The organism is Streptomyces sp. NRRL S-337, assembly GCF_000720175.1.
GTDB classification, from domain to species: Bacteria; Actinomycetota; Actinomycetes; order Streptomycetales; family Streptomycetaceae; genus Streptomyces; species Streptomyces siderophoricus.
In genome coordinates this window covers 115,344-172,610 of the sequence record NZ_JOIX01000004.1, presented here as the reverse complement: position 1 = coordinate 172,610, position 57,267 = coordinate 115,344, and the positions used below count along the sequence as shown (strand labels likewise).

The following is a 57,267-nucleotide window of genomic DNA, read 5'->3' as shown; positions in this document are numbered from 1 at the left end:
CGGAAGCCCTCCTCGTGGGTACCGCCCTCATGGGTGTGGATGATGTTCGCGAAGCTGTAGACACCCTCGCTGTACTGGGTGTTCCACTGCATCGCGAGGTCGACGGAGAGGTTCCGCTCCTTGTCCTCGGCCTCGACCGAGACGACCGTCGGGTGGACCAGCTCTCCCTTGCGGGAGTTGAGGTACTTCACGAAGTCGACGATGCCGCCCTCGTAGTGGTACCGCACCGAGAGCGGCTTGCCGTCCTCGTCCACGTGGTCCGGGCGCTCGTCCTTGAGCGAGATGGTCAGCCCCTTGTTGAGGAACGCCATCTCCTGGAAGCGCCGGGACAGCGTCTCGAAGCTGTAGGTGGTGGTCTCGAAGATCTCGCCGTCGGCCCAGAAGGTGACCGAGGTGCCGGTCTCGTCGGTGGCCTCGTGCTGGGCCAGCGGGGCGGTCGGCACACCCTGCTTGTACTCCTGGGTCCAGCGGTAGCCGTCCGTGCGGATCTCCACCGCGACCCGGGTCGACAGGGCGTTCACGACGGAGACACCGACACCGTGCAGACCACCGGAGACCGCGTACCCGCCGCCGCCGAACTTGCCGCCGGCGTGCAGCACGGTCAGCACGACCTCGACGGCCGGCTTGTTCTCGGACGGGACGATGCCGACGGGAATACCGCGGCCGTTGTCCACGACCCGCACACCGCCGTCGGCCAGGATCGTCACGTCGATGGTGTCGGCGTGGCCGGCCAGCGCCTCGTCGACGGAGTTGTCGACGACCTCCTGCACGAGGTGGTGCAGACCGCGCTCGCCCGTCGAGCCGATGTACATGCCAGGGCGCTTACGGACCGCGTCCAGGCCTTCGAGGACGGTGATCGCGCTGGCGTCGTACGACGTCTCCACCGAGGAGTCGCCCATGGCGCCGGCAGGAACCCCCTCTTCAGTAGAAGCCGTGTTGTTCTCGTTGAGGTCGCCGGAGTCGGCCACGAAGCGCCCTTTCTGGCACAGCACAAGCCCCTTCCACGCCTGAGTGGGTCACCCCGGGAAAACAGGCGGGAGCGGCTGCGTCGTTCGACATATTCCGCGAGTGGGCGGGATTGCTACCAGTGTACCGGTGGCGCCGACACTCATGGGGGTTTGCAGGCACCTGAGTCGTCATGTGCCGCCCTGAACCGCCGTCCGCCGACTCCCCATATCCGAGACGGGGCCCCAGGACGCTCACGCGGGCACTCAGCGCTTCCGGCTGTCAACCGGCGGCTACCGTGAGCGGAGTCTCACCCGCCCCAGTGGTGAACCGGTGTCCTGCGGCCTATCCGTAGGTGTCGCCGGGGCCCTTGCTGCCGGGGGCGCGCAGCGCTCCGTACCGGCGGGCGGGGCCGCCCGGACCCAGCACCTTGAGCATCTTGACCGTGCCGTGGCCCAGGTCCTCGTTGAGCCGGGCCACCAGCTGCGGGGCCAGCAGGCGCAGCTGGGTCGCCCACGCCGTGGAATCGCACGCCACGGTCAGCACCCGGGCGTCCTCGTCGTAGCGCTGCGGCTCGCAGTGCTGCGCCACCTCGGGGCCGACCAGCTGCGGCCAGCGGCCCATCACCCCGCCGACCGCCGCCGGGGTCTCCCAGCCGCGCTCCGTGATCAGCCGGTTGATCGCCGCGCCCAGCGGCAGCGGATCGCGGCCGTCCGCCCGCGCGCCGGAGCGCAGGCCCCCGCGCCGGGCCTGCTTCTTCTGCTGCGCGGCCGCGCCCCGCGCCCGCGCCTGCTCCTTCGCGGCCACCAGCGCCTGCCGGGCCAGGTCCACGCCGGACAGCGCCGGGGGCTCGGGCCGGTCGGACTGCTGCTCGCTCACGGGGTCACCTTCTCGACCGCGCCGTCGAAGACCGCGTAGCGCGCCCCGGCCAGCACCCCGGGCACGTCGTCGTCGACCGCCGCGGTCACCAGCACCTGCTCGCCCGGGGCCACCAGTTCCGCCAGCCGCTCCCGGCGCCGGGCGTCCAGCTCGGCGAAGACGTCGTCCAGGACCAGCACCGGTTCGTTGCCCTCGGCGCGCAGCAGGTCGTACGAGGCCAGCCGCAGCGCCAGCGCGTACGACCAGGACTCGCCGTGGCTGGCGTAGCCCTTGGCCGGCAGCTGGCCGAGCTTCAGCACCAGGTCGTCGCGGTGCGGGCCGACCAGCGTCACCCCGCGCTCGATCTCCTGCTTGCGGGCCTCACCGAGCGCGGCCAGCAGCACGCCGTACAGCTCCTCGCGGGACGTCGCGCCGGCCATCGCCTCGCCCGCCGAGGGGCGGTACTCCAGCGCCAACGGGCCGCCGCCCGGGGCGAGTTGCTCGTACGCCTTGTCGGCGAGCGGCTGCAGCGCGGCGATCAGGTCGAGACGCTGCGCCAGCAGTTCGGCGCCGGCCCGGGCCAGATGCTGGTCCCAGACGTCCAGCGTCGACAGGTCCATCTGGCGGCCACCGTGACGCCGGGCCAGCGCCGCGGTCTTGAGCAGGGTGTTGCGCTGCTTGAGGACGCGGTCGTAGTCGGCGCGGACCCCGGCCATCCGGGGCGAGCGCGCGGTGATCAGCTCGTCCAGGAACCGCCGGCGCTCGCCGGGGTCGCCCTTGACCAGCGCCAGGTCCTCCGGCGCGAACAGCACCGTCCGCACGATGCCCAGCACATCACGCGGTTTGACCTGCGAGGACCTGTTGATACGGGCGCGATTGGCCTTGCCGGGATTCAGCTCCAGCTCGATCAGCTGCTGCCGCTCGCCCTGGGTGACGGCGGCCCGGACGACCGCCCGCTCGGCGCCCATCCGCACCAGCGGCGCGTCCGAGGAGACCCGGTGGCTGCCGAGGGTGGCCAGATAGCCGATCGCCTCGACGAGGTTGGTCTTGCCCTGCCCGTTGGGGCCCACGAACGCCGTGACGCCCGGATCGAGCGGGACCTCGGCCCGGGCGTACGAGCGGAAGTCGGCGAGCGACAGATGCGTCACGTGCATGGCGGTGCGCCGACCTCCCCCGGCTGCGTGGTGGTGCCAGTACTGCTGGTGGTTACTTCTTGTTCTCGACCGCGTGGCCACCGAACTGGTTGCGCAGCGCGGCGATCATCTTCATCTGCGGGGAGTCGTCCTGGCGGGACGCGAAGCGGGCGAAGAGCGAGGCCGTGATCGCGGGCAGCGGCACGGCGTTGTCGATGGCGGCTTCCACAGTCCAGCGGCCCTCGCCGGAGTCCTGTGCATAACCGCGCAGCTTGTCCAGGTGCTCATCGTCGTCGAGGGCGTTGACGGCCAGGTCGAGCAACCAGGAGCGGATGACCGTGCCCTCCTGCCAGGAGCGGAAGACCTCGCGCACGTCCGTGACGGAGTCGACCTTCTCCAGCAGCTCCCAGCCCTCGGCGAAGGCCTGCATCATCGCGTACTCGATGCCGTTGTGGACCATCTTCGCGAAGTGGCCGGCGCCGACCTTGCCGGCGTGCACCGAGCCGAACTCGCCCTCCGGCTTGAGGGCGTCGAAGATCGGCTGCACCTTGGCGACGTCGTCCTTCTCGCCGCCGTACATCAGCGCGTAGCCGTTCTCCAGGCCCCAGACGCCGCCCGAGACGCCGCAGTCGACGAAGCCGATGCCCTTGGCCTTCAGCTCCTCGGCGTGCTTCTCGTCGTCGGTCCAGCGGGAGTTGCCGCCGTCCACGACGATGTCGCCGGGCGAGAGCAGCTCGGCCAGCTCGTCGATCGTGGACTGGGTGGCGGCGCCGGCCGGCACCATGACCCAGACCACCCGCGGACCCTTCAGCTTGTCCACAAGCTCCTGGAGGCTGTTCACATCCGCCAGGTCCGGGTTGCGGTCGTATCCGACGACGGTGTGGCCGGCGCGGCGGATGCGCTCGCGCATGTTGCCGCCCATCTTGCCGAGACCGACGAGACCGAGCTCCATCAGAGACCCTCTTTGCACGTAGTCGTTGCTGTAGTACCCGGGTCCGAGCCTACGCCCGCAGGTCCGTGCACACCTGTGGACTCAGCCGCTCATCAGGGCCCTTCAGCCGGTCGCCGCAAGGGCCCCCGCCACGGGCGCGCTGCCGGCCGTCAGCCCGACAGCCGCACCGGCATGATCAGGTACTTGTAGGCCTCGTCCGCCTCGGCGTCCTTGGCGGGGCGACCGCTCAGCAGCGCCGGCTTGGTGGACGTCGTGAACGACAGCTGCGCCACGGGGGAGTCGATCGCGGACAGGCCCTCCAGCAGGAAGCCCGGGTTGAACGCGATCGAGATGTCGTCGCCGTCCAGATCGGCGTCGACCCTCTCCACAGCCTGTGCATCGTCGCTGGAGCCCGCCTCCAGGATCAGCACGCCCTGCTCGAAGCTCAGCCGGACCGGGGTGTTGCGCTCGGCCACCAGCGCCACGCGCTTGACGGCCTCGACGAACGGAGCGGTCTCGATCACCGCGACCGAATTGAACTCGGTCGGGAAGAGCGTGCGGTACTTGGGCAGGTCGCCTTCCAGCAGACGGGTCGTCGTCCGCCGCCCGGCGCCCTCGAAGCCGATCAGGCCCTCGCCCTGGCCGGAGCCGGACAGCGCGAGCGTGACCGTGTCGCCGCTGCTCAGCGACTTGGCGGTGTCCAGCAGCGTCTTGGCCGGGACCAGCGCGACCGCGGAGGCGTCCGGGCTCTCCGGCTTCCACAGGAACTCGCGGACCGCGAAGCGGTAGCGGTCGGTGGAGGCCAGGGTGACCGTGTCGCCCTCGATCTCGATGCGGACGCCGGTGAGCACCGGGAGGGTGTCGTCACGGCCGGCGGCGATGGCCACCTGGGCGGCGGCCGCGGCGAAGACCTCGGCGGGGACCGTGCCGGTGGCGGTGGGCATCGCCGGCAGGGACGGGTACTCCTCCACAGGAAGGGTGTGGAGGGTGAACCGCGAGGAGCCGCAGACCACGATCACCCGTACACCGTCGGTGGAAATCTCCACCGGGCGGTTGGGGAGGGCGCGGCAGATGTCGGCGAGCAGCCGGCCGGAGACGAGGACCGTGCCCTCCTCCTCGACCTCGGCCTCCACCGAGACGCGTGCGGAGACTTCGTAGTCGAAGCCGGAGAGGCTCAGTGCGCCGTCCTCGGCCTTCAGCAGCAGGCCCGCGAGGACGGGCACCGGCGGACGGGCCGGGAGGCTCTTGGCCGCCCAGGCCACTGCCTCCGCGAGTACATCGCGCTCCACCCGGATCTTCACCGGAAACCGCCTCCTGCTGTTGCTGGCTTACGCCCTGCTGGCCTTCGTCGTCGGCTCAGTTGCCGGAGACCAGTCTGACGCACGCCACCGACAGTCGGTGCGGCTCGGGGTCAAGTCGACTCGGGCGACGCCGGACGCCGGGCCGCCGAGTTGTGCACAGGCCCCGTTTCCGAACGAGTTCCCCGGTAGATATCCGTGGTCGTAGTAGTAGGCCCTGTGGAAACCGTGGACAACTGCGTCTGCGCAGGTCAGCTTCGGTTTTTTGTCCACCGCGGCTGTGGGCGGGGCCCGTGGATAAACCGCCTGCGCTGTGGACCGCGGAAAGTTCTGCACACCCGATGCACAGGGGACGGGCAGTTCTCCCCAGTGCCATCCCCAGCTTTACCCACGTTCCCCACAGCCCAACCCATCACCTTGGTGTGACGGCTTTCACTCAGCCCGGTGAGAGGGGGTGTTGCGTTGCCGAACAGTGGACAGCGGTGTGGAGAAGCCGGTGATCGCTGGGGACAACGGCGCTTTTGCTGTGGGCGGGCGGTGGACAAGTGATCCACTCCCCTGTGGACGAAATCTCTGTCCACAGCCTGTGGAGAGAGGTTGGCCACAAATCCACACCCGGCTGACCTCCTACGATCTCCCTTCGGAGAGCCCGCCTGTGGATCCCACAGGGATAACTTTCCTCTCCCCAGGGTGTGGACGGAAGATTCTTGCCCAATCTGTGGAGAGAGGCCGTGACCAGGCACGGAATCGAACACGGCCGGCGGCGCTCCACAGCCCAGGGACGGCGGCGCGGTGCGTCGTACACCGCGTCGTTCACCGCGCCGGGCGGCCCCGAAACGGCGAAGGGCGCCCAGGAGCGGGTCCCGGGCGCCCTGGGCGCGGTCGGTCCGAGGCGGCGCGTCGGACGCGGTCTCAGCCGTTCTTGATGCGGTTGGTCAGCTCGGTGACCTGGTTGTAGATCGACCGCCGCTCGGCCATCAGCGCGCGGATCTTGCGGTCGGCGTGCATCACGGTCGTGTGGTCCCGGCCGCCGAACTGCGCGCCGATCTTCGGCAGCGACAGGTCCGTCAGCTCGCGGCACAGATACATGGCGATCTGGCGGGCGGTGACCAGCACCCGGCTGCGGGACGAGCCGCAGAGATCGTCGATGGTCAGGCCGAAGTAGTCGGCGGTCGAGGCCATGATCGCGGTGGCGGTGATCTCCGGAGCGGCGTCCTCACCGCCGGGGATCAGGTCCTTCAACACGATCTCGGTGAGCCCCAGGTCCACCGGCTGCCGGTTGAGCGAGGCGAACGCGGTGACCCGGATCAGGGCGCCCTCCAGCTCGCGGATGTTGCGCGAGATCCGGGACGCGATGAACTCCAGCACCTCCGGCGGGGCGTTCAGCTGCTCCTGCACCGCCTTCTTACGGAGGATCGCGATCCGGGTTTCCAGCTCGGGCGGTTGGACGTCGGTGATCAGGCCCCACTCGAAGCGGTTGCGCAGCCGGTCCTCCAGGGTGACCAGCTGCTTGGGCGGCCGGTCACTGGAGAGCACGATCTGCTTGTTGGCGTTGTGCAGCGTGTTGAAGGTGTGGAAGAACTCCTCCTGCGTCGACTCCTTGCTCGCCAGGAACTGGATGTCGTCGACCAACAGGATGTCCATGTCGCGGTAGCGCTTGCGGAACGCGTCCGCCTTGCCGTCGCGGATGGAGTTGATGAACTCGTTGGTGAACTCCTCCGAGCTCACGTACCGCACGCGGGTGCCGGGGTAGAGGCTGCGCGCGTAGTGCCCGATCGCGTGCAGCAGGTGGGTCTTTCCCAGACCCGACTCCCCGTAGATGAACAGCGGGTTGTACGCCTTGGCCGGGGCCTCGGCGACGGCGACCGCGGCGGCGTGCGCGAAGCGGTTGGAGGCACCGATGACGAAGGTGTCGAAGAGGTACTTCGGGTTCAGCCGGGCGGTCGGCTCACCCGGACCGGTGGCCGGCGCGGGCTGCGCGGCGAGCGGGCCGGGGGCGCCGCTGGGCGCCGGCAGCGCGGCACCGGGGCCGGAGCGGCCGTTGTGGCCGTTGTGGCCACCGGGCTGGTGCTCGGGAAGATCGCGGCGCTGCGCGTCGTACGGGGAGCGCGCACCGTCGGAGTGCTGAGGGGGGAGACCGCGGTCCTGGCCGCGGTAGTCGGGCTGCGCCTGCTGGTGCTGCGGTACGTGGGGCGCCGAGGGGTACGGCTCGCGCCACTGCTCCGCGGACGTCTCGCGCTCGGGGAAGCCGCCGAGGTGCTGCTGCTGCCAGCCGTAGTCCTCGCGCGGGCCGGGGCCGCCGGGGGCAAGGTGCTGGGGCCAGGCGCCGGGTTCGTGCCGCTGCTGCTGGTAGTCCGGGTAGGCGGGGCGGACACCGGGCAGGTCGTCGCCCTGGTGCCCATACCCCTGGCGGCTGTCGTGCCGGGGCTCGTAGTCGTACGCCTCGTGCTGCTGCGGCGCCGGGTGCTGCTGGTGGTGCGGCTGCTGCTGGGGCGACTGGTGCTGTACGGGCGCGGAGGGCGCCGGCGGCTCGTCGGAGGAGTCGTCGACGGTGATCGCGATCCGGATCGGCCGGCCGCACTCATGACTGAGGGCCTCACCGATCAGCGGCGCCAGCCGGCCTTCGAGCACGCCCTTGGCGAATTCGTTGGGCACGGCGAGCAGCGCGGTGTCGGCCACCAGCGCCAGCGGCTGGGTCCGCTTGAGCCAGTCCTGGTCCTTCGGCTTGAGGCCGTCGGCCTCCGCACGGAGGAGATGATCGAGCACGCGCGGCCACACTGCGGCAAGATCGGCAGGTACATCAGCCACAGGGCACGCTCTCTCACAGTCCCACGAATGTGTGATTCTCAGGACGGGCGGGAAGGAATCGGAGTTCAGCCACGGTAGTCAGGGCGGGCCTGGGGATTCAAGTTGTTGTCCACAGGCTGTGCATAGTGTGTCCTGACGACGGACCGCGCGGGCTCACATGGAGCCGGTTTGACCGGATGGCGTAGCCGCGCGTACCGTGACCAGGTCGAGTTGTCGATGGCTGCTGCCGCCTGCCTCCGATGGGCAAAGATCGCGCTCTGGTGATCGTGTAGCGGTGCACTTAGGCGTTGCGAGCTACTCGTGGGCGCACGGTGACAGCCAGCGACGCCCCACATCTGTCTCTCTTGAGACAACAAGCATTCCTGGAGCCCCCGAGTGAGCAAGCGCACCTTCCAGCCGAACAACCGCCGCCGCGCGAAGACCCACGGCTTCCGTCTGCGCATGCGGACGCGTGCCGGCCGCGCGATCCTCGCGTCGCGCCGCAGCAAGGGTCGCGCCCGCCTGTCTGCCTGAGCAGCCCGACCTAGGTCCATGACGTGCTGCCTACCGAAAATCGGCTGAGGCGGCGCGAGGACTTCGCGGCCGCGGTACGCCGGGGACGCAGGGCCGGGCGCCCGCTCCTTGTCGTGCATTGTCGTAGCGGTTCAACGGACCCGCACGCGTCGGGGGAATGTGTTCCCCCGACGCGTGCGGGTTTCGTCGTGAGCAAGGCCGTTGGCAACGCGGTCGTCCGCAACAAGGTCAAGCGGCGGCTTCGCCATCTCCTGCGTGAACGGCTGGACCGGCTTCCCGCCGGTAGCCTGGTTGTCGTACGGGCCCTGCCCGGCGCGGGCACCGCGGACCACGACGAACTGGCCCGCGACCTGGACGCCGCCCTGGAGCGGCTGCTGGGACGGGCGCCGAGAGGCTCCAACCCCACGGGGGCCGCGACCGACAGTGGTCGCACCGCGGACCCCCGGAACCCCGGCCGGGGCCCGGGAGGGAGCGCACAGTGAAGTACCCGCTGCTGCTTTTGATCAAGATCTACCAGTGGACCATCAGCCCCCTGCTGGGGCCGGTCTGCAAGTACTACCCGTCGTGCTCGCACTATGGCTACACGGCCATCGACCGGCACGGCGCGGTGAAAGGGACTGCGCTGACAGCTTGGCGCATTCTGCGCTGCAACCCGTGGTCGCTCGGTGGCGTCGACCACGTCCCTCCCCGGAAGCGTCCGGTCTGGCATCAGCGGCTGAGGAGCCGTCTGGGCGGGACTGCCGTCCATGAACCCGCCGCCCAGCCCGAGACTCAGCCCAACGCCCAAGGAGCCTGATTCGTGGACACGATCCTGAATCCTCTCTATTACGCCGTTTCCTGGATCATCGTCCAGTTCCACTCGTTCTACAGCCTGATCTTTGATCCGAACAGTGGCGCGGCGTGGGGTCTGTCCATCGTCTCGCTGGTGGTGCTGATCCGTATCTGCCTGATCCCGCTCTTCGTGAAGCAGATCAAGTCGACGCGGAACATGCAGGCGCTCCAGCCGAAGATGAAGGCGATCCAGGAGCGCTACAAGAGCGACAAGCAGCGCCAGTCCGAAGAGATGATGAAGCTCTACAAGGAGACGGGCACCAACCCGCTCTCGAGCTGTCTCCCGATTCTGGCCCAGTCGCCGTTCTTCATCTCGCTGTACCAGGTCCTCAGCCACATCGCGAACGGCAAGACGGTCGGTTTCATCGACCAGACGCTGTTGCAGAGCGCGCAGAAGGCACACATCTTCGGTGCCCCGCTGGCGGCGAAGTTCATGGACAGCGCGGCGAAGATCGAGAGCCTCGGCGCCTCGGTCACCAACGTCCGCGTGGTCACGATCATCATGATCGTCCTGATGTCGGCGTCGCAGTTCTACACGCAGCGCCAGCTGATGACCAAGAACGTCGACCTCACGGTGAAGACGCCGTTCATGCAGCAGCAGAAAATGCTGATGTACGTCTTCCCGGTCATGTTCGCCGTCTTCGGCATCAACTTCCCCGTCGGTGTCCTCGTCTACTGGCTGACCACCAACGTGTGGACCATGGGCCAGCAGATGTTCGTCATCCGTCGTAACCCGACCCCGGGCAGCAAGGCGTTCGCCGAGCGCCAGGAGCGGCTGCGGGCCCAGGGCAAGCTGGTCGAGAGCCCGGCCGAGGTCGCGGCGAAGAAGGCCGTCGAGGAAGCGCGCCAGAACCGTCAGCAGCCCAAGCGCCAGACGAAGGCCAAGCGGCAGACCGGCGGTGCGCCCGTCGGCGGTGCCCAGGCCCGGACGCAGAACCGTACGCGGGCCGGCTCGGCGGACGGCTCGGCGGACTCCGACCAGGGCGGAGCGAAGAAGCAGTCGCTGGAGAAGAAGGCCGCGCAGGACGGCACCGCGCAGAGCGGCTCGTCCGGGTCCCGCTCCGGGAAGTCCGGCCAGCGCAAGGGCCAGCAGCGCCCCAAGCACCCGTCGAAGAAGTAAGAAGGAGTCCTTTCGTGACGGACACGACCCCTGCCGCCGAGGGCACCGACACCCTGACCCGCCTGGAGCAGGAAGGCGAGATCGCGGCCGACTACCTCGAGGGTCTGCTGGACATCGCCGACCTCGACGGTGACATCGACATGGATGTCGAGGCCGACCGCGCCGCGGTGTCGATCATCAGCGACTCGACCAGCCGCGACCTGCAGAAGCTGGTGGGCCGCGACGGTGAGGTGCTGGAGGCGCTGCAGGAACTGACCCGGCTGGCCGTGCACCGGGAGACCGGTGACCGCAGCCGCCTGATGCTGGACATCGCCGGCTTCCGGGCGCGTAAGCGCGAGCAGCTCACGGCGATCGGTGCGAAGGCGGCCGAGGAGGCCCGCGGTACCGGTGAGCCGGTGAAGCTGGACCCGATGACGCCGTTCGAGCGCAAGGTCGTGCATGACGCGGTGGCGGCGGCCGGTCTGCGCAGTGAGTCCGAGGGCGAGGAGCCGCAGCGCCGAGTGGTTGTCCTCCCGGCCTGACCGCTCAGCGCATCCGTTTTTTCTTTGGCCCCGTCTGCTCGCAGGCGGGGCCAAAAGTTGTCAGCGTTCTGTGTTATTCCGGGTGCGTGACCCGGGTTCCCGGCAGGAAAAGCAGTCCAGAGGAAGGGCGGTTCCCGTGACGGAGGCAGCAGCGGAGCTCCCTCCTGCGCCGAAGGCGGCACAGGAGGTATTCGGTGAGCGCTTTCCGGAGGCCGTGCGGTACGGCGAACTGCTCGCCGACGCAGGGGTGACGCGCGGGCTGATCGGCCCGCGCGAGGTGCCGCGGCTGTGGGAGCGGCATCTGCTGAACTGTGCGGTGCTCTCGGAGGTCGTGCCCGAGGGCGTCACGGTCTGTGATGTGGGGTCGGGGGCCGGGCTGCCCGGCATCCCGCTGGCTCTGGTGCGGCCGGATCTGAAGATCACGCTGCTGGAGCCGCTGCTGCGGCGGACGAATTTCCTTCAGGAAGTCGTCGAGCTGCTCGGTCTCGACCATGTGACGGTCGTGCGGGGACGGGCCGAAGAGGTCATGGGCAAGCTTCCACAGGTGCATGTGGTGACCGCGCGTGCGGTGGCTCCGCTGGACCGGCTGGCCGGGTGGGGCGTTCCGCTGCTGCGTCCGTACGGCGCGATGCTGGCGCTCAAGGGCGATGCCGCGGAGGAGGAGCTCAAGGGTGCCCGGGCCGCGCTGAGCAAGCTCGGTGTGGTCGACACCTCGGTGGTGCAGGTCGGTGAGGGCATCGTGGATCCGCCGACGACGGTGGTGCGGGTTGAGGTGGGCGAGAGTCCTGGTGGCGTGCGCTTCGCGGCGAAGCGGGCGAAGGCGGCGCGGGCCAGCCGTTCGACGAGGGGGCACCGGCGCTGAGGCATGAGCCGGAGCCGTGGAGACCGGCAGTTGGGGAGGGAATCCCGTTCCGCGAAATAGGCGACGCGGTATGTCAATAAACCCCATCAAAACGGCACAAGACGGAGTGTCGCGGCTTATTCGGTCGCGACGCTGGCATCGTGTTTCACGTGAAACGTCGCTCTCTGCTGCAAGGGATCATCGGCCGTGGTCGTGCGGCTGCCGCGCCGCGCGACCGTAGACCCACACGGGTAACGGAAGTATCCACAGACGTGGGTTTGTCCACAGGAGAACGGACCTCACTGGTTCACGACGCCGAAAGCATGGCAGGCTCTGACCATTGCGAGCCTGATGTCGAGGAGAGTGAATCCTTGCGGTCCGACGCCAACATCGCGGGACCGATGACCGATCCGGTCCCCGGTCCCCGTAGCGAGTCGTTCGGGGACGACGTTTCACGTGAAACGCCGCCCCCGATGGACGACACCCCGATCGGTCGTGCAGCTCAGCTGGCGGTAGAGGCACTCGGCCGCGCGGGCGAGGGGCTTCCCCGGCCCGAACAGACCCGGGTCATGGTCGTTGCCAACCAGAAGGGCGGGGTCGGTAAGACCACGACCACCGTGAACCTGGCCGCCTCCCTGGCCCTGCACGGGGCACGGGTTCTGGTCATCGACCTCGACCCCCAGGGCAATGCGTCGACGGCGCTGGGGATCGACCATCACGCCGAAGTGCCGTCCATCTATGACGTGCTGGTGGACAGCAAGCCACTCTCCGATGTGGTGCAGCCGGTCGTGGATGTGGAGGGGCTGTTCTGTGCGCCCGCCACGATCGATCTGGCCGGCGCCGAGATCGAGCTGGTCTCGCTGGTGGCCCGGGAAAGCCGGCTGGACCGGGCCATCAAGGCCTATGAGCAGCCGCTGGACTACATCTTCATCGACTGCCCGCCCTCGCTCGGCCTGCTGACGGTCAATGCGTTGGTCGCGGGGGCCGAGGTGCTGATCCCGATTCAGTGCGAGTACTACGCACTGGAGGGGCTGGGGCAGCTGCTGCGGAACGTCGACCTGGTGCGGGGTCATCTCAACCCGCAGCTCCATGTCTCGACGATTCTGCTGACCATGTACGACGGGCGCACCCGGCTGGCCTCCCAGGTCGCCGACGAGGTCCGTAACCACTTCGGCCACGAGGTGCTCCGTACCAGCATCCCCCGCTCCGTGCGTATCTCCGAGGCACCCAGCTATGGGCAGACAGTGCTCACCTATGATCCCGGATCCAGTGGTTCGCTTTCGTATCTCGAAGCGGCTCGAGAGATCGCGCTGCGTGGGGCCCCGCAGACCGGGGGCCAGGGCCTCAGCGTCACTTATGAAGGACAGCACAGCATCTCGGAGGGGACTCAGTGAGCGAACGACGTAGAGGCCTGGGCCGTGGGCTCGGGGCGCTGATCCCCGCGGCACCGCAGAGCACGGACCATGCCGGGCCCGCGGTGGGGCAGGGAGCGACATCACCCACGTCCGTACCGGTCCTGGCGCCGGAGCGAGGGGTAGCTGCCGCCAAGGTGACCTCGCTGCCGACGCACGGTGTTTCACGTGAAACGCAAGCACCGGCAGCGGTGGAGCCGTCGGCGGACGGCGTATCGGAAGTGGCGGGTGCGCACTTCGCCGAGGTGCCGCTCGATGCCATCACTCCGAACCCACGCCAGCCGAGAGAGGTCTTCGACGAGGACGCCCTCGCCGAACTGATCACCTCCATCAAGGAGGTGGGTCTGCTCCAGCCGGTGGTGGTCCGTCAGACCGAGCCCGGACGGTACGAGCTCATCATGGGGGAGCGCCGTTGGCGGGCCTGCCGTGCGGCGGGGCTGGAGAAGATTCCGGCGATCGTGCGGGCGACGGAGGACGAGAAGCTCCTCCTCGACGCGCTGCTGGAGAACCTGCACCGAGCCCAGCTCAACCCGCTGGAAGAGGCAGCCGCCTATGACCAGCTGCTCAAGGACTTCCAGTGCACGCATGACGAGCTGGCCGACCGGATCGGGCGCTCGCGTCCGCAGGTCTCCAACACGCTGCGTCTGCTGAAGCTCTCGCCGTCCGTGCAGAAGCGGCTGGCCGCAGGGGTGCTCTCGGCGGGGCATGCCCGGGCGCTGCTCTCTGTGGAGGACTCGGAGGAGCAGGACCATCTTGCGCGCCGGATCGTCGCCGAGGGGCTGTCGGTGCGTTCGGTCGAGGAGATCGTGACGCTCATGGGGTCGACCCCCACGAGCCCGAGCAAGGCGAAGGGCCCCCGCGCGGGAGCTCGGGTCTCCCCCGCGCTCACCGGACTGGCCTCCCGGCTCTCCGACCGCTTCGAAACCCGCGTGAAGGTCGACCTGGGCCAGAAGAAGGGAAAGATCGTCGTCGAGTTCGCCTCGATGGACGATCTGGAGCGCATCCTCGGCACCCTCGCCCCGGGCGAGGGTCCGGTCCTGGGCCAGTCGCTGGCCGAGGAGAGCGATGAGGAGACCGGCGAAGAGCAGTGAGCTGACGCCTACGGCTCCAGGGCGGGCCGTGTTCCGGAGTCCATACCGGAACACGGTCCGCCCTTTGCTCTCTCGCGCTACCCGTGCCCGTAAAGGGTGGATACGATGCGTTCGGGTATGGCACGCATCCACGTGGAGACACCTCACATCGAGGAGAGGGCCATGCGATCGGTGAGCCGCACCGGAATGCTGGCAGCGGGCTTCGGCCTGGCAGCCGTCGGAGGGTTCGTTGGTGGTCTGCTCAGGGAGCCCGCCGTGCGGACGGCACTGCGTGGTGCGGCAGGCGAGAGAAGTGAGGACCTGGTTCCATGGGCCGTCGGCTCGTACCGCTCACGCTGGACAACCTTCCGGATCTCCCCAAGCGCTGCCGCTCCTGTGTCTTCTGGGAGCTCGACCCCGTCAGCGGCGAGGCCGCGGTAAAGGCGGGACGTCCCGAGCTGGAGAAGGAAGCCTGGATCTCGGCGGTCCTGCTGGAGTGGGGATCCTGCGGGCGGGTGGTCTATGTCGATGAGGTGCCGGTGGGATTCGTGATGTACGCCCCGCCGGCCTATGTGCCGCGCTCGACCGCCTTCTCGACCAGTCCCGTATCGCCGGACGCGGTGCAGCTGCTCACCGCATGGCTGACGCCCGGATACCAGGGCCAGGGGCTGGGGCGGGTCATGGTCCAGACGGTCGCCAAGGACCTCACCCAGCGAGGGTTCAAGGCGATCGAGGCGTTCGGCGATGCCCGCTGGACCGAGCCGGCCTGTGTGCTCCCCGCCAACCATCTCCTCGCGGTGGGCTTCAAGACCGTACGCCCCCATCCCCGCTTCCCGCGGCTGCGCCTTGAGCTGAGGACCACGATCTCGTGGAAGGAAGATGTGGAGATGGCGCTCGACCGTCTGCTGGGCGCCGTCCAGAAGGAGCCTGCCCTGCGGCCGTTGTAGCGCACGATGTTTCACGTGAAACCGAGCTCTGTTTCACGTGAAACGGAGAACGGGCCCGTCCTCGGTGAGGAACGGGCCCGTTTCACGTGAAACAGACGAGGAGGTGACTCAGGCGAGGAAGTCCTTCAGGTCGCGCTCGATCGCAGCCTTCGGCTTGGCGCCGACAATGGTCTTCACGACCTCGCCGTCCTTGTAGACGTTCATCGTCGGGATCGACATGACGCCGTACTTGGCGGTGGTCGCCGGGTTCTCGTCGGTGTTCAGCTTGGCGATGACGATCTCGTCGTGCTCCGCGGCAATGGCCTCCAGGGACGGGGCGACCTGGCGGCACGGGCCGCACCAGGTGGCCCAGAAGTCCACGAGGACGGGCTTGTCGCTCTTGAGGACGACCTCTTCGAAGTTGGCGTCCGTGACGGTCACCGTGGCGCCGGCCATGGCAATCTCCTTATTGGGTGGGTGGTGGGAAAGCTGGGCCGCGGGTCAGGCGGCGGGAGTCTTCTCGGGCTCGGGGGTCGACTCGCCGTCCGCCAGCGCCGCGAGGTACCGCTCGGCGTCGAGGGCGGCGGAGCAGCCCGTGCCGGCCGCGGTGATCGCCTGGCGGTAGGTGTGGTCGACCACGTCGCCGGCCGCGAAGACGCCCGTCAGGTTGGTGCGGGTGCTGGGCGCGTCGACCTTGAGGTAGCCCTCGTCGTCGAGGTTGAGCTGGCCCTTGAAGAGCTCGGTGCGCGGGTCGTGGCCGATCGCGATGAAGAGACCGGTGACGGGGAGCTCCGAGGGCTCTCCGCTCCTGAGGTTGCGCAGGGTCAGTCCGGAGAGCTTGCTCTCGCCGTGGATCTCGGCGACCTCGCTGTCCCAGACGAACTTGATCTTCGGGTCGGCGAAGGCGCGCTCCTGCATCGCCTTGCTGGCACGGAGGGTGTCGCGGCGGTGGACGACCGTGACCGACTTGGCGAACCGCGAGAGGAAGGTGGCCTCCTCCATCGCGGTGTCGCCGCCACCGATGACGGCGATGTCCTGGTCCTTGAAGAAGAACCCGTCGCAGGTGGCGCACCAGGACACGCCACGACCGGAGAGCTCGTCCTCACGGGGCAGACCGAGCTTGCGGTGCTGCGAGCCGGTGCTGACGATGACCGCCTTCGCGCGGTGCACATTGCCGGCGGTGTCGGTGACCGTCTTGATGTCCTCGCTGAGGTCGACCGAGACGATGTCGTCGGGCACCAGCTCGGCGCCGAAGCGCTCGGCCTGGGCGCGCATGTTGTCCATGAGGTCCGGCCCCATGATGCCGTCGCGGAATCCGGGGAAGTTCTCCACGTCGGTGGTGTTCATCAGCGCGCCTCCGGCGGTGACGGCACCTTCGAAGACCAGCGGCTTCAGGGACGCGCGGGCGGTGTAGAGCGCTGCGGTGTAGCCCGCGGGCCCGGAGCCGATGATGATCACGTTGCGGACGTCGCTCACGGGTGTCTTCCTTGTCTCTGCCGACTGCTTGCTGGGGCTCTCGGAACTCTCACCCCACCCAACGGATCCTACGGGGCGTGCATTCCCGGAGTGTCACAGCGCACTACTCGTCGTTTCAATCTCGCGGGTACGAGTGCGCCAGCAGAACCTTTCCGGGTGCCGGCGGCGTGGCGGAGACACAGGAGGACGAGACCACGTACGCCGAGACACGCTTGACGTCCGCCGGGTCCGGCAGCACGACCAGAAAGGCGTCCTTGCCCTGATAGCGGGTGTGGCTGGAGGCGATCGGGGCCTCAGGGCGGCCGATGCCGTGGCGGACGCAGGACGGAATGGTGTCGGCGTTGCCCCGCAGCGGGGTCTCGGGAGAGCTGCGGGCACCGATGCCCGGCGATTTGTGTGAGCCCTTGGTGGCCAGCAGGGCGTGGACGTGGGAACCGAGATTGGCGGCGGTCAGGCCGGCAGCATTGCCTGACCCCTTCTCGTGGGTCGCCGTGGTCCGGCTGGGCCCGGCCTGCGTACCGTCCATGGCGGCGTTCTGCAGGAGCAGGCCGCCGACGCTGAGGACGGCCGCTGCCGCTGCGGTGCCGAGCAGCACCCGCGGCCAGCGGCGTGCGCGGGAGGCCCGGCCGCCGCGTGTGTGTCGGCCCGGCCCGGCGGAACCAGCAGTGGGACGCCCGGCGGGGCGGGTGATCGGTGTGCTGCGGGTAGGTACCTCGGGCTCGGTTTCACGTGAAACAGAAACGGGGCGGGCGGTCGTTTCACGGGTCGTCGTGGCACGAGCCGCCGTTTCACGGGTCGCTGTTTCACGTGAAACATGCGTCGCGGAGCCCGGAACGGTGGCATTGAGAAGTGCCTCGGCCGCGAGGGCGGCATCGATACGCCCCGCCACCTCAGTCGGCATGCGCGTCGGACCGGGGAGCCTGCCGAGCATCCGGCGGATCTCCTCCAGGGAGGCGTAGACGTCCGCGCACAGCGCGCAGCCGGCAAGGTGGGCGCGCACATCCGCGCTGCGCGAGGGGGAGAGCAGCCCGTCCGTGAGGTCGGAGATCTCGGAGACCTCCGGGTGCTCACCTGTGCCGGTCGTCGACGTCACGCTCGCCCACCTCCGCCCTTCACGGCACCTGTGTCCTTCGGTCCTGCCGTCGGTGGGACGGATGTCCCCTGCGCCCGGTTCCTTCCCCCGCTCGCCGGGTTGCTACCCCCGCCGTCAGCCCGCAGATGGGTGACCAAGGGGAGGAGGCGGGCACGGCCGCGTGCGCAGCGGCTCTTCACCGTTCCGGTCGGGATGTCGAGGATCGCGGCTGCCTCGGCGACGGGGTAGCCCTGCATGTCGACGAGGACCAGAGCGGCGCGCTGTTCCTCGGGGAGGGTGCGCAGGGCACGGAGCAGCTCGCGGTGCAGGTCCTGGCGCTCGGCGGGGATCGCGGCGGACTCCTCGGGTTCGAGGAGTTGCTCCAGCCGCTCGGTGTCGGCAACGGGCGAGGTGCGCCGGGAGGCGGCTTTGCGGGCCCGGTCCAGGCAGGCATTGACCGTGATGCGGTGCAGCCAGGTCGTCACTGCGGACTGCCCTCGGAAGGTGTGAGCCGCGCGGTAGGCGGAGACCAAGGCGTCCTGTACGGCGTCCGCGGCTTCCTCACGATCACCGAGAGTGCGCAGCGCCACGGCCCAGAGCCGGTCGCGATGGCGTCGGACGATCTCCCCGAATGCCTCGGGGTCGCCTTTCACATGCAGCGCAAGGAGATCGGCGTCGGTTGGTGTCGAAGCCTTGTCGCTGTCGGTGGACACGGGCCCCCCGGCCGTAGCTGCCTGATCTCGGTCCCATTGAAGCCCGCCGGGTGGGGAAAGTAAATGTGCCGAGGGGCGTTGATCAGCGGGCGAGCGCCCCGTTTCGGCCGCTCGCCCGCTGCTGCTCAGCCCGTCATCTTGATCTCGGAGATCCCGCCGCGGAACCAGTCCGAGACGCCGTCGCTCGGCAGCTCCGTGATGTGCACCAGCACGTAGCGTGCCTTGACGGCCTTGTCCAGCTTCACCGTCAGCTTCTCACCGGCCTTCGCCGGCTTGGAGAGCCGCCGCGAGAAGTCACTGAGCGCCGTCGGGTTCGACGCGGACGGTGCCGCTGCCAGAACCTCCACCGTCTGGCCCGGACGGTACATGGTGACCTCTACACCGGAGACGTCCTTGGCGCTTCCGAGGTCTATGACGATGCCGCTGCCGTCCTTGCGGGCCGGCAGGTTCCCGAAGTTCGGCCAGCCCTGGAAACGGCCGGTCACCCAGGCCGTCGAGGGATTGCCGTCCGTCACGTTCGACGCCTCGTTGCCGGAAAAAGCAGAGGCCAGCGGAGAGAACTCCGTGGCACTTTGGATCGCCAGGGGCTCCGAAGGCTTCTTCTTCTTGCTGCCGCCCTGCGACTGCGAGTTCCCCGGATCCTCCTGGTCCTTCTCGCGCTTGAGCAGGGTGTCCGCGAGCTGCCAGCTGCCCAGGCCCAGCGCCGCGATGAGCAGCGCGGAGACGGACCACTTCAGGGCCCGACCGGTACGGCTCTGGAGCGGGGGCGGTGGCGTGGGGACCGCTTGGGTCGGCCGGCCCGGCTGGGCGTTGTGGGATGCCGTCTGCCGGTAGCTGCCCTGCTGGTAGCCCGTGCGCTGGTACGGCGGGGGTGTGGTGAACGCGGTCTCCGGGGGCCGGATACGGGGCATCGCCGCGACCGCCTTGGCCAGCTCCTCAGGCGTGGTGCACGGCTGCTCCTGGCGGGAGGCCGTGGCGCCGTCGTTGATCAGCGCGCGCATGGCGAGCTCGGAGAGGCCGCGGTGGACACCGGCGCGCACCTGGTCGGGCGCGATCAGCCCGACGCCCTTCGGCAGCCCGGTCAGGCCGTGCGCGTCGTTCTCGTACGGCCAGCGCTGGGTGAGTGCGGCGTACAGCAGTGCCCCGATCGCCTCGGTGTCCGTGCGCTGCGGGTGCTCGCAGGTGATGCCGCGGAGCGCGGCCATGACGGCCAGGCCGCGGATGCGGTACTGCCCGGATTCCGTCCGCAGCACCGAGCTGGGGGTGATGCGGAGGTGGGCCAGGCCCTCGCGGTGTGCGGCGGCCATGGCCTGGGAGACCTGGCTGACGAGCTGGTACGCCTCGTGCGGCTCCAGGGGGCCGTTGGCGAGGTGGGTGGCCAGCTCGGTGGCGTCGGGAAGCCACTCATGGACGACGTAGACGAGGTCGTTCTCCTCGACGGCGTCCAGGACCTGGACGAATCGGGGGTCGCCGAGCAGCGCCGAGGAACGGGCCGCGGAGAGCACCGGCCGGGCCCTCGGATGGTCGGCGGGCAGGATGTGTACGCCGACGGCGCGGCGCAGCTTTTCGTCGACCGCACGCCAGCTGCTGAATCCGTCCAGACGGGTGACGCACTCTTCGAGGCGGTAGCGTCTGGCGAGCTTGTGGCCGCTGTGCAGTTCCGGTGGCTGGGCCTCGTCCGCCGCACGCGTCTCGTCGGTGCGTGCGACGTCCGTGTCCCTGCCGGATACCTTCTCGGCCTTAGCACCGTCGTCCGTGGCCTTGCCCGCCTTGGCGGTCAGCGGCTCTTCGCCGCTCGTGTCGGCCACGTCGACGGCAGCCGTGCTCCGTTCCGCCACCGTCGTTCCTGCCTCCCCATCCGTTGCAGGCTCAATGAGCCAAGACAATTGTGCCCACAGTCCGCCACTATGCACGACACACGGTGGCAGTCGATGGTTGTGCTCAATCAGCGCCCAAGCTTTGACCGGACCATGCCGACCAGGGCGTTCATTTCCTCGATGCGCATTTTGCGTGCGGCGACGTAGAACACGGCCAGAAGGGCGGCGGCGCCGGCGATCAGCGCGGCCAGGGAGCCGATGAACCCGCTGCCCAGCGTCTGCATGATCGCGTACACCAGGACGCCGGAGACGATCGTGGCCGGGATGCTGGCGCCGGCCAGCCGCGCGTAGGTCCGGACGACGTGCGCCGTGTCGAGGTCACCGTCCATCCGCCTGCTCAGCCGCTGCCAGGCGACCCCGACGCCGATGATGTACGCCAGGCCGTAGGAGGCCGCCATACCCACCACGGCCCAGCGGGCCGGCAGGACCAGGAAGCAGAGCCCGGAGGCGGCGGCGTTGACGGCAGCGACGATCACCGTGTTGTAGAAGGGGGTCCGGGTGTCCTCGTACGCGTAGAAGGCGCGCAGGACGACGTACTGCACCGAGAACGGGATCAGGCCGATACCGAAGCCCATCAGCATGTAGCCCATGGGGACGCCGGCGCCGGAGGAACCGTAGACCAGGGTGCACAGCGGGACGCCGAGGGACAGGAAGCCGAACGCGATCGGGACGATGGCGACGGCGGAGGTGCGCAGGCCCTGTGACATGTCGTCCCGGACGGCGCCGGTGTCGCCGTCGTGCGCGGACCGGGCCAGCCGCGGCAGCAGCGCCGCCATGACGGAGACGGTGATGATCGCCTGCGGCATGTTCCAGATCAGCTGGGCGCTGGCGTAGGAGATGAAGCCGGTGCCCGGGTGTCCCTGCTGGTCGGCGGTGTTGCCGGCCCAGGTGGAGAGCTGGGTGACGACGAGCACGCCGGCCTGGTTGGCGAGCACGAAGAGCACGGTCCACTTGGCGAGCTTGGCGGCCTTGCCCAGGCCGTGACCGCGCCAGTCGAACCGCAGCCGGAGCTTGAAGTCGGCGTCGCGCAGGTACGGGATCATCGCCAGCGCCTGCACGACGAGCCCGAGGAGGGTACCGAGGCCGAGCAGGCGGATGCCCTCGTCGGGGATGGTGGTGACACCGATGTGCGAGGTCTTCGCCGTGCCGTAGACCCAGATGAAGAGGCCGAAGGTGGCGATCATGACGATGTTGTTGAGGACCGGGGTCCACATCATCGCGCCGAAGCGGCCGCGGGCGTTGAGGATCTGCCCCATGACCACGTGCAGGCCCATGAAGAAGATCGTGGGGACGCAGTAGCGGGTGAACGCCACCGCGACCTCGTTGGCCGCCGGGTCCCGGGAGATGTCGAACGAGACCAGTTTCACCAGGAGGGGCGCCGCGACCACCGCCAGCACCGTCAGCACCCCGAGCACCACGATGACCAGGGTCAGCAGCCGGTTGGCGTAGGCCTCGCCACCGTCGTCGTCCTCCTTCATCGCGCGCACCAGCTGCGGCACGAAGACGGAGTTCAGACCGCCGCCGATGGTCAGGATGAAGATCATCGTCGGGAGCTGGTAGGCGACCTGCCAGGAGTCACCGAGCACCGCACCGCCGAGCGCGGCGACGATCAGCGCCGAGCGGACGAAGCCGGTCAGGCGGGACACCATCGTGCCGGCGGCCATCACCGCGCTGGATTTGAGCAGGCCGGAGGCCCGGCCGCCGGAGGGCTTGCCGGCCGCCGGCACGGGAGCGGGCTCCGGCTCCGGCGCGGTCTGCTGCGGAACGGCCTCAGGCCCGGGTACCGCCCCGGTCACCGGCGCCCCGACGGGCGGGCCGGCCGGGGCGGAGCGCTGGGGATCGTAGGGATGCTGGTCCCGGTAGAGGTGCGCAAAGGCGTCGGGCTCCGGACGCTCGCTTCCGGCCTCGTTGACCAGGGGATCGACGCCCATGAACTGCGTCGTCGCGGCGTCGTCACCGTACGGAGCGGCCCGGTCCGGGCGCTGCGGGGCGGGCGTCCGGGGCGCGGCCCAGGCCTGCGGGTCGGGCGCCTGCCGCCCGGGCGCGGGCTGCGGGTAGAACGGCTGGGTGGGCTGCCCCGGGGACGGCGGCGGGTGCGCGGCGCGGTCGTAGCGCGCGTCGCTCACGGGATCCTGGGCCATCGGGTCCTGGGCGTGGTGCGGGTCGTTGCGGTAGGCGTCCCGGACGTACGGGTCCTGATCCGCGGGGAACGGGGGCGTCGGAGGGACCGGCCCCATGGGGTCGCCATTGGCGCCCCGGCCCCGGTCACCGTCGTACGGCGCATTCATCGCTGCCCCACCTCATCAGTCGCCGGCCATCCGGCCCCGCCATCTATCAACGGTCCACTTTCTCACCTGAGCCGGATGGCTCGGACTTTTCCGAACCGGTGTCCGGCGCGGGGTCACTCGGCTGCTCGGGCTCGTCCCCGTCCGTGCCGCCGTCGTTGCCGTCCGTGCCCGCCGTGCCTTCGGAGCCGTCATCGGGGCCGTCCTCCTCGGGCCGGCTGCCCGCCCGCTTGCGCTGGAGGTAGATCCGTACGCCGGCGAGCACGAGCAGCAGCACGCCGCCCGCGATGACGAGCATCACCGTGGCGGTGATCTCCGTGACGTTCACCTGGAACGTCATGGGCTCACCGTAGGGCTTGCCGTCCGAGGTGTAGAGCTGGGCGGTCACCCAGGCCCGGCCGTTGGCGTTGGCGGTGGTGTCGAACTTGAACGACTGGCTGTGCCCGCCGTCCACCGAGATCTGCTGCGATTTGCCCACGTCGAGCCGGTTGGGCTGGGAGGACGTGAGCCGCAGCGTCATGTCCTTGACGCCCTGGAAGAGGTTGTTCTGGACCGTCACCGGAATCGTGGCGCTGCGCCCGGAAAGCGTGGCCCCCGACTTCTGGATCAGGTGCACCTTTGTGGTCAGGCCGTCGAGGTAGTTACGCACGGAGTGACGGAAGCCGGCGGCACCGGAGCGGTCGCCGCGCCACTGCGTCGACATCTCCCGCATTATCGCGTTGCCGAACGGGGTCACCACCCGCTCCGGCTGGGCCAGGATCGGCTGGAAGTCCTCCAGCGCCGACTGCGTGCCCTGGATCTGCCGGAACGCGTCGGTAGGGAGCTCCTGCCGGCGCAGCGAGGACGGGTAGGAGGCGCCGCTCGGCACCTGGCGGGTGGCCGCGGGGTCGGGCTTGGCCTTGGTCGCGGCGCCCAGGTTCTCTGCCTGGGTCCAGCGGCCGGACTCGTCCAGCTCACGCAGGGCGGTGGCCATGGCGTGCGCCTGGCTGGCCGACGGCATCCGCTGCGGCGCGACGACGACACTGCGCTGCCGCTCCGGGTCCTGGAGGCCGATCATCTGCGTCTGGGCGAGGAATTCCTGGACCGCGTGCGTCGCGTTCGCCGCCTTCGACATGTCGCCCTCGAAGGCCCGGGAGAGCTGTGCGTCCGCCACGATGGCGGTGTTGCCGCCGCCGATGGGACGGGCCGCAGTCGGGGTGTAGGACAGCCGGCCGGCGTCCCGGAGGCTGTCGCTGCGGGTGATCACGTTGTGTGCGCCGGCCGAGGTCGCGACATCGACGATCGAGCGGTCGAGGGCGCCGTCGACGGGCCAGGCGAAGTCCGTACGCGGCTTGACCCCGAGGATCGTGTCCACGGTCTTGTCGGCGAGGTCGGTGGCCGGCCCGAGGTGGCTGAGCGCACTCGGCACGCCCTTGCCGTGGTGGGCCAGCGAGGCCAGGTCGGGGTCGGCGAAGGGCAGCGCGACCACCTGGTGCGACTTGACCGCCTCTTCGAGCTCGTGCAGCCACTGCTTGGCGACCGCCTGGTTCTTCCCCAGGGGGCCGTCGGGGCCGTTCACGCGGTACGACTTGGTCATCGCGTCGACGGTCGCGAGCAGGTCGGGGTCGATGACGAAGGTCACCGGGAGGTTCTTGCCGAGGGCGACCATCTGCTGCAGCCGGCCGCCGGGGGCGAGCTCGGCGGCGAGGTCGTCATTGCGGAAGACCGGGGTCTGCTGGGTGTCGGCGTCGGTCTCCGCGGTGAGGTGCGTGGAGGAGATCAGCGGCCACATGTAGGTGAGCTGCGTCTTCTTGTCGGCGTCCGCGGACTGCCAGGGCAGGAAGGTCCGGTCGATGCCCAGGAGCTGGTCGTACGGCGAGGCCTGGGAGTGCCCCGACAGAGAGACACCGATCTGGTACACGCCGTCATCGTTGAGATCGAGGTCCTTGACCGGGACGCTGAGGCTGAAGGGGCGGCTGGCACCGGCCTCCAGCTTGGCGATCTTCTCCGTGTGGCCCTTGATCTCCTCGCCGTCCACGCTGGGCAGATAGCCGGTGCGACGGGAGGCCGCCTCGATCGAACTGCGGTTGCCCAGCGCATCGCCGCGGTGCATGCCGACGTGCGCGTCGGTGATCGTGCTGCTGCTGTCGTTGGTCAGGGTGCCGGAGACGGTGACGGTGTCGCCCTTGCCAGGGGCGGACGGCGACATGGAGTCGATGGACACGTCGACCGTGTGCGACCCCGCCTGGGCGGCATGGGCGGAAGGGGCGCCCGGGGCCTGGAGCAGGCCCACGAGCAGGGGCACTCCAGTGACGAGTGTCACGGTCCTGCGCAGCCATCGACCACGCGGCCGTTCAGTCCCCTGGAACCCTGCCGCCTCGGCCACGCGCTCGCCCGTCCCTCGTCGTCGTCAGTGGTCGTCGGAATGTGCGTCCACGAATGGTAACGAGACCCGCCGCGCGGGAGTGCCGCGGACTGCTCCACATGATCGCGGAGCGGACGGCCGCCCGACCGGCCTGTCCCCTTTATTACCTGCGCCTTTATTACGTGACGCTTCGCGCGGTCCGGCCACGTACCCTGTTCTGTTGTGCCGAACGCCAACAATGACCTCCCTGCCCCGCACGCCGAGCGGACCCCGCAGTCGACGAATGCGTTGAACCACGTGCAGCGCCGCGCCGTGAGCGAGCTGCTCCGGGTGTCCCCTGTAGCGGACGACCTGGCCCGTCGATTCCAGGAGGCCGGGTTCACACTTGCCCTGGTCGGCGGCTCGGTCCGGGATGCACTGCTCGGCCGGCTCGGCAACGACCTGGACTTCACCACCGATGCACGCCCCGAGGACGTCCTGAAGATCGTCCGGCCGTGGGCGGACGCACTCTGGGAGGTCGGGATCGCCTTCGGCACGGTCGGCTGCAAGAAGGACTCGTTCGACATCGAGGTCACGACCTACCGCTCCGAGGCGTACGACCGCACCTCCCGCAAGCCCGAGGTGTCCTACGGCGACTCCATCGAGGACGACCTGGTGCGCCGGGACTTCACGGTGAACGCGATGGCGGTCTTCCTGCCCCAGAAGGAGTTCGTCGACCCGCACAACGGCCTGGAAGACCTGGCCGCCCGTGTGCTGCGGACGCCGGGTGCGCCGGAGGACTCGTTCTCGGACGATCCGCTGCGGATGATGCGGGCGGCCCGGTTCGCCGCCCAGCTGGACTTCGAGGTCGCGCCCGAGGTCGTCGCCGCGATGAAGGCGATGTCCGACCGCATCGACATCGTCTCCGCGGAGCGGGTCCGGGACGAGCTGAACAAGCTGATCCTCGCGCCACACCCGCGTAAGGGACTGCGGCTGCTCGTCGACTCCGGCCTGGCGGACCGGGTGCTGCCCGAGCTGCCCGCGCTGCGCCTGGAAAGTGACGAGCATCACCGCCACAAGGACGTCTACGAGCACTCGCTCACGGTGCTGGAGCAGGCGATCGACCTCGAAGAGGACGGTCCCGATCTGGTGCTGCGCCTGTCGGCTCTGCTGCACGACATCGGAAAGCCGCGGACGCGCCGCTTCGAGAAGGACGGCCGGGTCTCCTTCCACCACCACGAGGTGGTGGGCGCAAAGATGACCAAGAAGCGCATGGCCGCGCTGAAGTACTCCAATGACATGATCAAGGACGTCTCGCGGCTGGTGGAGCTGCATCTGCGCTTCCACGGCTACGGGACGGGAGAATGGACCGACTCGGCGGTCCGCCGCTATGTCCGTGACGCCGGGCCGCAGCTGGAGCGGCTGCACAAGCTGACGCGTTCGGACTGCACGACCCGTAACAAGCGCAAGGCCGGTGCGCTGTCCCGCGCCTACGACGGGCTGGAGGAGCGCATCGCTCGGCTGCAGGAGCAGGAAGAGCTCGATGCGATCCGTCCGGACCTGGACGGCAACGACATCATGGAGATTCTGGGACTGCAGCCGGGGCCCGAGGTCGGCAGGGCGTACAAGCAGATGCTGGAGTTCCGGCTGGAGCACGGCCCCATGGAGCGCGATGCGGCGATCGCCGCGCTGAAGGACTGGTGGGCCACGCAGCAGGGCTGATGTTTCACGTGAAACGGCCCGGCGGCCGGCCGATGCGATGTTTCACGTGAAACGAGCGGGGACGGTGGCCCGCTGCCATGTTTCACGTGAAACGTGGCGCAGACGACTGGGGCGGTGTTTCACGTGAAACACCGCCCCAGAGGCGTCTTCAGGAGACGGAGTGCGCTACTTCGTGGGGGTCAGGCAGAGCACCATGGCCGTGTCGGCCCGTCGACGGCGGTGCACCGTCTTGATGTAGGCGTCCTCACCGGCGGAGCACACGGTCGGGTCCGAGGTGCCATCGTGCACCTTGGACACCTTGTACTGGGCTTCCCCGCTGTTGCAGTCGACCACGGCGAGCCCGTCGTCGAGTGAGCTGCTGGACTTCTTCACGCAGTCACCGGCCTCGGCGTTGCTGGCGTCGTCCCGGCTGGTGAACCAGAAGAACGCGAAGGCGGCCAGGACGAAGACGATCCCGATGCCCCGCAGAATCGACTTGGCGGAACGGGTCTTGCCGGGGCGGGGCGGCGGTATGGGAGCGCCGGGCTGGACGTAGGACTGCTGCGGCTGTGCCGGGTACCCGGGCTGGGGCTGTCCGTAGGGCGCCTGCGGCTGCTGGGGATAGGCGTACCCGCCCTGGGGCTGGCCGTACGGTGCTTGGGGAGCCGGTGGCGCCTGCGGATACGGGTTCTGGCCGTAAGGCTGCTGGCCGTACGGCGCCTGGCCGTATGGATTGGGCCCCGGCGGCGGCATGGTCATGGAGCTCCCCCGATTTTGTTGTGTACAGGCTCGTTGTGGGACGCCCGTAAGGTACCGGGTCCCGGCGCACCACCGCAGGGACGGCTCCCTGCGGACCGGGGAGGGCGCTGGTCAACTGCGCCGAAAGCGGGCCATCGCCGCGGCTACCAGGGCGTAGAGGACCGTCACCATCCCAATGAGTGCGGCCGATCTGCCGTCCGGCGGCAGCATGAGGGCCGCGACCGCGGCGGCGCCGACGAAGGCGACGTTGAAGAGCACGTCGTACAGGGCGAAGATGCGTCCCCGGAAGGCGTCGTCGACCGAGGACTGGACGACCGTGTCGGTGGAAATCTTGGTGCCCTGGGTGCCGAGACCGAGCACGAACGCGGCGGCCAGCATCGGGCCCGGGGTGAAGAAGAGGCCCAGCGCCGGCACCAGCACCGCGCCGCCGAGGGCACAGCAGGCGATCCAGCCGAACGCGGTGAGCCGTCCCACCGCCCAGGGAGTGACAAGGGCAGCGGTGAAGAATCCCGCCCCCGACACCACGACGGCGATGCCGAGCAGCGCCAGTCCCTCGGATTCGGTGTCCGACCAGGAATACCGGCACAGCATCAGCACCATGACCGTCAGTGCCCCGTAGCAGAAGCGGATCAGGGTCATCGCGGCCAGGGCCCGGGCCGGCACACGCCGCTGGGCGAGATGGCGCAGCCCCGCCGCAAGGCCGCGCACAGTGCTCAACAGGGCTTCGCCCAAGCCGGGTTGGAGCTGCACCGGGTCGGGGCCCAGCAACTGCGGCGTCATGCGCAGGGCGGTGAGCGCCGAAAGGAAGTAGAAGGCCGCGGCGAGCAGCACGACGAACGCATCCACGTCGGGGCCGGCCAGCCGGACCGCGAAGGCGAGCCCGCCGCCGGCCGTCGCGGCGAGCGTCCCGGCCGTGGGGGCGAGCGAGTTGGCCATGACCAGTTGCTGTTCACCGTCGACCACGCGGGGCAGCGCGGCCGAGAGCCCGGCCAGGACGAAGCGGTTCACCGCCGTCACCGACAGGGCCGAGGCGTAGAAGAGCCAGTCGGGGACCTTCGACACGATCAGCGCCGCGGTGGCCATGGCGAGCAGCGTCCGCAGCAGGTTCCCGTACAGCAGGACCTGACGGCGTCGCCAGCGGTCGAGCAGCACACCGGTGAACGGCCCGAGGAGTGAGTACGGGAGCAGCAGGATGGCCATGGCGGAGGCGATGGCCGCGGGCGAGGCCTGCTTCTCCGGTGAGAAGACGACGTAGGTGGCGAGCGCGACCTGGTACACGCCGTCGGCCGCTTGGGAGAGCAGCCGTGCGGCGAGCAGCGAGCGGAAGTCGCGTAGCCGGAGTAATACGCGGAGGGCGCGCACAGCATGCATGAGGCACAGCCTCACACAGCCCGCAGGCCCCCGGGTGGAATACCCGGGGGCCTGCGAACGGCGGTTGCGACCGGCGCCTCAGCGCTCGACCTCACCCTTGATGAACTTCTCGACGTTCTCGCGGGCCTCGTCGTCGAAGTACTGGACCGGCGGGGACTTCATGAAGTACGAGGAGGCGGAGAGGATCGGGCCGCCGATGCCGCGGTCCTTGGCGATCTTCGCGGCACGCAGCGCGTCGATGATGACGCCCGCGGAGTTCGGGGAGTCCCAGACCTCGAGCTTGTACTCCAGGTTGAGCGGAACGTCGCCGAAGGCGCGGCCTTCGAGGCGGACGTAGGCCCACTTGCGGTCGTCCAGCCAGGCCACGTAGTCCGACGGGCCGATGTGGACGTTGTCCTCGCCCATGTCGCGGTCGCGGATCTGGGAGGTGACGGCCTGGGTCTTGGAGATCTTCTTGGACTCCAGGCGCTCCCGCTCCAGCATGTTCTTGAAGTCCATGTTGCCGCCGACGTTCAGCTGCATCGTGCGGTCCAGGATGACGCCCCGGTCCTCGAAGAGCTTGGCCATCACACGGTGCGTGATGGTGGCGCCGACCTGCGACTTGATGTCGTCACCGACGATCGGGACACCGGCCTCGGTGAACTTGTCCGCCCACTCCTTGGTGCCGGCGATGAAGACCGGGAGGGCGTTGACGAAGGCGACCTTGGCGTCGATGGCGCACTGGGCGTAGTACTTCGCGGCGTCCTCGGAGCCCACCGGGAGGTAGCAGACCAGCACATCCGCCTGGGTGTCCTTGAGGACCTGGACGATGTCCACCGGAGCCTCGGCGGACTCCTCGATGGTCTGGCGGTAGTACTTGCCCAGGCCGTCGAGGGTGTGGCCGCGCTGGACCTGCACGCCGGCGTTCGGCACGTCGCAGATCTTGATGGTGTTGTTCTCGCTCGCGCCGATGGCGTCCGCGAGGTCGAGGCCGACCTTCTTGGCGTCGACGTCGAAGGCGGCCACGAACTCGATGTCACGCACGTGGTAGTCGCCGAACTGCACGTGCATGAGGCCGGGCACGCGGCTGTCCGGGTCGGCGTCCTTGTAGTACTCGACGCCTTGTACCAGCGAGGCGGCGCAGTTGCCCACGCCGACGATGGCTACGCGAACCGAACCCATTCCGGTTGCTCCCTGTGTTCTCGATGAGGCACTGCGCCGCAGTGCCTCATGTGGTGGTGTCATCGGACGGATCCGGCCGGGATCCACCCCGGTGCCGGGGCAGGCCGCCCGTATCTCCTGACTGGTTCTTCTTGTTCTGCGCTGCGGGGTCCGGTGCGCGCTGGTCGCGCCCGGCACGCTCACTCTCGATGAGTCCGTTCAGCCAACGGACCTCACGCTCCACGGACTCCATGCCGTGGCGTTGCAGTTCGAGGGTGTAGTCGTCCAGCCGCTCGTGGGACCGGGCCAAGGAGGTCCGCATCTTCTCGAGGCGTTCCTCCAGCCGGCTGCGGCGGCCTTCCAGCACACGCATCCGTACGTCCCGCGACGTCTGGCCGAAAAATGCGAAGCGGACGCCGAAGTGCTCGTCCTCCCACGCATCCGGACCGGAGTGGGCGAGCAGTTCTTCGAAGTGTTCTTTGCCCTCTGCGGTCAATCGGTAGACGATCTTGGCCCGCCGCCCGGTCAGCGCCGCGGCGGGAACACCCTCCGGGCCACCGTCCGTCTCTTCGGTGAGCCAGCCGTTCGCGACCAGCGCCTTGAGGCAGGGGTAGAGGGTGCCATAGCTGAACGCACGGAACACCCCGAGCGACGTATTGAGCCGTTTGCGCAGCTCATAGCCGTGCATCGGGGATTCACGAAGCAGGCCGAGGACGGCGAACTCAAGGATGCCGGAACGTCTGCTCATCCTCCGCCTCCTCGTCCCAGTGCGTTCTTTATGTCGTCCTGATGTATCGACTCGATACATCCAGACGATAGAACGGCCCCTGGGGCGGAACAAGAGGGGGGACGGTGAACGGCGTCACATCACTGATTCGTGCTATCCAACCTGACTGATTTGGAGTGAATTTCAACACTGGGCAGGTTTTGGCCGTGCGTAGTCTGTGCGGCATGCAGACTGCCGGGAACCGCGGGCCGATATCAGACGTCCCCGTCCTCGGTGTAGTGCGGCTCGCGCCTCAGGGGCGGGCCGCGCATCGGGGGGACCTGAAGACAACTGCCGCCTTCAGGCGACGAGATAGCGCGCCTGCCCGAGGAGTATCCGTTCCATGAGCGAGCACCGTCGCAAACCGCCACAGCCGCAGAGTGGCGGACGTGCCGCGGCCCGACGCGCCGCACAGCAGTCAGGGGCAGGGCGTCGTGCCGCCCCTTCGCATGGCTCCGCTGCCGGCCCCACGCCCCCTTCCGGCCCGCCCGGGCAGGACCCGAGGCCGGGCGGGCGGGCCGAAGCCCGCAGGGCCGCCCAGCGCGGCGGCCGCCGCCGGGCGCCCGACACTGCCGCGATGGGTTCCGGTGGCGGCGGTCGCGGAGGCCGTCGTGGCGGTGGCGGCGGTGGCCCCGAGGGCGGTCGCGGCCGCGGTCGGGACGGCGGCGGCCCGCCTGCCAAGAAGCGGTTCATCGACTATCCGCGTGCCAACAAGATCGGCTGGCGGCGGTTCGTCCCGTCCTGGAAACAGGTTGCCAGTCTGTGTGTGGGCTTCCTGGGTCTGACCGTCGGCGCGGCAGGTGTGGCGCTGGCGATGGTCCAGGTCCCGGATGAGAGCACAGCGGCGCAGTCGCAGAACAACGTCTATCTCTGGGCCAACGGCAAGGTCATGGCCCGTGACGGTGAGACGAACCGTCAGAACGTGACGATAGATGAGATCCCGAAATCGATGCAGGATGCCGCGATTTCGGCGGAGAACGCGTCCTTCCGGACGGACTCCGGTGTCGACCCGATGGGTATCGCCCGCGCCTTGCTGAACATGGCCAAGGGTGGTGAGACCCAGGGTGGCTCCACCATTACGCAGCAGTACGTGAAGAACGCGATGCTGAGCCAGGAGCAGACCATTGACCGCAAGTTCAAGGAACTGTTCATCGCGATCAAGGTCGGCTGGAAGATGACCAAGCCCAAGATCCTGCAGGGTTACCTCAACACCAGCTACTACGGTCGCGGCGCGTACGGCATCCAGGCGGCGGCGCAGGCGTACTACGGCAAGGACGCGAGGAAGCTGTCGCCGGACGAGGGGGCGTTCCTCGCGGCCGTCCTCAAGGGTGCCAACCTCTACGACCCCGCGGGCGGTACCGGGCCGGGTGCGACGGCGGCGGAGAACACCAAGCGCGTCAAGGCCCGCTGGTCGTGGATCCTGGACCGTGAGGTGGCCAACGGCCTCATGAAGAAGGCAGACCGGGACAAGTACACGATGGACCGGTTCCCGAAGCCCATTCGGCCGAAGCCTGTGGCCAGCAAGAGCGGTCAGATCGGTTATCTGATGGACGTCGCCAAGAAGTACGTCCTGAAGCACGCGGACATCCCCGAGGCCCGGTTCGACAAGGGCGGCTACACGATCCGGACGACCTTCGACGAGAAGAAGACCCGGGAGCTGGAGGCCGCGGTCAAGAAGGTCGACAAGCGCTACATCAACCCGAAGACGCGGGAGAAGGACAAGTTCGTCCAGTTCGGTGGCGCGTCCGTGGTGCCGGGAGACGGCAAGATCGTCGCCCTGTACGGCGGTGAGGGCTACGACAAGGGCCACTTCAGCAACAACGCCGACACCTTCGGTGTGCCGGTCGGCTCGACCTGGAAGCCGTTCGTGCTCGCGGCGTCGATGAAGTACGGCGTCCCCAAGACCCGGCCCGAGGGGCTCTCGCCGGACAGCCTCTACAACGGTAACGATCACCTCAAGGTGAAGGACGCACAGGGCAATTTTGTCCTGAAGAGGGACAACTCGCCCTTCTATCAGGAGAACGAGAGCAACCACCCCTGGGGCTACATCTCGCTGGTCAAGGCGATGGAGCAGTCCGTCAACACACCCTTCGTCCAGCTGGGCATGGACGTCGGCATGGACAAGGTCAAGGACATGGCGCAGGCCTGCGGCATCTCGGAGGCCAGCTTCGACAAGCACCTCAACCCGTCGTTCGCGCTGGGCACCTCCACGCCGAGTGCGATCCGCATGGCCGATGCCTATGCGACGTTCGCCGAGTCGGGCACCAAGGTGGAGCCGTACTCGGTGACCAAGGTGACGTCACAGGGTCGTGACCTGCCGAACTTCGATAAGCCCAAGCAGGAGACGGCGATGGACGCCAACATCGCCAACAACGTCACCAAGGTCCTGAAGAACGTCATCCAGAACGGCACGGGTAAGGCGGCCCGCCGACTGAACATGCCGGCCGCTGGCAAGACCGGTACCACCGACGAGAACAAGTCGGCCTGGTTCGTCGGCTACACCAAGCAGCTCTCGACGGCCATCACGATGTTCCGTGAGGACGCCCAGAACCCGCGTCAGCTGTCCATGAACGGTGTCGGCGGCTTCGACTCGATCCACGGTGGCGCGCTGCCCACCGAGGTGTGGACCGAGTACATGCTGCAGGCGATGAACGGTGTCACCCCGGAGGACTTCCCCCCGGCGACGCCCATCGGGCAGAAGGCGGACGAGGCGGGGATGCCGGCCCCGACGCCGACGCCCACGCCGTCCGACACGCCGTCGGCGACCCCGTCGGAAAAGCCCACCGAGTCCGCTCCCCCGAGCGACAGCCCGAGCCCGTCGCCGACCGACACCTGCTCGCCGTTCGACCCGACCTGCAGGAACACCGGCGGTAACGGCAACGGTGGCGGAAAGGGCGGCGGCACCGGCGGACCGGGCGGTAGTACCGGGGGAGACACGACTCCGACACCGGATCCCACGGATACCAACGGAGGCGGCGGCATCTTCGGCGGCCCCCAAGGCTGACCGCGCGACCGTTTCACGTGAAACAGCGCGATGTTTCACGTGAAACGGAGGTGCTGACGAAGCCCCTGCCCGGCTCGACCGGGCGGGGGCTTCGCCATGTTCTGCCCCTGCTCGTACGGCAGGATGGGCCCATGACGAGCGTGCGACAGGACGAGCCGGTGCGGCCGACGAAGCGGGACGAGGTGGCGGCGGCCGGCAGCGAGCTGATCGGGGGGCCGATCGGTCGCCACGCACTGCTCGGCACGAACTGGCTGACGCCGGTACGCGTCATCGCGCTGGTCGCGATCGGGATGTTCGCGCTCGGCATGGTGCAGAAGCTGCCCTGCTACAACGGCGGCTGGTTCTTCGGCGCCACGAGCCAGTACACCCATGCCTGTTACTCCGACATCCCCCACCTCTACGCCGGCCGTGGATTCGCCGACGGGCTGATCCCCTACTTCGACCGGCTGCCCGGCGACATGGAGTATCTGGAATACCCCGTGCTGACCGGTGTCTTCATGGAGGTTGCCTCCTGGATGACGCCGCATGGCGGGGACCTCCAGTTCCGCGAGCAGATCTACTGGCTGGTCAACGCCGGGATGCTGATGATCTGTGCCGCCGTCATCGCGGTGTGCGTGACCCGTACCCACCGGCGGCGGCCCTGGGACGGGCTGCTGGTGGCGCTGGCGCCCGCCTTCGCGCTCACCGCCACCATCAACTGGGACCTGCTGGCGATCGCCCTGACGGCCGCCGGGATGCTGATGTGGTCCCGCAGTCGCGCGCTGGCCGCCGGTGTCCTGATCGGTCTGGCGACCGCGGCGAAGCTGTACCCCGTGCTCCTGCTGGGGCCGCTGCTGGTGCTGTGCTGGCGGGCGGGGGCCTGGCGCGCATACGGCAAGGCGGTGGCGGGCACGGTGGCGTCATGGCTGGTGGTGAACCTGCCGGTGATGATCACGCACGATGCGACGGGCTTCCACATCCGTGAGGGCTGGGCGAAGTTCTACGTCTTCAGCCAGCAGCGGCCCATCGACTTCGGTTCCGTCTGGCTGCTGATCTCCCAGCGCACCGGTGCCCCGCTGGAGAACGCCAACACCTACGCCACGCTGCTGATGATTCTGGGCTGCGGCGCCATCGGCCTGCTGACGCTCTACGCGCCGCGCCGGCCGCGCTTCGCCCAGCTCGCCTTCCTCGTCGTGGCGCTGTTCATCCTCACCAACAAGGTCTACTCCCCGCAGTACGTCCTCTGGCTGACCCCGCTGGCCGTGCTGGCCCGGCCGCGCTGGCGGGACTTCCTGGTCTGGCAGGCCTGCGAGGTCATGTATTTCCTTGGGATCTGGATGTACCTCGCGTACACCGGTAATGGCGACAAGCACCAAGGGCTGCCGCCGGAGGGCTACCAGCTGGCCATCGCGCTGCACCTCCTGGGCACCCTCTACCTGTGCGCCCTGGTCGTCCGGGACATCCTGATGCCGGAGCGCGACGTGGTCCGCAGGGACGGTGACGACGACCCGTCGGGCGGCGTCCTGGACCGCAGCCCCGATGTGTTCGTGCTCGGGCGGGCGTACCACCCGCCGCGCCATGCGGTGCACTTCGAGAAGGTGCCACCGGTGCGCTGGGGTGTGGCCCGCGACTGAACCGGCCGGCCCCCATGTGACGGGCCCGGTGCCACAGAGGTCATCTGCGGCACCGGGCCCGTCGTCCGTCCGGTGGGGTTGCTGTCCGGCTCAGCGGTCCACGAGGCGGTCGTACTGCGTGGTGGTGTGCCGCAGATGGGCCACCAGCTCCTCGCCGACCTGCGGCTGCGGCGCGTCGGCCGGCACGAACAGGATCGAGACCTGCATGTGCGGCGGCTCGGCGAACCACCGCTGCTTGCCGGCCCAGAGATACGGCGCGAGGTTGCGGTTGACGGTCGCCAGGCCGGCCCGGGCGACTCCCTTGGCGCGCGGCATCACACCGTGCAGCGCCTTGGGCGCCTCCAGCCCGACGCCGTGCGAGGTGCCGCCGGCCACCACGACCAGGTAGCCGTCGGAGGCTGCCTTCTGCTGGCGGTAGCCGAAGCGCTCGCCCTTGGCGACCCGGGTGACGTCCAGCACCGAGCCGCGGTACTCGGTGGCCTCGTGGTCGCCGAGCCAGAGCCGGGTCCCGATCCGGGCGCGGAACCGAGTCTGCGGGAACTGCTGCTGGAGACGGGCGAGTTCATCGGCCTTGAGGTGGCTGACGAACATGGTGTGCAGCGGGAGGCGGGCGGCCCGCAGCCGGTCCATCCAGCCGATGACCTCCTCGACCGCGTCGGACCCGTCGGCGCGGTCCAGCGGCAGGTGGATCGCGAAGCCTTCGAGCCGGACGTCCTCGATGGCCGTGGCCAGCTTCGGCAGGTCCTCGGGCCTCACGCCGTGCCGCTTCATGCTGCTCATGACCTCGATCACGACCCGGGCGCCGACCAGACCGCCCACGCCCTCGACCGAGGAGACCGAGCGGATCGCCCGGTCGGGCAGCGGCACCGGCTCCTCGCCGTGCCGGAACGGCGTCAGGACGAGCAGGTCCCCACTGAAGTAGTCCTTGATGTGAGCCGCTTCGTAGGTCGTCCCGACCGCGAGGATGTCGGAACCCAGGCGGGTGGCCTCCTCGGCGAGCCGCTCATGGCCGAAGCCGTAACCGTTGCCTTTGCAGACCGGGACCAGCCCGGGGAACTGCTGGAGAACGCTCTGCTGATGCGCCCGCCAGCGCGCGGTGTCGACGTAGAGGGTGAGCGCCATGGCCGGGCCCGGAACCTTTCTCGTGGCTGGGGTGTGTCAGGAGTACGGACGGTGCGGTGGAGCGGTCAGCGGCGCGACATGTAGATGTCGAGCGCCTTGTGCAGCAGCTTGTTGAGCGGGAAGTCCCACTCACCGAGGTACTCAGCTGCCTGCCCGCCCGTGCCGACCTTGAACTGGATCAGGCCGAAGAGGTGGTCGTTCTCGTCCAGCGAGTCGCTGATGCCGCGCAGGTCGTAGACCGTGGCGCCGAGCGCGTAGGAGTCCTGCAGCATCTTCCACTGCATGGCGTTGGAGGGCCGGACCTCGCGGCCGATGTTGTCCGAGGCGCCGTAGGAGTACCAGACGTGCCCGCCGACGACGAGCATGGTCGCCGCGGAGAGGTTCACGCCGTTGTGGCGGGCGAAGTACAGCTTCATGCGGTTGGGGTCCTCGGAGTTGAGGGCCGTCCACATGCGCTGGAAGTAGCCGAGCGGCCGCGGGCGGAAGCGGTCGCGCTCCGCGGTGATCTCGTAGAGCCGCTGCCATTCGGCCAGGTCGTCATAGCCACCCTGGACGACCTCGACGCCGGCCTTCTCGGCCTTCTTGATGTTGCGGCGCCACAGCTGGTTGAAGCCCTTGTGGACCTCCTCCAGCGAGCGGTCGGCCAGCGGCACCTGGAAGACGTAGCGGGGCTGGACGTCACCGAAACCGGCGCCGCCGTCCTCGCCCTGCTGCCAGCCCATGCGCCGCAGCCGGTCGGCCACCTCGAAGGCGCGCGGCTCGATGTGCGTCGCCTCGACGTCGCGGAGCCGCTTGACGTCCGGGTTCTGGATGCCCGACTTGATCGCGGCGGCGTCCCAGCGGCGGATGATCACCGGCGGGCCCATCTTCACGGAGAAGGCGCCCTGCTGCTTGAGGTGGCTGAGCATGGGCTGCAGCCAGTCCTCCAGATTCGGCGCGTACCAGTTGATGACCGGTCCCTCGGGCAGGTACGCGAGGTAGCGCTTGATCTTGGGCAGCTGGCGGTAGAGCACCAGACCGGCGCCGACCAGCTCACCGCTCGCGTCGAACCAGCCCAGGCTCTCCGAACGCCATTCGGCCTTCACATCCGCCCAGGCCGGAACCTGCATGTGGCTCGCCGCGGGCAGGCTCTGGATGTATGCCAGATGCTGCTCTCGACTGATGGTCCTCAGGGTCAGGCTCATGCGGGGCGCTCCTCGGCAGGTGTGTCCCCTTGTTCGGGGCTCCGGCTCTCGCGCCGAAGCCTACTGTGGCCGGGGAGCGCCCCGTCTGGGCCATACGCGCCGGGGCCCCGTATGCCGCAGTGGCACCGGGGCCGGGCGGCTATCCGATGACGCCGCCGAAGAGGCCGCCGTGTGCCATGCCGAGGAAGAAGCCGAAGCCTGAGGCTCCGAGACCGATGATCAACAGGAAGCGCTCACCCGTCGTCGACGAGATGAACTGACCCCACAGGCCGGTGCCGATTCCGACCAGGCCGACCCAGGAACTGACCAGATGCAGACTGGGAGAGAGAGTGGTGAGGGCGGCGATCGCGCCGAGCACCACGGTGACAAGGGCGAAGGTGTTCTCTACGGGATGGTCCTTGCCGTCGCTGTTGAGAAGCGAGAGCAGACTGCGCTGGATCCTGGCTGCCTGCGCCATGCGGCACCTCCGATGACAGGGGCGGCGCACTGTAACGCCGCTCACACCCGTTGTGTTCCAGATTGGGGGGTGTACCGGGCGGATTTCAACCGGAAGACTTCAGGCAGGTACTGTGTACCGTCTGCGCCCATGTCTGTCCGATGACCGGTCCGGCTCGGCGCGGAACGCATATGACCCTCCTGCCACGGAACGACCGTGGCCGCTGAGTCCAAAGGAGGTGGGTTCCACATGCGTCACTACGAGGTGATGGTCATCCTCGACCCCGATCTCGAGGAGCGCGCTGTCTCCCCGCTGATCGAGAACTTCCTCTCCGTCGTCCGTGAGGGCAACGGAAAGGTCGAGAAGGTCGACACCTGGGGCCGTCGTCGTCTCTCCTACGAGATCAAGAAGAAGCCCGAGGGCATCTACTCGGTCATCGACCTGCAGGCCGAGCCTGCGGTCGTCAAGGAGCTCGACCGTCAGATGAACCTGAACGAGTCGGTCCTCCGGACCAAGGTTCTCCGTCCCGAGACCCACTGAACGCGTCAGCGTCCAGCGGTAACCGGGTCCGAGTAGCAGCAACACCAGCAGCCAGCAGCACACCCGCCGAGAGGTTCCCCTAATGGCAGGCGAGACCGTCATCACGGTCGTCGGCAATCTTGTCGACGACCCCGAGCTGCGCTTCACCCCGTCCGGTGCGGCGGTCGCGAAGTTCCGCGTCGCGTCCACTCCCCGCACCTTCGACCGTCAGACCAATGAGTGGAAGGACGGCGAGAGCCTGTTCCTGACCTGCTCGGTGTGGCGCCAGGCGGCCGAGAACGTCGCCGAGTCCCTTACGCGGGGTACCCGCGTGGTCGTCCAGGGCCGCCTCAAGCAGCGGTCGTACGAGGACCGCGAGGGCGTGAAGCGCACGGTCTACGAGCTCGACGTCGAGGAAGTGGGCGCGAGCCTCAAGAACGCCACGGCCAAGATCACCAAGACCAGCGGTCGCGGTGGCCAGGGCGGCGGCTTCGGTGGCGGTCAGGGCGGTGGCCAGCAGGGTGGCGGCGGCTGGGGCGGTGGCCCCGGCGGCGGCCAGCAGGGTGGCGGCGCTCCCGCCGACGACCCGTGGGCGACCGGCGGACCTTCTGGCGGTGGCCAGCAGGGTGGCGGCGGCGGTGGCTGGGGCGGCGGCTCCGGCGGTGGCTACTCGGACGAGCCGCCCTTCTAAGTCCGTATCGGCTCGGCGCTGCGCTGTTTCACGTGAAACAGCGCCGTGAAACGGGCGGCGGCCTTGAGGGCGTCAGCACAAACTTCTTGAACTCACTGGAGAGAGACAATGGCGAAGCCGCCTGCTCGCAAGCCTAAGAAGAAGGTTTGCGTGTTCTGCAAGGAGAAGATCTCCTACGTCGACTACAAGGACACGAACCTGCTGCGGAAGTTCATCTCCGACCGCGGCAAGATCCGTGCCCGTCGAGTGACCGGCAACTGCACGCAGCACCAGCGTGACGTCGCCACGGCCGTGAAGAACAGCCGTGAGATGGCGCTGCTGCCCTACACGTCCACCGCGCGATAAGGGAAGGGTGACCGACAAATGAAGATCATCCTCACCCACGAGGTCTCCGGCCTCGGCACCGCCGGTGACGTCGTTGACGTCAAGGACGGGTACGCCCGTAACTACCTGGTTCCGCGTGGTTTCGCGATCCGCTGGACCAAGGGTGGCGAGAAGGACGTCGCGCAGATCCGCCGCGGTCGCAAGATCCGCGAGATCGCGACGATCGAGCAGGCCAACGAGGTCAAGGGCCAGCTCGAGGGCGTCAACGTGAAGCTGGCCGTGCGTGCCGGCGACGCGGGCCGCCTGTTCGGTTCCGTCACCCCGGCCGACGTCGCTGCGGCGATCAAGGCTGCCGGTGGTCCGGACGTCGACAAGCGCCGCGTCGAGCTGGGCTCGCCGATCAAGACCCTGGGCGCGCACCAGGTCTCCGTGCGTCTGCACGCCGAGGTCGTCGCGAAGCTGGGCGTCGAGGTCGTCGCCGCGTAATCGCAGCACCGAGCCGAAGGGCCGCACCCCGTCCTGGGGTGCGGCCCTTCGCCGTGCCGGTCTTCGGTCGCCGTGACCGACGACGGCGGGATCAGTCGTCGTCCTGGGCCCGCCGGTAGAGCGCGGCGATGTCGTCGTCGAAGTACGCCGCGTACGAGACGTCGTCCTGGTCGCCGCCGCCTTCGTGGCCGCCGAGGACACCGATGACCGTGCCGGTGTGGCTCTTGGGGTCGTAGTCGGCCAGCCAGGGGCTGCCGCTCGTACCGCCCTCGAAGTCGGTGCACTGGATGCGCATCTGGGTGTCGCTGTACTTCGTGGTGCGGTTCTGGCAGGAGATCGGGGTGTTGCGGCTGGTGGGATAGCCAGTGATCTTGACTTCGTTGTCGAAGCCGCGGTCGATGCCGAGGGTATTGCCACCTAGGACATCCTGGATGTTCTTGCCGTCCTTCTTGTCCAGGATGAGGAAGGCGACGTCGAGGTCCTCGTCCTGGGACTTGGCCCAGCGGTCGTCGAGGATCACCTTATTGACCTTCCACAGGCCGGCGGGCTCGACACCGTCCCGGTAATCGGGGGCGAAGACGAGGTCGTCGACCGTGCTTCCGGCCTCGGCGTCGAAGGCGCAGTGCGCGGCCGTGATCAGCATGTTCCGGCCCGGGCTCTGCACCACGCTCGCGGTGCAGAAGTGGTCGCCGGAGTCGTTCTTCTCGAAGACCACACCGACCCGGGCGTTCTGCTCGGTCCGGCGGGGCGTGTAGGCATTGCCGTCATCGGCCGGTGCGGTCGCGGCGGGGTCCTGGTCCTGCGGGTCCTGGCCGGACTCGCCGGACTTCCCGAAGCTGCTCCGCCCGCTGGCTCTGGTGCTCGTATCCGACTCGTCCGAGGCGTATCCCGCCACGGCAGCTGCCATGACGATGACGAACGTCATGGGCAGCAAGGACTTCCTGGCAAGCGAGCGCACCCCGTCATTATTGACAAGCGCGGAGCGTTGCGGGAGATGCTTCAGCGAGAGGCTCCGGTCACAATCCACCGGCCGGACCGGGTGCGCAGCAAGAGCGTGACCATGCGGACGGTCATCATCAGGGCCATGGTCCACCACAGAGTGACCAGGCCACCGCCGAAGGCGGGCACGGCGAGCGCGGCCGGAGCGAACAGGGCCAGCGTCAGGACCATCGCCCAGGCGAGATACGGACCGTCCCCCGCGCCCATCAGCACGCCGTCGAGGATGAACACGACACCGGAGACCGGCTGGGTCACGGCCACCACCAGGAGCGTGGTCAGCAGCGGGTCCCGTACCGCGGGGTCGGAGGTGAACAGCGGGATGAACAGGGGTCGGGAGAGCACGACCAGGAGCCCGAGGACCAGGCCGGAGGCGATGCCCCACTGCACCATGCGGCGGCAGGCGGCCCGGGCGCCGGTCCGGTCCCCGGCGCCGAGGTAGCGGCCTATGATGGCCTGCCCGGCGATGGCTATCGCGTCCAGCGCGAAGGCCAGCAGGTTCCACAGCGTGATCACGATCTGATGGGCGGCGACCTCGGCGTCGCCCAGCCGGGCGGCGATGGCGGTGGCGATCATCAGCACCGCGCGCAGCGAGAGCGTACGGACCAGCAGCGGGACGCCGGCCTGGGCGGAGGCGCGGATGCCCGCCGCGTCGGGGCGCAGCGAGGCGCCGTGCCGGCGCGCGCCGCGGACGACGACGGTGAGGTAGACGGCGGCCATGCCGCACTGGGCGATGACGGTGCCCCAGGCGGAGCCGGCAATGCCGAGGCCAGCGCCGTAGACCAGTCCGACGTTGAGGGCGGCGTTGGCGGAGAAGCCGCCGATGGCGACGTAGAGAGGGGTCCGGGTGTCCTGGAGTCCGCGGAGCAGGCCGGTGGCGGCCAGCACCATGAGCATCGCGGGGATGCCGAGCGCGCTGATGCGCAGGTAGGTCGTGGCGTACGGCGCGGCGGTGCCGGAGGCGCCGAAGGCCTCCACCAGCCAGGGGGCGGTGGGCAGCACGGCGGCGATGACCGCCGCGCCGAGCAGCAGGGCCAGCCAGATGCCGTCCATGCCCTGGCGGATGGCGGCGGGCAGGTCGCCGGCGCCGACCCGTCGGGCGACCGCGGCGGTGGTGGCGTAGGCGAGGAAGACGAAGACGGAGACGGCGGTGGTGAGCAGCCCGGCGGCGATGCCGAGGCCGGCCAGCTGGGAGGTGCCGAGGTGGCCGATGACGGCGCTGTCGACCATGACGAAGAGGGGTTCCGCGACCAGGGAGCCGAAGGCAGGCACGGCCAGGGCGATGATCTCGCGGTCGTGGCGGCGGGCGATGCGCCGCGGGGTCGCGGGAGCCTGTGTCATGCACTCAATCTAATCTTCCACAGGTAAGAGATGCAAACCCATTGCGCTCCTTACTTAGCGTGGTCCGGTGCCGTCTTCTCCGTGCCATTTGCCGCGATCTTGAACAGGTGGTGGAAGTTTTTCTCCCCCACAGCCTATGGATGAGGAAACCGCAGGTCAGGGCGGTGGGGACGGGGTGATTGTGTGCTTGTCCACAGAAGTTTCCCCCGCCCCGTGCACAGGATCCGGGGAGTTCTCCACAGCTGGGGGCCAGTCATCCACACGGCCTGTGGATAACCAGATTGGCGGACGGTGCCCACGGGCCTACCGTGGTCCGGCGCCCGCCGCCCGTTCCGGCCTGAGACCACGTCCGAACTCGACGCGCCGTAACCGGAGTCGGGCGTCTCGATTGTCAGAGCTGTGCCGTAAGAAGGAAGCGCACAGCAAGGTCCGCGCCGCGGACGGGAGGAGGTGCCGGGGTGAGCATTCCCGAGCCCATGGAAGACCCTTGGGCGGGCTCCGGCCCCAGCGACCTGCTGCCGGCCGCACGGTCCCGGCGGCCCGACGGCAAGGGCCGCGGCCGCGGGGACCGGACGGACCGCGAGGACGACGGCGGTTCCTGGCCCGGCGGCTTCGAGCGGGTCCCCCCGCAGGACCTGGACGCCGAGCAGTCCGTGCTCGGCGGCATGCTGCTGTCCAAGGACGCCATCGCGGACGTCGTCGAGGTCCTCAAGGGCGAGGACTTCTACCGCCCCGCCCATGAGCTGGTCTTCCAGGCGATCCTCGACCTCTACGCCAAGGGCGAGCCGGCCGACCCCATCACCATCGCCGCCGAGCTCACCAAGCGCGGTGAGATCGGCCGGGTCGGCGGTGCCTCCTACCTGCACACCCTCGTCCAGTCCGTCCCGACGGCCGCGAACGCCGAGTACTACGCCGAGATCGTCCACGAGCGCGCCGTGCTGCGCCGCCTGGTCGAGGCCGGCACCCGCATCACCCAGATGGGATACGCCGCGGACGGCGACGTCGACGAGATCGTCAACAGCGCCCAGGCGGAGATCTACGCCGTCACCGAGCAGCGCACCAGCGAGGACTACCTCCCGCTCGGCGACATCATGGAAGGCGCCCTCGACGAGATCGAGGCGATCGGCTCCCGCCAGGGACAGATGACCGGCGTGCCGACCGGCTTCACCGACCTCGACTCCCTCACGAACGGCCTGCACCCGGGCCAGATGATCGTGATCGCCGCGCGTCCCGCCATGGGTAAGTCCACCCTCGCGCTGGACTTCGCCCGCGCCGCCTCCATCAAGAGCAATCTCCCCAGCGTGATCTTCTCGCTGGAAATGGGGCGCAACGAGATCGCGATGCGCCTGCTGTCCGCCGAGGCCCGGGTGGCGCTGCACCACATGCGCTCCGGCAGCATGACGGACGACGACTGGACGCGGCTGGCCCGCCGGATGCCGGACGTCTCCGCGGCGCCGCTCTACATCGACGACTCGCCCAACCTGTCGATGATGGAGATCCGCGCCAAATGCCGCCGGCTCAAGCAGCGCAACGATCTCAAGCTCGTGGTCATCGACTATCTCCAGCTGATGCAGTCCGGCGGCTCCAAGCGCGCCGAGAGCCGCCAGCAGGAGGTTTCGGACATGTCCCGTAACCTCAAGCTGCTGGCCAAGGAGCTGGAGCTCCCGGTGATCGCGCTCTCCCAGCTGAACCGTGGCCCCGAGCAGCGCACGGACAAGAAGCCGATGGTCTCGGACCTCCGCGAATCCGGCTCGATCGAGCAGGACGCCGACATGGTCATCCTGCTGCACCGCGAGGACGCCTACGAAAAGGAGTCCCCGCGCGCGGGCGAGGCGGACCTGATCGTGGCCAAGCACCGTAACGGTCCGACGGCCACGATCACGGTGGCCTTCCAGGGCCACTACTCGCGCTTCGTGGACATGGCGCAGACCTGACGACGGACCTCCGCCTGGCGATCGACGCCCGGGTCAGCCCCGAGGGCGGGTGGAGGCGTCCGGGCGGATGTCGGCGTCCGGGCGGATGTCCGCGGCCGCGCGGAGGTGGAGGTCGAGTCCGCTCGTTCCCGGTGCCTCCACGCCCGGCAGCAGTCGCATGTCCCGCCCGTAGTCACCGCCGTCGAGCGACCGGAACGGGACCGGTTCGTCGGTGAAGAGCCCGTCGAGACGTCGCCCGAACTCCCGCTTGGCTGCCGTAAGTTGGCCCTCCGGCAGGTCGTTCGTGCCGTATATCGCGAAGGGTTCGAGCGGTGTCATGCCGGTGAACCAGAACAGACCGTGCTGGACCGGGTGGAGGACGTCCGTCAGCCGCCCGTGGATGCCCCGGTCGGAGAACGCGGACTCCCGGGCGCCGACCGTCACCGACACAAGAGCCCGGCGTCCCGCCAGGGCACCTTCGCTGTAGGGCGGCGGAACTGCCGGGCCGTACCCGAATCCGCTGGTGAACACCCGGTCTATCCAGCCCTTGAGGATCGCGGGCACCGAGAACCACCACAGCGGGAACTGCAGGATCACCGCGTCCGCCCAGCGCACCTTCTCCTGCTCCGCCGCGATGTCGGGCGCCAGCCGCCCCGCCAGCGTGGCCCGCTCGGAGGCGGCCATCACCTGCAACCGCCGGTCCGCGGCGTGGTCGGGGAAGTCATCGGCGTCCACCGTCGCCTTCCACTTCATGGCGTAGAGGTCGGACACCCGCACCTCATGCCCCGCCGCACGCAGGTGCTCGACCGCGAACGCGGTCAGAACGGCGGTGAGCGAGTGGGGTTCCGGATGGGCGCTGACGACGAGGATCTTCTGCGACTGCTGCGGCGTGGCTTCGGTCATGCGGCCACGTTCTCCCGTACGCGGCTGGGTAACCAGAACCCGCTTCAACCGCCGGAACGGCGATCCTGGTAATGCGAGGGCCACCCATACTTGACCGCATGGACGGTGCGGACCACAACGAGCAGACCGGCGGCAGGGGACAGGGGACCGGCGACCGGACCGAGAAGGGGGCCGAGGCTGGGGCGATGAGCGGGGTCGGCGACTCCCGGCGGGCGCTCGGCAGCTTTCTGCGGGCCCGCCGGGGACGGGTGGTGCCGCAGGACGTCGGGCTCGCCGGCGGACGGCGACGCCGGGTGCGGGGGCTGCGCCGTGAGGAGTTGGCCCAGCTCGCCGGGATCAGCGTGGACTATTACGTCCGCCTCGAACAGGGCCGCAACACCCAGCCGTCCCCCGAGGTGCTCGACGCTCTCGCCGACGCGCTCGGCCTCGACGCGGCGGAACGCAGGCACCTCGCCACGCTGGCCGATGCCCGGCGGGGCCCCGCGCCCACGGTCCGGGTCAGCCCCGTGCTGCAGCGAATGCTGGACGCCATGAGCGGCCTTCCGGCCTTCGCGACGAACCACCGTCTCGACGTGGTGGCGTGGAACGACCTGGGTGCCGAGCTGATCGGTGGCCTGGCCGACCCGGCACGCCGCGACCGGAACAACGCCCGGTACCTCTTCCGCGACCCCGCCTCCCAGGAACTCCATCCCGAGTGGCAGGACAGGGCAGCGGAGGCCGTGGGCCAGTTGCGGGTAGCCGCAGGCCGTTATCCCGAGGACACGGAACTGGCCGCGCTCATCGCCGAACTGTCGACGCACAGTGCCGAGTTCCGGCGGATCTGGGACAGCGGCGAGGTCGTGATGTGCGGTGCCGGACGCAAGCGACTGCGGCACCCGGTGGCCGGCCTGCTCACCCTGGACTACGAGACGCTCCATGTGCCGGCCGCACCGGGTGAGACCGGCCTGGTGGTGCATGTGTTCAGCGCCGAGGAGGGCAGCGGTGAGGCGGTTGCGCTGGCCCGGCTGGCGACCGCCGCCTTGCCGGCATGAGGCAGCCCCAGAAGCGCTGAAGGGAGCGGAGTTGGCCCGGTCGCTGCCACGAGCCACGGCATCGATCCCGTGCTTTGACCTTCAGGTTGGTTGAAGCTCCAGAATCGCGTGCATGGACGACACCGGCGAGCTGTTGAGCATCGGCGCGTTCGCGCGGCAGGTGGGCCTGGCGCCGAGCGCCCTGCGGTTCTACGACGACTGCGGGGTGCTGCGGCCGGCCCACGTGGACGGCGCGACGGGCTATCGGCGTTATGCCGCGGGCCAGGCGGCGCGGGCCGTGCGGCTGCGCCGCCTGCGGGAGGCGGGGCTGTCGTTGGTCGATGTCGCGGTCGTCCTGGACGGCCCGCAGGACGCGGCACGGGACGTACTCCGTGAGCATCTGGAACGGCTGCGGCGGACCGCCGATGAGGCGCATGCGGTCGTGGCGGGGTTTCTGGCCGAGGCGCCCGGCGAGGCGACGTACGGCAACGGCTGGGCGTGGGCGCGGGTGGGCGGTGCCGAGCTCGCCAGCGCCGTACGGCAGGTGGCACCGGCGGCCGCGCGGGGCGGGGCCGCTCAAGAATTTCCCGTACTGAGCTGTGTGGCGCTTGAACTCGCCGACGGTGAGGTGCGGTTGGTCGCCACCGATCGCTATCGGCTGGCGGTACGGGTGCTGCGGCCGGAGGAGTTCGCGGGGGGACCACGGCAGGTCCTCATCGGGGCGGACGCTGCACGGAGCCTGGCGGAGTGGGCCGTGCGGCAGGTGTCGGTGGACGTGGAATGTGGCGGGGAGACGGCGGGCGTACGCCTGCGGAGCGGAGCGAACGGAGCGGACTGGCGCGAGGTGCCGGAGCCCGTCGACATCGCGTGCGGGGGGTCCGATGAAAGGCCCCAGGCGAAAAATCTGGCGAGGTTCCCGGACTACCGGCTGGTGCTGCAGGGTCTGAGAGCGGAGAGGCATCGACTGATCGTGGACCGGGTGGTGCTGCGGGATGCCGTGGCGGGGCGGTCGGGGGCGGTGTCGTTGTCGGTCCCTCCCAGGGGCGAGCGCGAGGGCGGCGGGCGGGTAGAGGCCGAGGAGAGACAGCGGGCCGTTTCACGTGAAACATGCGATGGATTGCTCGATGTTTCACGTGAAACGGCGGCAGCCGATCCAGAGTCCGTTCAGACGCTGGAGGTGACGGGCGGGGCCAGGCAGCCCGTCCGGCTGAGGGCCGTGCTCACGGGAAGCCCACTCCCCATCGCCTTCGACGCGGCGGTTCTTGTGCCTGCGCTGGAGGCCGGAGTGGGGCCGGATGTGCTGATGGAGATCGCCTCGGCGGACCGGCCGGTCGTGGTCCGCTCCGCCGACCAGGGAAGTTTCACGACGCTGGTGATGCCTGTACGCGGTGCCGGGGGCCGGCGATGACGGAGGAGGGGAGCGGGAGGATGGATCCAGAACTGCCCGTGGTGCGGTTGTGCGGGGAAGGGATGCAGGCCGAGGCGGAGGGGCGGGCGGAAGCCGCGCGCGAACTCTTCCAGCAGGCTTGGGGCATCGCTGCGGACGACTACGAGGCGTGCATCGCCGCGCACTACCTCGCGCGGCACCAAACGTCGGCGGAGGAGACGCTGCGGTGGAACCAGGAATGCCTTGACCGCGCCGATCGCGTCGCGGATGAGCGTGTTCGGGAATTTTATCCGTCGCTGTATCTGAACATGGCACACGCCTACCGTCGGCTTGGCCGCCGCGCCCTCGCTCACCACTACTTCCTGCGCGCAGCGGAGCGGGTGTGCGACGCGCCCGGAGGCCGGCACGACCGGCGCGACCAACGTGATCACTACGGCCACCACGGCCAGTACGGCGACTGGAACCGTTTTGCGATCGCGGAGGGGCTGCGGGCGACGGTCGACGCGGTGTCTGCCGACGTGTCCGGTGCCCCCACGCTGCCCAGTGCCGCGCGGCCCCAGCCCCTTGATGCCGAGGTTGACGGACGCCTCCGGGAGCTGGTGGCGCGTTGGTGTGCGCGGGCCGATCTCAAGGCGTTGGGGCTGACGCTCCCGGCCTATCTCGGCTTCCTCGGAACGGAAGCTGACCGCGTACGGCTCCGGTCCGCGCTGCACATGGTGCATGCGGCGCGTTGGCTGCCGGCGGACGAGCAGACCGAACTGGGTGCGGTGATCGGGGCGACGGCGCTGCGGTGAGAGGTGAGGATGGGGGCCGGCCGAGTCGGACCCGTCGTTGAGGAGCGCGCCATGACCATCACCCAGTCCGCGGAGTCGGATGAGCCCGTGGCGGACGGCCCCCGGCCGGTGGGGGCCGAGACCTCTGAAGCGTCCACGGAGCTGTTGCCCCAGACGCGGCGGGCGCTGCTGCGCCGACTGGCCGTCGGGCAGGCCGAGGGGCGGGCGCCTTCGATGGTGGGCGCGGTGGTGCGCGAGGGACGGCCGGTCTGGCGGGAGAGCCGGGGCTCGGTCGAGGGCGAGGCGCCGCACGGCGACGTGCAGTACCGGATCGGCTCGCTCACCAAAACGCTGGTCGCCGTCCTCGCGATGAGGCTGCGCGACGAAGGACTGCTCTGTCTGGATGATCCCGTGAGCAAGCACCTCAAGGACACCCCGGTGCCGGAGGCGACGATCGCCCAACTCCTCTCCCACTCCTCAGGGTTGACGGCCGAGCCGCGTGGCCCGTGGTGGGAGCGGACCACGGGTGAGCTGCGCCCCGAGCCGGCCGATCTGTTCGATGACTGCCCGCAGCGACTCGCGGCGGGACGCCGGCACCACTACTCCAACCCGGGATACGCCCTGCTCGGCGCAGTGGTCGAACGGCTTCGGGGTGGCACGCCCTGGTACGAGGTGCTGCGGGGCGAGGTCCTCCAGCCCCTGGGCATGGTCCGTACGACGCTGGGCCCCCAGGCACCCCACGCGAACGGCTGGGCGGTGCATCCGTGGGCGGATGCGCTGCTGCCGGAACCTGCCCACGACACCGGACTGATGGCTCCGGCCGGGCAGTTGTGGTCGACAGCGGATGACCTGTGCCGCTGGGCGGCCTTCCTGCTCCGTGGAGACGACCGGGTGCTGAGCGCGTCGACCGTGGCCGAGATGCGCACGCCCGCGGTGCCGCCGGAGGAGAACGGCTGGGACGCCGGGTTCGGGCTGGGGATCCAGCTCGTACGCAGGGAAGGGCGCCGGCTGGCCGGCCACACCGGCTCGATGCCCGGGTTCCTGGCGGCACTGTGGACCGACCCGGAGGAGGACGTGGCGGCGATCGTGCTGGCGAACTGCACCTCGGGTCCTGTGGTCCCCACCATCGCTGCCGAGCTCGCCGGGATCGTGACCACATACGAGCCCCGTATCCCCGAGCCGTGGCGCCCGCTGTCCGGACCGCTGGATCCGGAGCTGTTGGCGCTGACAGGACCCTGGTACTGGGGCGCGAACCCGCATGCGCTGCGGCTGCGGGCCGACCGCGAGCTGGAACTCGCCCCGCTGTCCGGGTCGGGACGAGCCTCGCGGTTCCGGGCCGAGGACGACGGCACCTGGACCGGCCTGGACGGCTACTACGCGGGCGAGACGCTGAAGGCGGTGCGGGACGAGCAGGGCGCGGTCAGCCATCTCGACCTCGGCACCTTCGTCTTCACCCGTGGCCCCTACGAGCCGTCGGGACCGGTGCCCGGCGGAGTGGACCCGGAGGGTTGGCGGGTCTGAAGCCCGTCACGCGATGGCGCGGACTCCGGACGTACAGTCGAATCTGATGTCAGGAGCCGCGCCGAGGCGGCTCGCTACCGCTGGAAGGCCCCATGACTGCCGTGTCTGATCCGACCGCGAACACCGCCGCCCCCGACCTGCTCGACCTGCCGCCCCTCACCGCGGCTCACTTCGCGCGCATCGAGGACAAGGTCGCCGCGCTGATGCGCACCAGCTGCGACGTCGTGACGATGCAGGGCGAGGCGCTGCTGCCGCTGGAGGCCTGCATCCGGTCCGCGGTACGGCCCGGCAGCACCGCCCTCAACATCATTACGGGCCCCTATGGCGAAACCTTCGGCGGCTGGCTGCGTTCCTGCGGAGCCGAGGTGGTCACCCTCTCCGCACCGTTCACCGGGGCGGTCGACCCGCGCCAGGTGGCCGAGGCCCTGCGGGAGCGCCCCGAGATCGACTTTGTGAGCCTGGTGCACGCTGAGGCGGCCACCGGCAACACCAACCCCGTCGCCGAGATCGGCGCCGTGGTGCGGGAACACGGGGCGCTGCTGATGCTGGACGCGGTCGCTTCGGTCGGTGCCGAGCCCCTGTTGACCGATGAGTGGGGTGTGGACCTGTGCGTCATCGGCGGACAGAAGGCGCTGGCCGGGCCCGCCGGAGTGTCCGTGGCCTCGGTCAGCGCCCGGGCGTGGGAGCGGATCGCCGCCAATGAGCAGGCCCCGCGGCGTTCGTACCTGTCGCTGCTGGACTGGAAGGAACGCTGGCTCGACGGTGGTCGTACGGCTCTGCCGCACGCGCCGGCCCAGCTGGAGATGCTCGCTCTGGAGCAGGCGGCGGACCGGATCGAGGCGGAGGGGCTGGACGCGGTCATCATTCGGCACCGGGCAGCGGCAGCGGCCACCAGGGCCGGCGTACGGGCACTGGGGGAGCTGACTCCGTACGTCGTGCGTGACGAAGACGCGGCGCCGGCAGCGACAACCCTGCGCGCGCCCGAGGGAGTCGACGCACGGGAGATCGTGGCCGCCGCACTCGCGGTGGATGGAGCGGTACCCGTGCAGGCCGCGGCGGGCACGCTGGCCAAGGAGATGATCCGGGTGAACCACTACGGTCGTGCCGCCGACCTCGCCGTGGTCAGGGCCTCGCTGGTGGCGCTGGCCGGAGGACTTCGTGCGCTCGGCGTCTCGGTGGATGCCGAGGGTGCAGCCGTTGCGGCGGGCGCGGCATGGGACGAGGTGTCCGCCGGCTGAGGGAGGCCGGAGGTGGGGTCGTGTTTCACGTGAAACACGACCCCACGGCGATGCGCCATGTACCGCCGTTTCACGTGAAACCAGCTCATCATTTGCTCGGGCCCGAGGTCGCCGAAGTGCTCCTCAAGGGCCCTTTTTTGTTCCCCAAGTTCCCTGTCAAGTGCCGGAGTTGGGCGCTGCTGGCTGCAGCGCGCGGACGTGGAGACCGGCCCGATGGGTGCCCTCCGGTGGCGCGCCAGGTGCTTCGGCCGCAGGCTGAATGCTGAAGATTCCCGACGCGCTGGAGGTTCCCTCCGGCATGTTTGGTGGCTCTCACTTAGGCACTGGCCCCGGCTCGTGGGCTCGACCGCGTCTCCCTCTCCGTTGCCTCGCCGTGAGTCCCTTGATGATCACGTCCAGGCGCTCTCATAGAATCGGAATGAGCGACCCGGTTGGAAGTCCGGGGTGCGCGAACCGGTTGGACAGGGTCTTCAGGAGGTCCGGTGAGGGCGGAGGGTGAGGCCCGGCACGGTCAGGCGCCAGCGCGTGCTGATGCGCGGCGCAACAGGGCGCTGGTGCTCCAGGCGGCCCGATCTGCCTTCGAGGAACAGGGGTTGGGGGTGCCGCTCGGGGAGATCGCCCGCCGGGCCGGGGTCGGCGCGGGCACCGTCTACCGCCATTTTCCTTCCAAGGAAGACCTGTTCAGGGCAGCGGTCGTGGAGCGGATCGAGCTCTTCACCGACACCGCAAGGGACTTGGCGGATGTCGACGACCCCGGCGAGGTCTTCTTCCGCTACCTGTCCTCGGTGGTGCGCCTCGTGTCACGGAACAAGGCGTTGTGTGATGCCCTGGAGGCGGCCGGAACGGGACACTTCGCGACCTCCCCGGAGGTCGGGCGGGACTTCGACGAGGCGCTGGAATCCCTTCTCACGAGAGCCCAACTCGCCGGCGCAGTACGGCTGGACGTCGGACTGGCCGACCTCAAGGCGCTGCTGGTGGGTTGTCTCTCGATGGAGCAGGCCCGGTCCGGATCGGATGTGGACGGCGGGGCGCCGGGCCGGATGACGGTGCTGATGTGTGATGCGTTGCGCACTCATGACACCGTAACGAAACTGCCTGGTTCGCCCGGAAATTGTAACGAAACCTATTGTGCGGAGTGCGGGACGGTGATCGAAGCCGCGCGCACCGGCCGGCCCGCGCGCTACTGCGGTGGGGCCTGCCGGCAGCGGGCACACCGGGCACGGGGCCGCACTCGGCGGGCGTGACGCCGTCCCATGGTCACAGCATCAGCTTGAACCCCAGGTGGGAGGCCTCGAACCCGAGGCGCTCGTAGAAGCGGTGGGCATCGACGCGGGTGGCGTCGGAGGTCAGCTGCACCATCCGGCAGCCCAGCGTGCGCGATTCGGCGATCGCCCACTCGATGAGCTGGGTCCCGAGGCCGCTGCTGCGTTCTTCGCGGTGGACACGTACGCCCTCGATGATCGAGCGGGTGGCGCCGCGCCGGGACAGTCCGGGGATGACCGTGAGCTGCAGCGTCCCGATCGTCCGTCCTTCGCGCGACGCGACGATCAGGTGCTGGTTCGGGTCGGCGGCCAGCGCTGTGTAGGCCGCGACGTACGGACTCAAATCGTCCGGCGATTCACGGGTGGCGCCCAACGGGTCGTCGGCAAGCATTGCGACGATGGCGGGGAGGTCGGCCTCGCTGGCGCGGCGTATCTCGATGTCGCTCATGGGCGCGACCTTATGCCTCGGCGGCTCCGCCGGCCCGACCTGAGCGCCGCGCCGGCCCGGCCGCCGCGCCGACCGGGCCGCTGCTCAGGCCTGCGGCGGGGCGAGTGTCTGGACCGCTGTGACCAGGGGCGCCAGCTCAGGCCGCTGTGCCGCCTCCTTCAGGGCCTCGTAAAGGGCCCCGTCATGCGTCGGCCGGGCCTCCACCAGAAGGGCCAGCCCCTCAGCCGTGACGTTCGTGTAGATGCCACGGCGGTCGTCAGGGCACAGGTAACGGGACAGCAGGCCACGGTCCTCCAGGCGGGTCACGAGGCGGGTGGTGGCGCTCTGGCTGAGCACGACCGAGTCCGCGACCTGGTTCATCCGCAGGTGGCCGCCCGGCCCGTCGTGCTGCTCGCTGAGCACGTTGAGAACCGAGAACTCACGGACGCTGAGATCGTGCTGCGCCTGCAGGGCGCGCTCGATGTGCGTCTCGATGCGGCTGTGCAGAGCCGAGAGCGCACACCAGCCCTGGGCCAGGGCGGGGGTGGCCGCCGGTGGGCAGCCGGCCCCGGTGTCCCGGGTCGCTGCGGGCTCCAGGGCGTCCGGTCCCGCGGCCTCCATCTGCGGGGCGCCTGCCCTCGCGGCCTCCGTCTGCGGTCGAGCTGCCTGCTTCTCGCGCGTCTGCTGCGTCATCGAAGACCTCCTCATGGGGCGCACGATCCAGGATAGGACACCGGCGAAATATCCGGCGCTTGCAATTAACCGCGTCTGCAATTATTGTGGACGCTCGTAAGAGACGGACGCAATGATTCGAAGGGATCCGTCATGCCTCTCGCACTCCTGGCTCTCGCCATCGGTGCTTTCGGGATCGGAACGACCGAGTTCACGGTCATGGGCCTGCTGCCCGACATGGCGGCCGGCTTCGATGTCTCCATCCCTCTCGCCGGCTACGCAACCACCCTCTATGCGCTCGGCGTGGTCATCGGCGCCCCGCTGATGACGGCGCTCGGCACGCGCTTCACGCGCAAGCAGATGCTGATGCTGCTGATGGGCCTGTTCATCGTGGGCAACCTGCTCACGGCCGTCGCGCCCAGCTTCTGGATCATGCTCGCCGGCCGGATCGTCTCCGCCTTCACGCACGGCGCGTTCTTCGGTATCGGCGCCCTCGTTGCCGCCGACCTCGTTGCCCCCCAGAAGCGCGCCACCGCCATCTCGCTCATGTTCAGCGGCCTGACCGTCGCCAACGTCGTGGGCGTGCCGGCCGGCACGATGCTCAGCCAGCAGTTCGGCTGGCGGACCACCTTCTACGCCATCACCGCGCTCGGCGTGATCGGCCTGCTGGGCATCATCAAGCTGATCCCGGCGCAGCAGGCGAAGGCCGCCTCGCCCATCGGCAGCGAGCTCGCGGTCTTCCGCAACCCGCAGGTCGGCCTGGCGATGTTGATGACCATCCTCGGCTTCGGCGGTGTCTTCGCCGCGGTCACGTACCTCGCCTCGATGATGACCGAGGTCACCGGCTTCGCCCCGTCCTCCGTCATCTGGCTGACGGCCATCTTCGGCCTCGGCATGGTCGGCGGAAACCTGGTCTCGGGCCGCTTCACCGACCGCGCCATGATGCCGATGCTGTACGTGTCGATGACCGGCCTGGCGCTCTCGCTGGCCGCGTTCAACTTCACCGCACACAACAAGATCGCTGCGACGGTCACCATCGCGCTGATCGGCATCTTCGGCTTCGCGACCGTGCCTCCGCTGCAGAAGCGGGTCATGGACCAGGCGGCCGCCGCGCCCACGCTCGCTTCGGCCGGCAACATCGCGGCCTTCAACTTCGGCAATGCGCTGGCCGCTTGGCTCGGCGGGCTGGTCATCTCGGCAGGCCTCGGCTACACCGCACCCAACTGGGTCGGTGCGCTGATGACCGCCGCCGCGCTCGGTGTGGCGATATTCGCCTCCGCCCTGGAACGGCGTCAGGCGGGCCGTGGCCAGGTGGTGGCCGCGGGCGGCGCAGCCACGGTCGCCGACCAGCCCATGGCAGCGGCGCACCACTGAAGCCCGCGGCGGGCTCGTACGGCTTGACGTGCGCCGAGCGCCCCTTGCGGGCGGCGCCGCCGGCCCCTCGTACGCGCTGCCACAGGGACCAGCCCGACCGGCCGCCCCCACACGGCCGCGCCGGCCCCTCGTACGCGATGCCAAAGGACCTTCCGCCGCCCCAACGCCGTCCGCACGCAAGCAGCACCACGCGTACGGCCCTAAGCGAGGCCACTGGTAAGGCGTACCCGGGCCTCTCTCCCCAACAAGAAACCCCGCAAGAAAGCCCGCAAGAAACCCGCAAGGAACACCTCATGAGCACCTCCCCCTCCACCGCGACCTCCCCCTCCACCGCGACCTCCCCCTCCACCGCGACCTCCCCTTCCACCGCTGGTCCCGCTTCCGCGTCCGCCGCCGACAGCGGCGCTCCCGTCGTCCGTCCGTTCACCACCCGCGACGCGGAGAGCCTCATCGAGGCCGCCGTGCGGGCAGCCGAGGGCATCGAGGTGCGGGGCAGCGTCAGCGTTCTGGATGCGGGCGGGCATCTGCTCGGCTTCCGTAGGGACGATGCGGCCGTGCTGATCTCGGGGGAGACCAGCACCCGCAAAGCGTTCACCGCCCTTCAGCTGGACGCACCGACCGCCGACCTCGTCGAGTTGGTGCGGCCCGACGGGCTCTTTCACACGCTGCCGACCGCCCTGGACCGGCCGGTGCTCTTCCTCGCGGGCGGGGTGCCGCTCCACCGCGACGACCGGCTGATCGGCGCGATCGGATTCGGCGGTGGCGCCCCCGAACAGGACCATCAGATCGTCCTCAGCGCGATAGCGGAGGCGGGCCTGGAGTGAGCTGGCCTGTGCGGGAACGAATCGGCCGACCGGCTGACCGGCCGACCGTCAGCTGACGCCCGCGCCCGCCCTGCCGCTCCCCGGCACCCGGCGGGCGCGGGCTTCGGCGGCCCGGTCCTCGCGCAGCCGGCGGCCGCGGCGGGTCAGTCCCCAGGGCTTGAGGACGGAGATCGCGGTGAGGAAGAAGTAGAGGGCCGAGGCGACCGCCGGAGCGACGACGAGGCTGATGTCGGGCGCCGGGGTACCGGTGGTGGCCTCGGCGGCGAGATGGTCGATACCCGGACGGAGTGAGAAGACCGACAGCAGCAACGCGACGAGCGTCAGCCAGAACTTGAGGTAGACCCAGCGGTGCCGGGCCAGTCCCCAGGGGGTGCCCAGCGACAGCAGCAGACCGGTGACCAACGCACCCAAGGCGAGGGGGAGGACCAGCCAGTCACCGAACACCTTCATCGCGCGGTAGGCGACGGCTGCCATCTCGGCGGAGTTGGTGGTCCAGCCCGTGATGCCGAGCGCCAGCAGCCCGAGCGTGACACCGAGCCAGCTGACGGATACGGCGACATGGAGGACGAGGAGGGCCCGGCGGGCGGGCCGGTTGAGCTGCTGCATACGGTCCACGGTCGTGGCCAGGCCCCTGTCGTACATCTGCCGCCGGGAGTATCCCCGTATACGCGCCCTTGAGTACGGTCCGCGGGGCGGCGGTTCGTGGTCGCGGTAACCCCGCTGCCTCTCGATGCCCGCGTCGCCTCGCTGTCCGCGTCGCCTCACTGTCCGAGTCGCCTCGTTGTCCGAGACGCCTGACGCCTCGCTGTCCGAGCCGCCTCGATGTCCGCCCTCCCCCTTGGTTCGCCTTTCCCTCGGTTCGCCCCCCACCTCGGTTCGCCCCCACCTCGCCCCGGCCTCCGCCTGACCCCTGCCCCCGTGATCGTGGAGTGGTTACGCTCCCCGGCATGGGGACGCTGCATCTGTTCGATATGGACGGGACCTTGCTGTACGGGTCCGCGGCCGCTGTGGAGATATCCCGGCAGCTCGGTCTCGATCGGGAGATCGCCGAGTTGGAGCGCCGGTTCGCCACGGCGGAGCTGACGCCGGTGCAGTTCGCGCAGCTGGCCTGCGATCTGTGGGCCGCCGAGCTGACCGAACTTCAAGTGGCCGCCGCGTTCGAGGGCGCTCCATGGCTCGCCGGAATTCGGGAGGTCTGGGCCGATATCCGGGCACGCGGCGAACGATGCGCGGTGATTTCCCTCTCGCCCGGCTTCTTCGTCGAGCGGCTGCTGGACTGGGGAGCCGATACGGCGCATGGTTCCCGCTGGCCCGCCGTGCCGATCCGGCGGCCGGTGAATCCGGACGGCATCCTCTCGTCGGCGGCGAAGGTGCGGATCGCAGATGAACTCTGTGTGCAGTACGGGCTGACCCGTGACGACTGCGTGGCGTACGGCGACTCCATGTCGGACACCGCACTGTTCGCGGCGGTGCCCCGGTCCGTGGCGGTGAATGCCGATCACCACGTCAGCGACCTGGCCTCATTTGCCTACACGGGACGTGATCTGCGGGAGGCAT

General features: G+C 69.3%; 51 protein-coding genes and 1 pseudogene (2 of these 52 running past the window's edge). 26 read left to right on the top strand and 26 right to left on the bottom strand.

All coding sequences use genetic code 11. The features are described from left to right. The 6 genes from gyrB to dnaA all read right to left on the bottom strand — a co-directional run. A protein-coding gene (gene gyrB / locus IG62_RS0105940; RefSeq protein ID WP_030798393.1) for a DNA topoisomerase (ATP-hydrolyzing) subunit B crosses the window boundary here: on the bottom strand, positions 1-992 show its beginning. It extends 1,063 nt beyond the left edge of the window; the window shows 992 of its 2,055 coding nt (coding positions 1-992); it begins with the start codon at positions 990-992; the stop codon falls past the left edge of the window. 298 nt (positions 993-1,290) lie between these two features. Then, positions 1,291-1,824, bottom strand: a complete 534-nt coding sequence (locus IG62_RS0105935) for a DUF721 domain-containing protein (protein ID WP_030412284.1) — start codon at positions 1,822-1,824, stop codon at positions 1,291-1,293. Next, positions 1,821-2,957 (bottom strand): DNA replication/repair protein RecF, encoded by a 1,137-nt coding sequence (gene recF / locus IG62_RS0105930; RefSeq protein WP_030798392.1) that lies wholly within the window; start codon positions 2,955-2,957, stop codon positions 1,821-1,823. The genes IG62_RS0105935 and recF overlap by 4 nt, the downstream gene beginning before the upstream one ends. A 52-nt stretch (positions 2,958-3,009) precedes the next feature. Then, positions 3,010-3,888, bottom strand: coding sequence for a phosphogluconate dehydrogenase (NAD(+)-dependent, decarboxylating) (gene gnd / locus IG62_RS0105925; RefSeq protein WP_030798389.1), 879 nt, complete (start codon positions 3,886-3,888; stop codon positions 3,010-3,012). Between the two features lie 149 nt (positions 3,889-4,037). Beyond that, on the bottom strand, positions 4,038-5,168 hold the full coding sequence (gene dnaN, locus IG62_RS0105920) for a DNA polymerase III subunit beta (RefSeq protein ID WP_030798387.1): 1,131 nt from the start codon (positions 5,166-5,168) through the stop codon (positions 4,038-4,040). A gap of 909 nt (positions 5,169-6,077) precedes the next feature. Then, on the bottom strand, positions 6,078-7,973 hold the full coding sequence (gene dnaA, locus IG62_RS0105915; RefSeq protein ID WP_078871842.1) for a chromosomal replication initiator protein DnaA: 1,896 nt from the start codon (positions 7,971-7,973) through the stop codon (positions 6,078-6,080). Between the two features lie 375 nt (positions 7,974-8,348). Here dnaA and rpmH point away from each other — a divergent pair, with 375 nt between their 5' ends. The 9 genes and pseudogenes from rpmH to IG62_RS0105870 all read left to right on the top strand — a co-directional run bounded on the left by rpmH (position 8,349) and on the right by IG62_RS0105870 (position 15,228). Continuing rightward, positions 8,349-8,486, top strand: a complete 138-nt coding sequence (gene rpmH, locus IG62_RS0105910; RefSeq protein ID WP_003956500.1) for a 50S ribosomal protein L34 — start codon at positions 8,349-8,351, stop codon at positions 8,484-8,486. A gap of 23 nt (positions 8,487-8,509) precedes the next feature. Beyond that, positions 8,510-8,878: pseudogene (rnpA, locus tag IG62_RS0105905) on the top strand (ribonuclease P protein component); the annotation flags it as partial. Between the two features lie 86 nt (positions 8,879-8,964). Further along, positions 8,965-9,282 (top strand): membrane protein insertion efficiency factor YidD, encoded by a 318-nt coding sequence (gene yidD, locus IG62_RS0105900; RefSeq protein WP_030412278.1) that lies wholly within the window; start codon positions 8,965-8,967, stop codon positions 9,280-9,282. Between the two features lie 3 nt (positions 9,283-9,285). After that, positions 9,286-10,437: a membrane protein insertase YidC gene (yidC, locus tag IG62_RS0105895; RefSeq protein WP_030798383.1), complete on the top strand. Its 1,152-nt coding sequence runs from the start codon at positions 9,286-9,288 to the stop codon at positions 10,435-10,437. A gap of 14 nt (positions 10,438-10,451) precedes the next feature. Further along, positions 10,452-10,958: a protein jag gene (locus IG62_RS0105890; RefSeq protein WP_030412276.1), complete on the top strand. Its 507-nt coding sequence runs from the start codon at positions 10,452-10,454 to the stop codon at positions 10,956-10,958. A gap of 136 nt (positions 10,959-11,094) precedes the next feature. Further along, complete coding sequence (rsmG, locus tag IG62_RS0105885; RefSeq protein WP_030798381.1) at positions 11,095-11,820, top strand: 16S rRNA (guanine(527)-N(7))-methyltransferase RsmG; 726 nt, start codon at positions 11,095-11,097, stop codon at positions 11,818-11,820. 302 nt (positions 11,821-12,122) lie between these two features. Next, on the top strand, positions 12,123-13,193 hold the full coding sequence (locus IG62_RS0105880; protein WP_078871841.1) for an AAA family ATPase: 1,071 nt from the start codon (positions 12,123-12,125) through the stop codon (positions 13,191-13,193). Further along, on the top strand, positions 13,190-14,302 hold the full coding sequence (locus IG62_RS0105875; protein WP_078871840.1) for a ParB/RepB/Spo0J family partition protein: 1,113 nt from the start codon (positions 13,190-13,192) through the stop codon (positions 14,300-14,302). Before IG62_RS0105880 ends, IG62_RS0105875 begins: the two co-directional genes overlap by 4 nt. 308 nt (positions 14,303-14,610) lie before the next feature. Then, positions 14,611-15,228, top strand: a complete 618-nt coding sequence (locus tag IG62_RS0105870; RefSeq protein WP_030798375.1) for a GNAT family N-acetyltransferase — start codon at positions 14,611-14,613, stop codon at positions 15,226-15,228. A 108-nt stretch (positions 15,229-15,336) separates the two neighbouring features. Here the strand turns inward: IG62_RS0105870 and trxA are convergent, their stop codons facing one another. The 7 genes from trxA to IG62_RS0105835 form a co-directional block, all read right to left on the bottom strand. Continuing rightward, on the bottom strand, positions 15,337-15,663 hold the full coding sequence (gene trxA, locus IG62_RS0105865; RefSeq protein ID WP_030798373.1) for a thioredoxin: 327 nt from the start codon (positions 15,661-15,663) through the stop codon (positions 15,337-15,339). Between the two features lie 45 nt (positions 15,664-15,708). Continuing rightward, entirely contained in the window at positions 15,709-16,683 is a 975-nt protein-coding gene (trxB, locus tag IG62_RS0105860; RefSeq protein WP_030798371.1) for a thioredoxin-disulfide reductase, read from the bottom strand. Between the two features lie 115 nt (positions 16,684-16,798). Further along, on the bottom strand, positions 16,799-17,776 hold the full coding sequence (locus IG62_RS0105855; protein ID WP_030798369.1) for an anti-sigma factor family protein: 978 nt from the start codon (positions 17,774-17,776) through the stop codon (positions 16,799-16,801). After that, positions 17,773-18,468, bottom strand: coding sequence for an RNA polymerase sigma factor SigM (gene sigM, locus IG62_RS0105850; protein WP_030798367.1), 696 nt, complete (start codon positions 18,466-18,468; stop codon positions 17,773-17,775). Before sigM ends, IG62_RS0105855 begins: the two co-directional genes overlap by 4 nt. Positions 18,469-18,593: 125 nt before the next feature. Continuing rightward, on the bottom strand, positions 18,594-20,306 hold the full coding sequence (locus tag IG62_RS0105845; RefSeq protein WP_030798365.1) for a protein kinase family protein: 1,713 nt from the start codon (positions 20,304-20,306) through the stop codon (positions 18,594-18,596). Between the two features lie 107 nt (positions 20,307-20,413). After that, a complete protein-coding gene (murJ, locus tag IG62_RS0105840; protein WP_030798363.1) occupies positions 20,414-22,633 on the bottom strand; it encodes a murein biosynthesis integral membrane protein MurJ in 2,220 nt (739 codons plus the stop codon). 46 nt (positions 22,634-22,679) lie between these two features. Next, positions 22,680-24,914, bottom strand: coding sequence for a DUF6049 family protein (locus tag IG62_RS0105835; RefSeq protein ID WP_234326297.1), 2,235 nt, complete (start codon positions 24,912-24,914; stop codon positions 22,680-22,682). A gap of 282 nt (positions 24,915-25,196) precedes the next feature. Between IG62_RS0105835 and IG62_RS0105830 the strand changes: the two genes are divergently transcribed. After that, positions 25,197-26,675, top strand: a complete 1,479-nt coding sequence (locus tag IG62_RS0105830) for a CCA tRNA nucleotidyltransferase (RefSeq protein ID WP_030798359.1) — start codon at positions 25,197-25,199, stop codon at positions 26,673-26,675. 165 nt (positions 26,676-26,840) lie between these two features. Here IG62_RS0105830 and IG62_RS47695 read toward each other — a convergent pair whose 3' ends face one another. The 4 genes from IG62_RS47695 to IG62_RS0105810 form a co-directional block, all read right to left on the bottom strand. Next, on the bottom strand, positions 26,841-27,413 hold the full coding sequence (locus tag IG62_RS47695) for an LppU/SCO3897 family protein (protein WP_199812421.1): 573 nt from the start codon (positions 27,411-27,413) through the stop codon (positions 26,841-26,843). Between the two features lie 111 nt (positions 27,414-27,524). After that, complete coding sequence (locus IG62_RS0105820; RefSeq protein WP_030798355.1) at positions 27,525-28,784, bottom strand: MFS transporter; 1,260 nt, start codon at positions 28,782-28,784, stop codon at positions 27,525-27,527. Positions 28,785-28,862: 78 nt separating this feature from the next. Next, positions 28,863-29,945 (bottom strand): inositol-3-phosphate synthase, encoded by a 1,083-nt coding sequence (locus tag IG62_RS0105815; protein ID WP_030798353.1) that lies wholly within the window; start codon positions 29,943-29,945, stop codon positions 28,863-28,865. Positions 29,946-29,991: 46 nt separating this feature from the next. After that, the gene (locus tag IG62_RS0105810; RefSeq protein WP_030798350.1) at positions 29,992-30,672 is read right to left on the bottom strand and encodes a PadR family transcriptional regulator; all 681 of its coding nucleotides are present in this window, start codon (positions 30,670-30,672) and stop codon (positions 29,992-29,994) included. A 361-nt stretch (positions 30,673-31,033) separates the two neighbouring features. Between IG62_RS0105810 and IG62_RS0105805 the strand changes: the two genes are divergently transcribed. Continuing rightward, entirely contained in the window at positions 31,034-33,694 is a 2,661-nt protein-coding gene (locus IG62_RS0105805; RefSeq protein ID WP_030798348.1) for a transglycosylase domain-containing protein, read from the top strand. Positions 33,695-33,825: 131 nt separating this feature from the next. Then, positions 33,826-35,307 carry a glycosyltransferase family 87 protein gene (locus tag IG62_RS0105800; protein ID WP_030798346.1) on the top strand — a complete coding sequence of 494 codons (1,482 nt, stop codon included), beginning with the start codon at positions 33,826-33,828 and terminating at the stop codon, positions 35,305-35,307. Between the two features lie 90 nt (positions 35,308-35,397). Here IG62_RS0105800 and IG62_RS0105795 read toward each other — a convergent pair whose 3' ends face one another. The 3 genes from IG62_RS0105795 to IG62_RS0105785 all read right to left on the bottom strand — a co-directional run bounded on the left by IG62_RS0105795 (position 35,398) and on the right by IG62_RS0105785 (position 38,070). Beyond that, positions 35,398-36,429 carry an alanine racemase gene (locus tag IG62_RS0105795; protein ID WP_030798345.1) on the bottom strand — a complete coding sequence of 344 codons (1,032 nt, stop codon included), beginning with the start codon at positions 36,427-36,429 and terminating at the stop codon, positions 35,398-35,400. 65 nt (positions 36,430-36,494) lie between these two features. Then, positions 36,495-37,613, bottom strand: a complete 1,119-nt coding sequence (locus IG62_RS0105790; RefSeq protein WP_030798344.1) for a lipid II:glycine glycyltransferase FemX — start codon at positions 37,611-37,613, stop codon at positions 36,495-36,497. 139 nt (positions 37,614-37,752) lie between these two features. After that, positions 37,753-38,070 (bottom strand): hypothetical protein, encoded by a 318-nt coding sequence (locus tag IG62_RS0105785; RefSeq protein WP_030798342.1) that lies wholly within the window; start codon positions 38,068-38,070, stop codon positions 37,753-37,755. A 228-nt stretch (positions 38,071-38,298) separates the two neighbouring features. Between IG62_RS0105785 and rpsF the strand changes: the two genes are divergently transcribed. The 4 genes from rpsF (at position 38,299) to rplI (ending at position 40,069) form a co-directional block, all read left to right on the top strand. Next, complete coding sequence (gene rpsF / locus IG62_RS0105780; RefSeq protein ID WP_006604399.1) at positions 38,299-38,589, top strand: 30S ribosomal protein S6; 291 nt, start codon at positions 38,299-38,301, stop codon at positions 38,587-38,589. Positions 38,590-38,671: 82 nt separating this feature from the next. Further along, the gene (locus tag IG62_RS0105775; protein WP_030798339.1) at positions 38,672-39,259 is read left to right on the top strand and encodes a single-stranded DNA-binding protein; all 588 of its coding nucleotides are present in this window, start codon (positions 38,672-38,674) and stop codon (positions 39,257-39,259) included. 108 nt (positions 39,260-39,367) lie between these two features. Beyond that, positions 39,368-39,604 (top strand): 30S ribosomal protein S18, encoded by a 237-nt coding sequence (rpsR, locus tag IG62_RS0105770; protein WP_003978893.1) that lies wholly within the window; start codon positions 39,368-39,370, stop codon positions 39,602-39,604. Between the two features lie 18 nt (positions 39,605-39,622). Then, positions 39,623-40,069: a 50S ribosomal protein L9 gene (gene rplI, locus IG62_RS0105765; RefSeq protein ID WP_030412253.1), complete on the top strand. Its 447-nt coding sequence runs from the start codon at positions 39,623-39,625 to the stop codon at positions 40,067-40,069. Between the two features lie 91 nt (positions 40,070-40,160). On the opposite strand, the gene IG62_RS0105760 is transcribed toward rplI, so the two are convergent. Continuing rightward, entirely contained in the window at positions 40,161-40,994 is an 834-nt protein-coding gene (locus IG62_RS0105760) for a trypsin-like serine peptidase (protein ID WP_234326296.1), read from the bottom strand. 74 nt (positions 40,995-41,068) lie between these two features. Further along, positions 41,069-42,406 carry an MATE family efflux transporter gene (locus tag IG62_RS0105755; protein ID WP_030798333.1) on the bottom strand — a complete coding sequence of 446 codons (1,338 nt, stop codon included), beginning with the start codon at positions 42,404-42,406 and terminating at the stop codon, positions 41,069-41,071. A 458-nt stretch (positions 42,407-42,864) separates the two neighbouring features. Here IG62_RS0105755 and dnaB point away from each other — a divergent pair, with 458 nt between their 5' ends. Then, positions 42,865-44,340, top strand: coding sequence for a replicative DNA helicase (dnaB, locus tag IG62_RS0105750; protein WP_234326294.1), 1,476 nt, complete (start codon positions 42,865-42,867; stop codon positions 44,338-44,340). A 33-nt stretch (positions 44,341-44,373) separates the two neighbouring features. Here dnaB and IG62_RS0105745 read toward each other — a convergent pair whose 3' ends face one another. Continuing rightward, on the bottom strand, positions 44,374-45,222 hold the full coding sequence (locus IG62_RS0105745; protein WP_063755335.1) for an NAD(P)H-dependent oxidoreductase: 849 nt from the start codon (positions 45,220-45,222) through the stop codon (positions 44,374-44,376). Positions 45,223-45,407: 185 nt separating this feature from the next. Here IG62_RS0105745 and IG62_RS0105740 point away from each other — a divergent pair, with 185 nt between their 5' ends. The 6 genes from IG62_RS0105740 to IG62_RS0105715 all read left to right on the top strand — a co-directional run bounded on the left by IG62_RS0105740 (position 45,408) and on the right by IG62_RS0105715 (position 52,395). Next, positions 45,408-46,253 carry a helix-turn-helix domain-containing protein gene (locus IG62_RS0105740; RefSeq protein WP_030798327.1) on the top strand — a complete coding sequence of 282 codons (846 nt, stop codon included), beginning with the start codon at positions 45,408-45,410 and terminating at the stop codon, positions 46,251-46,253. Positions 46,254-46,365: 112 nt separating this feature from the next. Continuing rightward, the gene (locus tag IG62_RS0105735) at positions 46,366-47,640 is read left to right on the top strand and encodes a MerR family transcriptional regulator (protein WP_030798325.1); all 1,275 of its coding nucleotides are present in this window, start codon (positions 46,366-46,368) and stop codon (positions 47,638-47,640) included. A 20-nt stretch (positions 47,641-47,660) separates the two neighbouring features. Next, positions 47,661-48,413 carry a hypothetical protein gene (locus IG62_RS0105730; protein ID WP_030798324.1) on the top strand — a complete coding sequence of 251 codons (753 nt, stop codon included), beginning with the start codon at positions 47,661-47,663 and terminating at the stop codon, positions 48,411-48,413. A gap of 51 nt (positions 48,414-48,464) precedes the next feature. Then, the gene (locus IG62_RS0105725) at positions 48,465-49,913 is read left to right on the top strand and encodes a serine hydrolase domain-containing protein (protein ID WP_078871837.1); all 1,449 of its coding nucleotides are present in this window, start codon (positions 48,465-48,467) and stop codon (positions 49,911-49,913) included. A gap of 92 nt (positions 49,914-50,005) precedes the next feature. Beyond that, positions 50,006-51,151, top strand: coding sequence for a pyridoxal-phosphate-dependent aminotransferase family protein (locus IG62_RS0105720; RefSeq protein ID WP_030798321.1), 1,146 nt, complete (start codon positions 50,006-50,008; stop codon positions 51,149-51,151). A 482-nt stretch (positions 51,152-51,633) separates the two neighbouring features. After that, positions 51,634-52,395 carry a TetR/AcrR family transcriptional regulator gene (locus tag IG62_RS0105715; protein ID WP_199812420.1) on the top strand — a complete coding sequence of 254 codons (762 nt, stop codon included), beginning with the start codon at positions 51,634-51,636 and terminating at the stop codon, positions 52,393-52,395. Positions 52,396-52,408: 13 nt separating this feature from the next. On the opposite strand, the gene IG62_RS0105710 is transcribed toward IG62_RS0105715, so the two are convergent. Both IG62_RS0105710 and IG62_RS0105705 read right to left on the bottom strand, forming a co-directional pair. Beyond that, the gene (locus IG62_RS0105710; protein ID WP_030798317.1) at positions 52,409-52,861 is read right to left on the bottom strand and encodes a GNAT family N-acetyltransferase; all 453 of its coding nucleotides are present in this window, start codon (positions 52,859-52,861) and stop codon (positions 52,409-52,411) included. Positions 52,862-52,945: 84 nt separating this feature from the next. After that, positions 52,946-53,533: a MarR family transcriptional regulator gene (locus IG62_RS0105705; RefSeq protein WP_030798316.1), complete on the bottom strand. Its 588-nt coding sequence runs from the start codon at positions 53,531-53,533 to the stop codon at positions 52,946-52,948. Between the two features lie 132 nt (positions 53,534-53,665). On the opposite strand from IG62_RS0105705, the gene IG62_RS0105700 reads away from it, so the two are divergent. Both IG62_RS0105700 and IG62_RS0105695 read left to right on the top strand, forming a co-directional pair. Further along, positions 53,666-54,886, top strand: coding sequence for an MFS transporter (locus IG62_RS0105700; RefSeq protein ID WP_030798315.1), 1,221 nt, complete (start codon positions 53,666-53,668; stop codon positions 54,884-54,886). Between the two features lie 293 nt (positions 54,887-55,179). Further along, a complete protein-coding gene (locus IG62_RS0105695) occupies positions 55,180-55,710 on the top strand; it encodes a GlcG/HbpS family heme-binding protein (protein WP_078871836.1) in 531 nt (176 codons plus the stop codon). A gap of 48 nt (positions 55,711-55,758) precedes the next feature. Here IG62_RS0105695 and IG62_RS0105690 read toward each other — a convergent pair whose 3' ends face one another. Further along, on the bottom strand, positions 55,759-56,316 hold the full coding sequence (locus IG62_RS0105690; protein WP_030798310.1) for a hypothetical protein: 558 nt from the start codon (positions 56,314-56,316) through the stop codon (positions 55,759-55,761). Between the two features lie 341 nt (positions 56,317-56,657). On the opposite strand from IG62_RS0105690, the gene IG62_RS0105685 reads away from it, so the two are divergent. Continuing rightward, positions 56,658-57,267, top strand: the 5' portion of a protein-coding gene (locus IG62_RS0105685; RefSeq protein WP_030798309.1) for an HAD family hydrolase. The gene runs 26 nt beyond the window's last position; only the first 610 of its 636 coding nucleotides appear in the window; it begins with the start codon at positions 56,658-56,660; the stop codon falls past the right edge of the window.

Excerpts from the sequence above, each read along its gene's own strand:
- murJ (WP_030798363.1), bottom strand. The coding sequence starts at position 22,633 with ATGAATGCGCCGTACGACGGTGACCGGGGCCGGGGCGCCAATGGCGAC.
- IG62_RS0105810 (WP_030798350.1), bottom strand. The coding sequence starts at position 30,672 with ATGAGCAGACGTTCCGGCATCCTTGAGTTCGCCGTCCTCGGCCTGCTT.
- IG62_RS0105700 (WP_030798315.1), top strand. The coding sequence starts at position 53,666 with ATGCCTCTCGCACTCCTGGCTCTCGCCATCGGTGCTTTCGGGATCGGA.
- IG62_RS0105725 (WP_078871837.1), top strand. The coding sequence starts at position 48,465 with ATGACCATCACCCAGTCCGCGGAGTCGGATGAGCCCGTGGCGGACGGC.
- IG62_RS0105690 (WP_030798310.1), bottom strand. The coding sequence starts at position 56,316 with ATGCAGCAGCTCAACCGGCCCGCCCGCCGGGCCCTCCTCGTCCTCCAT.
- IG62_RS0105880 (WP_078871841.1), top strand. The coding sequence starts at position 12,123 with ATGGCAGGCTCTGACCATTGCGAGCCTGATGTCGAGGAGAGTGAATCC.
- gnd (WP_030798389.1), bottom strand. The coding sequence starts at position 3,888 with ATGGAGCTCGGTCTCGTCGGTCTCGGCAAGATGGGCGGCAACATGCGC.
- IG62_RS0105745 (WP_063755335.1), bottom strand. The coding sequence starts at position 45,222 with ATGACCGAAGCCACGCCGCAGCAGTCGCAGAAGATCCTCGTCGTCAGC.
- IG62_RS0105820 (WP_030798355.1), bottom strand. The coding sequence starts at position 28,784 with ATGCATGCTGTGCGCGCCCTCCGCGTATTACTCCGGCTACGCGACTTC.
- IG62_RS0105795 (WP_030798345.1), bottom strand. The coding sequence starts at position 36,429 with ATGGCGCTCACCCTCTACGTCGACACCGCGCGCTGGCGGGCGCATCAG.
- IG62_RS0105870 (WP_030798375.1), top strand. The coding sequence starts at position 14,611 with ATGGGCCGTCGGCTCGTACCGCTCACGCTGGACAACCTTCCGGATCTC.
- IG62_RS0105740 (WP_030798327.1), top strand. The coding sequence starts at position 45,408 with ATGAGCGGGGTCGGCGACTCCCGGCGGGCGCTCGGCAGCTTTCTGCGG.
- IG62_RS0105775 (WP_030798339.1), top strand. The coding sequence starts at position 38,672 with ATGGCAGGCGAGACCGTCATCACGGTCGTCGGCAATCTTGTCGACGAC.
- IG62_RS0105800 (WP_030798346.1), top strand. The coding sequence starts at position 33,826 with ATGACGAGCGTGCGACAGGACGAGCCGGTGCGGCCGACGAAGCGGGAC.
- IG62_RS0105705 (WP_030798316.1), bottom strand. The coding sequence starts at position 53,533 with ATGACGCAGCAGACGCGCGAGAAGCAGGCAGCTCGACCGCAGACGGAG.
- recF (WP_030798392.1), bottom strand. The coding sequence starts at position 2,957 with ATGCACGTGACGCATCTGTCGCTCGCCGACTTCCGCTCGTACGCCCGG.
- IG62_RS0105755 (WP_030798333.1), bottom strand. The coding sequence starts at position 42,406 with ATGACACAGGCTCCCGCGACCCCGCGGCGCATCGCCCGCCGCCACGAC.
- trxA (WP_030798373.1), bottom strand. The coding sequence starts at position 15,663 with ATGGCCGGCGCCACGGTGACCGTCACGGACGCCAACTTCGAAGAGGTC.
- IG62_RS0105785 (WP_030798342.1), bottom strand. The coding sequence starts at position 38,070 with ATGGCGCAGGCAGCCAGGATCCAGCGCAGTCTGCTCTCGCTTCTCAAC.
- IG62_RS0105730 (WP_030798324.1), top strand. The coding sequence starts at position 47,661 with ATGGATCCAGAACTGCCCGTGGTGCGGTTGTGCGGGGAAGGGATGCAG.
- rpsF (WP_006604399.1), top strand. The coding sequence starts at position 38,299 with ATGCGTCACTACGAGGTGATGGTCATCCTCGACCCCGATCTCGAGGAG.
- IG62_RS0105760 (WP_234326296.1), bottom strand. The coding sequence starts at position 40,994 with ATGACGTTCGTCATCGTCATGGCAGCTGCCGTGGCGGGATACGCCTCG.
- IG62_RS0105735 (WP_030798325.1), top strand. The coding sequence starts at position 46,366 with ATGGACGACACCGGCGAGCTGTTGAGCATCGGCGCGTTCGCGCGGCAG.
- IG62_RS0105805 (WP_030798348.1), top strand. The coding sequence starts at position 31,034 with ATGAGCGAGCACCGTCGCAAACCGCCACAGCCGCAGAGTGGCGGACGT.
- IG62_RS47695 (WP_199812421.1), bottom strand. The coding sequence starts at position 27,413 with ATGACCATGCCGCCGCCGGGGCCCAATCCATACGGCCAGGCGCCGTAC.
- IG62_RS0105710 (WP_030798317.1), bottom strand. The coding sequence starts at position 52,861 with ATGAGCGACATCGAGATACGCCGCGCCAGCGAGGCCGACCTCCCCGCC.
- IG62_RS0105720 (WP_030798321.1), top strand. The coding sequence starts at position 50,006 with ATGACTGCCGTGTCTGATCCGACCGCGAACACCGCCGCCCCCGACCTG.
- IG62_RS0105815 (WP_030798353.1), bottom strand. The coding sequence starts at position 29,945 with ATGGGTTCGGTTCGCGTAGCCATCGTCGGCGTGGGCAACTGCGCCGCC.
- IG62_RS0105790 (WP_030798344.1), bottom strand. The coding sequence starts at position 37,613 with ATGAGCCTGACCCTGAGGACCATCAGTCGAGAGCAGCATCTGGCATAC.
- rpsR (WP_003978893.1), top strand. The coding sequence starts at position 39,368 with ATGGCGAAGCCGCCTGCTCGCAAGCCTAAGAAGAAGGTTTGCGTGTTC.
- rplI (WP_030412253.1), top strand. The coding sequence starts at position 39,623 with ATGAAGATCATCCTCACCCACGAGGTCTCCGGCCTCGGCACCGCCGGT.
- IG62_RS0105695 (WP_078871836.1), top strand. The coding sequence starts at position 55,180 with ATGAGCACCTCCCCCTCCACCGCGACCTCCCCCTCCACCGCGACCTCC.